The 56,725-nt window shown below is 73.3% G+C and carries 49 protein-coding genes and 1 pseudogene (1 of these 50 cut by a window edge); 21 read left to right on the plus strand and 29 right to left on the minus strand.

Features of this window, described 5'->3' with window-relative positions; genetic code table 11:
- Positions 1–99 precede the first annotated feature (99 nt).
- Positions 100–894 (plus strand): annotated as a pseudogene (locus ACWC9T_RS15435) (SbcC/MukB-like Walker B domain-containing protein); the annotation flags it as partial.
- A 10-nt stretch (positions 895–904) separates the two neighbouring features.
- Here ACWC9T_RS15435 and ACWC9T_RS15440 read toward each other — a convergent pair.
- Both ACWC9T_RS15440 and ACWC9T_RS15445 read right to left on the minus strand, forming a co-directional pair.
- A complete protein-coding gene (locus ACWC9T_RS15440) occupies positions 905–1,138 on the minus strand; it encodes a hypothetical protein (RefSeq protein ID WP_449821555.1) in 234 nt (77 codons plus the stop codon).
- Between the two features lie 9 nt (positions 1,139–1,147).
- Positions 1,148–2,176 carry a TetR/AcrR family transcriptional regulator C-terminal domain-containing protein gene (locus tag ACWC9T_RS15445; protein WP_449821556.1) on the minus strand — a complete coding sequence of 343 codons (1,029 nt, stop codon included), beginning with the start codon at positions 2,174–2,176 and terminating at the stop codon, positions 1,148–1,150.
- A gap of 211 nt (positions 2,177–2,387) precedes the next feature.
- On the opposite strand from ACWC9T_RS15445, the gene ACWC9T_RS15450 reads away from it, so the two are divergent.
- Positions 2,388–3,506 (plus strand): FAD-dependent monooxygenase, encoded by a 1,119-nt coding sequence (locus ACWC9T_RS15450; protein ID WP_449821557.1) that lies wholly within the window; start codon positions 2,388–2,390, stop codon positions 3,504–3,506.
- A 135-nt stretch (positions 3,507–3,641) separates the two neighbouring features.
- Entirely contained in the window at positions 3,642–4,208 is a 567-nt protein-coding gene (locus ACWC9T_RS15455) for a DUF1990 family protein (protein ID WP_449821558.1), read from the plus strand.
- A gap of 13 nt (positions 4,209–4,221) precedes the next feature.
- Here the strand turns inward: ACWC9T_RS15455 and ACWC9T_RS15460 are convergent, their stop codons facing one another.
- Together ACWC9T_RS15460 and ACWC9T_RS15465 are read right to left on the minus strand one after the other, a co-directional pair.
- Entirely contained in the window at positions 4,222–4,677 is a 456-nt protein-coding gene (locus tag ACWC9T_RS15460; protein ID WP_449821559.1) for a YjbQ family protein, read from the minus strand.
- Between the two features lie 225 nt (positions 4,678–4,902).
- Positions 4,903–5,172, minus strand: coding sequence for a hypothetical protein (locus tag ACWC9T_RS15465; RefSeq protein WP_449821560.1), 270 nt, complete (start codon positions 5,170–5,172; stop codon positions 4,903–4,905).
- Between the two features lie 704 nt (positions 5,173–5,876).
- Between ACWC9T_RS15465 and ACWC9T_RS15470 the strand changes: the two genes are divergently transcribed.
- A complete protein-coding gene (locus ACWC9T_RS15470; RefSeq protein ID WP_449821561.1) occupies positions 5,877–8,096 on the plus strand; it encodes a bifunctional glycosyltransferase/CDP-glycerol:glycerophosphate glycerophosphotransferase in 2,220 nt (739 codons plus the stop codon).
- A gap of 85 nt (positions 8,097–8,181) precedes the next feature.
- Here ACWC9T_RS15470 and ACWC9T_RS15475 read toward each other — a convergent pair whose 3' ends face one another.
- The gene (locus tag ACWC9T_RS15475) at positions 8,182–8,394 is read right to left on the minus strand and encodes an EF-hand domain-containing protein (protein ID WP_270142241.1); all 213 of its coding nucleotides are present in this window, start codon (positions 8,392–8,394) and stop codon (positions 8,182–8,184) included.
- A 175-nt stretch (positions 8,395–8,569) separates the two neighbouring features.
- Between ACWC9T_RS15475 and ACWC9T_RS15480 the strand changes: the two genes are divergently transcribed.
- The gene (locus tag ACWC9T_RS15480) at positions 8,570–9,238 is read left to right on the plus strand and encodes a lysophospholipid acyltransferase family protein (protein ID WP_449821562.1); all 669 of its coding nucleotides are present in this window, start codon (positions 8,570–8,572) and stop codon (positions 9,236–9,238) included.
- A gap of 18 nt (positions 9,239–9,256) precedes the next feature.
- Here the strand turns inward: ACWC9T_RS15480 and ACWC9T_RS15485 are convergent, their stop codons facing one another.
- The 3 genes from ACWC9T_RS15485 to ACWC9T_RS15495 form a co-directional block, all read right to left on the minus strand.
- Entirely contained in the window at positions 9,257–11,095 is a 1,839-nt protein-coding gene (locus tag ACWC9T_RS15485) for an ABC transporter ATP-binding protein (protein WP_449821563.1), read from the minus strand.
- Between the two features lie 164 nt (positions 11,096–11,259).
- Positions 11,260–12,033 (minus strand): SDR family NAD(P)-dependent oxidoreductase, encoded by a 774-nt coding sequence (locus ACWC9T_RS15490; RefSeq protein WP_449821564.1) that lies wholly within the window; start codon positions 12,031–12,033, stop codon positions 11,260–11,262.
- Between the two features lie 237 nt (positions 12,034–12,270).
- On the minus strand, positions 12,271–12,942 hold the full coding sequence (locus tag ACWC9T_RS15495; RefSeq protein WP_449821565.1) for a LysE family translocator: 672 nt from the start codon (positions 12,940–12,942) through the stop codon (positions 12,271–12,273).
- A gap of 97 nt (positions 12,943–13,039) precedes the next feature.
- Here ACWC9T_RS15495 and ACWC9T_RS15500 point away from each other — a divergent pair, with 97 nt between their 5' ends.
- Positions 13,040–14,362, plus strand: coding sequence for an aminotransferase-like domain-containing protein (locus tag ACWC9T_RS15500; protein WP_449821566.1), 1,323 nt, complete (start codon positions 13,040–13,042; stop codon positions 14,360–14,362).
- 79 nt (positions 14,363–14,441) lie between these two features.
- Here ACWC9T_RS15500 and ACWC9T_RS15505 read toward each other — a convergent pair whose 3' ends face one another.
- The 3 genes from ACWC9T_RS15505 to ACWC9T_RS15515 form a co-directional block, all read right to left on the minus strand.
- Positions 14,442–15,347: an SDR family oxidoreductase gene (locus ACWC9T_RS15505; RefSeq protein ID WP_449821567.1), complete on the minus strand. Its 906-nt coding sequence runs from the start codon at positions 15,345–15,347 to the stop codon at positions 14,442–14,444.
- On the minus strand, positions 15,344–16,321 hold the full coding sequence (locus tag ACWC9T_RS15510; protein WP_449821568.1) for an alpha/beta fold hydrolase: 978 nt from the start codon (positions 16,319–16,321) through the stop codon (positions 15,344–15,346). The genes ACWC9T_RS15505 and ACWC9T_RS15510 overlap by 4 nt, the downstream gene beginning before the upstream one ends.
- A gap of 64 nt (positions 16,322–16,385) precedes the next feature.
- On the minus strand, positions 16,386–17,957 hold the full coding sequence (locus ACWC9T_RS15515; protein WP_449821569.1) for a flavin-containing monooxygenase: 1,572 nt from the start codon (positions 17,955–17,957) through the stop codon (positions 16,386–16,388).
- 227 nt (positions 17,958–18,184) lie between these two features.
- On the opposite strand from ACWC9T_RS15515, the gene ACWC9T_RS15520 reads away from it, so the two are divergent.
- Positions 18,185–18,961 (plus strand): MerR family transcriptional regulator, encoded by a 777-nt coding sequence (locus ACWC9T_RS15520; RefSeq protein WP_449821570.1) that lies wholly within the window; start codon positions 18,185–18,187, stop codon positions 18,959–18,961.
- A gap of 45 nt (positions 18,962–19,006) precedes the next feature.
- Here ACWC9T_RS15520 and ACWC9T_RS15525 read toward each other — a convergent pair whose 3' ends face one another.
- A complete protein-coding gene (locus ACWC9T_RS15525; protein ID WP_449821571.1) occupies positions 19,007–19,672 on the minus strand; it encodes an NADPH-dependent F420 reductase in 666 nt (221 codons plus the stop codon).
- Positions 19,673–19,796: 124 nt separating this feature from the next.
- Here ACWC9T_RS15525 and ACWC9T_RS15530 point away from each other — a divergent pair, with 124 nt between their 5' ends.
- A complete protein-coding gene (locus ACWC9T_RS15530) occupies positions 19,797–20,210 on the plus strand; it encodes a winged helix-turn-helix transcriptional regulator (protein ID WP_449821572.1) in 414 nt (137 codons plus the stop codon).
- Positions 20,211–20,533: 323 nt separating this feature from the next.
- On the opposite strand, the gene ACWC9T_RS15535 is transcribed toward ACWC9T_RS15530, so the two are convergent.
- The 3 genes from ACWC9T_RS15535 to ACWC9T_RS15545 form a co-directional block, all read right to left on the minus strand.
- A complete protein-coding gene (locus tag ACWC9T_RS15535; protein WP_449821631.1) occupies positions 20,534–22,132 on the minus strand; it encodes a M4 family metallopeptidase in 1,599 nt (532 codons plus the stop codon).
- A 647-nt stretch (positions 22,133–22,779) separates the two neighbouring features.
- Positions 22,780–24,669, minus strand: coding sequence for a serine/threonine-protein kinase (locus ACWC9T_RS15540; RefSeq protein WP_449821573.1), 1,890 nt, complete (start codon positions 24,667–24,669; stop codon positions 22,780–22,782).
- 113 nt (positions 24,670–24,782) lie between these two features.
- On the minus strand, positions 24,783–25,706 hold the full coding sequence (locus ACWC9T_RS15545; RefSeq protein ID WP_449821574.1) for an alpha/beta fold hydrolase: 924 nt from the start codon (positions 25,704–25,706) through the stop codon (positions 24,783–24,785).
- Between the two features lie 164 nt (positions 25,707–25,870).
- Between ACWC9T_RS15545 and ACWC9T_RS15550 the strand changes: the two genes are divergently transcribed.
- A complete protein-coding gene (locus ACWC9T_RS15550) occupies positions 25,871–26,197 on the plus strand; it encodes a DUF6191 domain-containing protein (RefSeq protein ID WP_449821575.1) in 327 nt (108 codons plus the stop codon).
- Between the two features lie 21 nt (positions 26,198–26,218).
- Here the strand turns inward: ACWC9T_RS15550 and ACWC9T_RS15555 are convergent, their stop codons facing one another.
- The gene (locus tag ACWC9T_RS15555) at positions 26,219–27,151 is read right to left on the minus strand and encodes an iron-sulfur protein (RefSeq protein ID WP_449821576.1); all 933 of its coding nucleotides are present in this window, start codon (positions 27,149–27,151) and stop codon (positions 26,219–26,221) included.
- A gap of 231 nt (positions 27,152–27,382) precedes the next feature.
- Here ACWC9T_RS15555 and ACWC9T_RS15560 point away from each other — a divergent pair, with 231 nt between their 5' ends.
- From ACWC9T_RS15560 to ACWC9T_RS15605, 10 genes are all read left to right on the plus strand, one after another.
- Positions 27,383–28,348: a FecCD family ABC transporter permease gene (locus ACWC9T_RS15560; protein WP_449821632.1), complete on the plus strand. Its 966-nt coding sequence runs from the start codon at positions 27,383–27,385 to the stop codon at positions 28,346–28,348.
- On the plus strand, positions 28,345–29,379 hold the full coding sequence (locus tag ACWC9T_RS15565; protein WP_449821577.1) for a FecCD family ABC transporter permease: 1,035 nt from the start codon (positions 28,345–28,347) through the stop codon (positions 29,377–29,379). The genes ACWC9T_RS15560 and ACWC9T_RS15565 overlap by 4 nt, the downstream gene beginning before the upstream one ends.
- Entirely contained in the window at positions 29,379–30,290 is a 912-nt protein-coding gene (locus ACWC9T_RS15570) for an ABC transporter ATP-binding protein (RefSeq protein ID WP_449821578.1), read from the plus strand. The genes ACWC9T_RS15565 and ACWC9T_RS15570 overlap by 1 nt, the downstream gene beginning before the upstream one ends.
- A gap of 46 nt (positions 30,291–30,336) precedes the next feature.
- Positions 30,337–31,329, plus strand: coding sequence for an ABC transporter substrate-binding protein (locus tag ACWC9T_RS15575; protein ID WP_449821579.1), 993 nt, complete (start codon positions 30,337–30,339; stop codon positions 31,327–31,329).
- Between the two features lie 101 nt (positions 31,330–31,430).
- Positions 31,431–32,630 carry an ATP-grasp domain-containing protein gene (locus tag ACWC9T_RS15580; protein ID WP_449821633.1) on the plus strand — a complete coding sequence of 400 codons (1,200 nt, stop codon included), beginning with the start codon at positions 31,431–31,433 and terminating at the stop codon, positions 32,628–32,630.
- On the plus strand, positions 32,627–34,336 hold the full coding sequence (locus ACWC9T_RS15585) for an IucA/IucC family protein (RefSeq protein WP_449821580.1): 1,710 nt from the start codon (positions 32,627–32,629) through the stop codon (positions 34,334–34,336). Before ACWC9T_RS15580 ends, ACWC9T_RS15585 begins: the two co-directional genes overlap by 4 nt.
- A complete protein-coding gene (locus tag ACWC9T_RS15590; protein ID WP_449821581.1) occupies positions 34,333–35,517 on the plus strand; it encodes an MFS transporter in 1,185 nt (394 codons plus the stop codon). The genes ACWC9T_RS15585 and ACWC9T_RS15590 overlap by 4 nt, the downstream gene beginning before the upstream one ends.
- A complete protein-coding gene (locus tag ACWC9T_RS15595; protein ID WP_449821582.1) occupies positions 35,514–37,319 on the plus strand; it encodes an IucA/IucC family protein in 1,806 nt (601 codons plus the stop codon). The genes ACWC9T_RS15590 and ACWC9T_RS15595 overlap by 4 nt, the downstream gene beginning before the upstream one ends.
- Positions 37,316–38,518, plus strand: coding sequence for a type III PLP-dependent enzyme (locus tag ACWC9T_RS15600; protein ID WP_449821583.1), 1,203 nt, complete (start codon positions 37,316–37,318; stop codon positions 38,516–38,518). The genes ACWC9T_RS15595 and ACWC9T_RS15600 overlap by 4 nt, the downstream gene beginning before the upstream one ends.
- A 194-nt stretch (positions 38,519–38,712) precedes the next feature.
- Positions 38,713–39,510 (plus strand): inositol monophosphatase family protein, encoded by a 798-nt coding sequence (locus ACWC9T_RS15605; protein ID WP_449821634.1) that lies wholly within the window; start codon positions 38,713–38,715, stop codon positions 39,508–39,510.
- Between the two features lie 123 nt (positions 39,511–39,633).
- Here ACWC9T_RS15605 and ACWC9T_RS15610 read toward each other — a convergent pair whose 3' ends face one another.
- The 4 genes from ACWC9T_RS15610 to ACWC9T_RS15625 all read right to left on the minus strand — a co-directional run bounded on the left by ACWC9T_RS15610 (position 39,634) and on the right by ACWC9T_RS15625 (position 45,187).
- Positions 39,634–41,148: a pyridoxal phosphate-dependent decarboxylase family protein gene (locus tag ACWC9T_RS15610; RefSeq protein ID WP_449821584.1), complete on the minus strand. Its 1,515-nt coding sequence runs from the start codon at positions 41,146–41,148 to the stop codon at positions 39,634–39,636.
- Entirely contained in the window at positions 41,145–42,545 is a 1,401-nt protein-coding gene (locus ACWC9T_RS15615) for a diaminobutyrate--2-oxoglutarate transaminase family protein (RefSeq protein WP_449821585.1), read from the minus strand. Before ACWC9T_RS15615 ends, ACWC9T_RS15610 begins: the two co-directional genes overlap by 4 nt.
- A 240-nt stretch (positions 42,546–42,785) precedes the next feature.
- A complete protein-coding gene (locus tag ACWC9T_RS15620) occupies positions 42,786–43,508 on the minus strand; it encodes a response regulator (protein ID WP_449821586.1) in 723 nt (240 codons plus the stop codon).
- On the minus strand, positions 43,505–45,187 hold the full coding sequence (locus tag ACWC9T_RS15625; RefSeq protein ID WP_449821587.1) for a sensor histidine kinase: 1,683 nt from the start codon (positions 45,185–45,187) through the stop codon (positions 43,505–43,507). Before ACWC9T_RS15625 ends, ACWC9T_RS15620 begins: the two co-directional genes overlap by 4 nt.
- 243 nt (positions 45,188–45,430) lie before the next feature.
- Here ACWC9T_RS15625 and ACWC9T_RS15630 point away from each other — a divergent pair, with 243 nt between their 5' ends.
- Complete coding sequence (locus ACWC9T_RS15630) at positions 45,431–46,828, plus strand: cation:dicarboxylate symporter family transporter (RefSeq protein ID WP_449821588.1); 1,398 nt, start codon at positions 45,431–45,433, stop codon at positions 46,826–46,828.
- Positions 46,829–46,923: 95 nt separating this feature from the next.
- On the opposite strand, the gene ACWC9T_RS15635 is transcribed toward ACWC9T_RS15630, so the two are convergent.
- Together ACWC9T_RS15635 and ACWC9T_RS15640 are read right to left on the minus strand one after the other, a co-directional pair.
- Positions 46,924–47,889, minus strand: coding sequence for a hypothetical protein (locus tag ACWC9T_RS15635; RefSeq protein ID WP_449821589.1), 966 nt, complete (start codon positions 47,887–47,889; stop codon positions 46,924–46,926).
- Between the two features lie 118 nt (positions 47,890–48,007).
- Entirely contained in the window at positions 48,008–48,634 is a 627-nt protein-coding gene (locus ACWC9T_RS15640; protein ID WP_449821635.1) for an RNA polymerase sigma factor, read from the minus strand.
- 202 nt (positions 48,635–48,836) lie between these two features.
- On the opposite strand from ACWC9T_RS15640, the gene ACWC9T_RS15645 reads away from it, so the two are divergent.
- The gene (locus ACWC9T_RS15645; protein ID WP_449821590.1) at positions 48,837–49,208 is read left to right on the plus strand and encodes a hypothetical protein; all 372 of its coding nucleotides are present in this window, start codon (positions 48,837–48,839) and stop codon (positions 49,206–49,208) included.
- A 141-nt stretch (positions 49,209–49,349) separates the two neighbouring features.
- Here the strand turns inward: ACWC9T_RS15645 and ACWC9T_RS15650 are convergent, their stop codons facing one another.
- The 7 genes from ACWC9T_RS15650 to ACWC9T_RS15680 form a co-directional block, all read right to left on the minus strand.
- Positions 49,350–49,991: a GTP-binding protein gene (locus ACWC9T_RS15650; RefSeq protein WP_449821591.1), complete on the minus strand. Its 642-nt coding sequence runs from the start codon at positions 49,989–49,991 to the stop codon at positions 49,350–49,352.
- The gene (locus ACWC9T_RS15655; protein WP_449821636.1) at positions 49,972–50,319 is read right to left on the minus strand and encodes a DUF742 domain-containing protein; all 348 of its coding nucleotides are present in this window, start codon (positions 50,317–50,319) and stop codon (positions 49,972–49,974) included. The genes ACWC9T_RS15650 and ACWC9T_RS15655 overlap by 20 nt, the downstream gene beginning before the upstream one ends.
- Before the next feature lie 197 nt (positions 50,320–50,516).
- Entirely contained in the window at positions 50,517–50,927 is a 411-nt protein-coding gene (locus tag ACWC9T_RS15660; RefSeq protein ID WP_449821592.1) for a roadblock/LC7 domain-containing protein, read from the minus strand.
- On the minus strand, positions 50,924–53,653 hold the full coding sequence (locus ACWC9T_RS15665) for a nitrate- and nitrite sensing domain-containing protein (protein ID WP_449821593.1): 2,730 nt from the start codon (positions 53,651–53,653) through the stop codon (positions 50,924–50,926). Before ACWC9T_RS15665 ends, ACWC9T_RS15660 begins: the two co-directional genes overlap by 4 nt.
- Before the next feature lie 40 nt (positions 53,654–53,693).
- Positions 53,694–54,542, minus strand: a complete 849-nt coding sequence (locus ACWC9T_RS15670; protein ID WP_449821594.1) for an MHYT domain-containing protein — start codon at positions 54,540–54,542, stop codon at positions 53,694–53,696.
- 348 nt (positions 54,543–54,890) lie between these two features.
- On the minus strand, positions 54,891–56,255 hold the full coding sequence (locus ACWC9T_RS15675; protein ID WP_449821595.1) for a cytochrome P450: 1,365 nt from the start codon (positions 56,253–56,255) through the stop codon (positions 54,891–54,893).
- Between the two features lie 138 nt (positions 56,256–56,393).
- Positions 56,394–56,725 carry the end of an RNA ligase (ATP) gene (locus ACWC9T_RS15680; protein ID WP_449821596.1) on the minus strand. The gene runs 736 nt beyond the window's last position, so 332 of the gene's 1,068 nt are visible here — the last part of the coding sequence; its start codon lies off the right edge, out of view; the stop codon is at positions 56,394–56,396.

The following is a 56,725-nucleotide window of genomic DNA, read 5'->3' on the forward strand; positions in this document are numbered from 1 at the left end:
GTCGTCCTCGCCCCGGGTTGCCCCCGGAGACAGCGCCCACCCACCGGGCGCGGTCCGTACAGGACCGGCCGACGAATGGCGGTCGACTCTGCACGGCACCGCGCGGAGTCGGCCGCCGTGCAGCACGAGCTCGCGCTGCCCGAACTGGCCGAGGCCGCGGCCCGTCCGCCGGTCGACCTGCCCGCCGCCGCTGCCGCGCTCGGCGCCGCCACCGACCGGCTCGGCCGGGCGCACGCCGCCCGGTCGGCCGCCCGCGAGCGCTGCGGTGCGCTGGCCGTGATCGGGCGGCAGCTGACCGAACTGGCCGGGGACCTCGCCCCGGCGCTGGAGCGGTACGGGCGGATCAACCGGCTCACCGCGCTCGCCGCCGGCACCTCCACCGAGAACCGGCTGCGGATGCGCCTGGAGTCGTACGTCCTGGCGGCCCGGCTGGAGCAGGTCGCGGCGGCGGCCAGCGACCGGCTGGTCCGGATGTCCGGCGGCCGCTACACCCTGGTGCACAGCGACGACCGGGGCACCGGCAACAAGCGCTCCGGCCTGGCCCTGCGGGTGGTCGACGCCTGGACGGGCACCGAGCGGGACACCGCGACCCTCTCCGGCGGCGAGAGCTTCTTCGCCTCGCTCTCCCTCGCCCTCGGCCTGGCCGACGTGGTCACCGACGAGGCGGGCGGCATGCCGCTGGACACCCTGTTCATCGACGAGGGCTTCGGCACCCTGGACGAACAGTCCCTGGAGGAGGTGATGGACGTCCTCGACGGCCTGCGCGAGCGGGACCGCGCGGTCGGCATCGTCAGCCACGTCGCCGACCTGCGTAGCCGCATCCCCGCCCAGCTCATGGTCCGCAAGGGCCGCCACGGCTCCACCCTCGCCCTGGCCACCCGGGAGGACGCCTAGGAACGGCCTGTCAGCCCGAACACGCCACCCGCTGCGCCTGCTGCCAGGCGCACACCGGGCACAAGGTGCTGCCCGGCTGATCGGCCGGCAGCTCGGTCGGCTCCCCGCACCGCACACAGTCGGCCCGCGGCCCGGTCGCCCCCGGGTCGGGCCGCAGCGCGGCCTCCGCCGAACCGTCCGGCGCGAGGTCACACACCGCCGCGCCCTCGGTCACCACCGCATCGTCCGTCGCGCTGTCACTCATGCCGCCTTCCTACTCCCCGCCCCCGCCCCGCGGCAAGACGCCCCCGCGGAGACCCCCGGCCCGGGCCCGGACCGCCTCGATCATCGCCCCGACCCCGTCGAGCATCGGCCCCAGCCCGAACGCGAACAGCGAGTCCAGGTCCAGGTCGTAGCCGTCCCCGACGCTCCCGACGGTCCGCGCGAACACCGGGTGCCGCTCCCCCGCGACCAGCGCCGCCAGTGCCGGGCCCTGGTGGTCCATCCACTGGTCCTCGGTCAGGCCGGTTCCGGACTCGGCCTGGGCCTCCCGTTCCAGGTGGACGGCGACGCCCTGGACGTAGCAGTAGAGCAGGACGTGCAGGTCGAGCATGGTCGCGGCGTCCAGACCGAGGCCGTCCAGCGCGGCGAGCGCCCACTCGGCGTGGTCCATCAGCGCGGGCAGCATCAGCGGCCGGGTGAGCGCGCCGACCTGCGCGAGCCACGGGTGGCGGCGGTAGATCCGCCACAGGGTGTGCGCGCCGAGTTCCAGGCGTGCCCGCCAGTCCCCCGTCGGCTCGGCCGGGTACGTCTCCTCGCCGAAAGCCGCGTCCGCCATCAGCAGCACCAGGTCGTCCTTGCTCGGCACGTACCGGTACGGGGACATCGCCGCCACGCCCAGTCGGGCAGCGACGCTGCGCATGGAGAGCGCGGCGAGGCCCTCGCGGTCGGCGATCTCCAGAGCGGCCCGGACGATCGTCTCCCGGCTCAGCTCGACGGCCGCCCCCGAGGCCGCCGAAACGGCGGTCGGCGAAGCCTCTGCCGGAGGAGCGCTCGGACGACGCCGAGGTGCCTGGCGGGCCGCCACCACCGTGCCCACCCGGGGCAGGGTCTCGACCAGGCCTTCCAGTCGCAGGGTGGTGAGCGCCTTGGTGGCCGTGGCGAGCGCGACGTTCCACTCCCGGGCGATCCGCCGCGTCGAGGGCACCCGCTCGCCCGGTACGAGCGTGCCGTCCGTGATCCGCTGGGTGATCTGGTCGACGATGCGCCGGTAGGGCGGGACGGGCTCGGGCGTGGAGACCATGCGGCCGGCTCCCTCACGTGATGCGGATCTCTTTCCGCGATGACCGGTGCTGTACTAGCTCAGACCCTACCAGCGACACTCCCTCGAATCCGTCGACTGCACTAGCTCAGCAGCCGAAAAGCGGCCCTTGGCAGCCCTGCACGTACGCCGTACATTCAGGGCGCGTACACCGTACGAGCGCCATCGGCGCACCAACAGCAGGGAGCTGTCAATGAAGTCCGTGCTCATCTCTGGCGGCGGCATCGCGGGCCTCGCGCTCGCCGTCTCGCTGAGCCGTCGAGGCTTCGCCCCCACGGTCGTGGAGCGGGCCGACGGGCTGCGCGGCGGCGGGCAGGCGGTGGACGTCCGCGGGGTCGCGCTGGAGGTGGTCGATCGGCTCGGGATGCTGGAGGAGGTCCGCGCCCACCGCACCCGGATGCGGGGCATGTCCGTACTGGACGGCGACGGCCGGGAGATCCACCGCTCCACCGAGAGCACCTTCAGCAGCGGGCGACTCGACAGCGCGGACATCGAGCTGCTGCGCGAGGATCTCGTCCGCGTGCTGCACGAGCGGGCGGCGGCGGAGGGCGTCGAGTTGGTCTACGGGGACACCGTCACCGCGCTCGACCAGGGCGCGGACGAGGACGGCGCCTTCAGCTGCTTCGAGCGCGCCGAGCCTCGACGCTTCGACCTGGTCGTGGGGGCCGACGGCCTGCACTCGACCGTGCGCCGGTTGGCCTTCGGGCCCGAGGAGCGCTTCGCCCGCCACCTCGGCATGCACCTGGCGATCTTCAGCGCGAACAACTTCCTCGCCCTGGAGGACTGGCAGCTCTGGCTGCGCGAGGGCGAGGCGGGCTACGGCGTCTACCCGGTGCGCGGCAACTCCGAGCTGCGGATCAGCTTCGGCTTCGCGGGCGAGCCGCTGCCGGCCGGACGGCGCGATCCCGAGGCGCAGAAGGCCCTCGTCGCCGAACGGATGACCACGTTGCGCTGGGAGACTCCGAGGCTGCTGAAGGCCCTGGCCGAAGCGCCGGACCTCTACTGCGACTCCATGGCGCAGATCCACCTGGACCGCTGGTCACGGGGCCGGATCGTCCTGCTCGGGGACGCGGGTTACTGCGCGTCCCCGCTGTCGGGTCAGGGCACCAGCCTCGCCCTGGTCGGCGCGTACGTGCTGGCCGACGCCCTCACCCGCTCCGGCGGGGAGCACCGCGCCGCCTACGCCGAGTACGAGCGGCGGCTGCGCCCTTTCGTCCGGCTCAGTCAGGCGCTGGCCACCGAGAACCCGGGCGGGCCGGCTTCCGAGGAGTCGGTGGAGCGGGCGAAGAACGCGATCGCACTGGACGGATGACGACTGACAGATGACGGCGAACAGATAACAGGCGACGGATGACAGATTTCGACATCTGTCATCCGTCGCCTGTTCGCCGTCATCCGAACCGCCCCACCCGCAGAGCGCCTCCGCCCCCCGACTACCGTGGCCGACATGGTCGCCGATCTCCACCGACGTCTGCATGCCGCCCGGGCCACCGCCCCCACCTACGCCGAGGTCGGGGCCACCCGGGGCGGTCGGCTGCCGGACGGGTACGCACATCTGCGGCGACGGATCCACCTGGGGCACGGGCCGGAGGTGCTGGAGCGGGCCGGGCGGCATGTGCTCGGCTGGGGCAGCCAGTTGGGGACGGGCTTCACGGTGTGGCCGGGTGAGCCGGCCCGGGAGGGGGCCACCGTGCTGCTGCGGCTGAACCTGCCGGGCACCCGGTGGCCACGCCTGGTGATCCCCTGCCGAGTGGTGTGGACGGTGGCGGAGCCGGACCGGATCGGCTTCGCATACGGAACGCTTCCCGGGCACCCGGAGTGCGGCGAGGAGTCGTTCCTGGTGTCGTTGGACGCCGACGGCGACGTGTGGTTCGAGGTCGCCGCGTTCTCCCGGCTCTCCGCCTGGTACGCCCGGCTGGGCCGTCCGGTCGCGCTGCTCTGCCAGCACCTGGCGATCGAGCGTTACCTGACCGCCGTGGCCGAGCACGTCGCCGACGCCACCCGGGCCCGCTGATCGCCCGGGCCCGCTAGCCCAGGAACGACAGCCGGACGGTGCGGCGCGGGTTGTCCCCGTTGGTGTCGATCAGCACCACGGACTGCCAGACGCCGAGCGCCAGCTGCCCGCCGATCACCGGCAGGGTGGCGTGCGGGGCGACCAGGCCGGGCACCACGTGGTCGCGCCCGTGGCCGGGACTGCCGTGCCGGTGGCGCCAGCGGTCGTCGGCCGGGAGCAGGTCGCGCAGGACGGCGAGGAAGTCGTCGTCGCTGCCCGAGCCGGTCTCCAGGACGGCGATCCCGGCCGTGGCGTGCGGGACGAACACGTTGAGCAGGCCGTCGCGTCCGGCGGCCCGCTCGTTGAGGAACACGGCGCAGCGGTCCGTGATGTCGAGCGCGACCTCACGGCTGCCGGTGGTGATCTCCAGGGTGGTGGTCTGGAACGAGCCGGTTGAGCCGGTCGACGTGGAGTGGTTGTTGTCCGCCATGGCGCCATCCTGACCCAGGTCAGTGGGCCGGACGTATTGCCTCGCCGTCTGCCCTTGCCAGGGAGGCAAACTCGCATAGGGTGAGAGGTTCAGACCAAATCGGCGGGTGGATCCACCGTGCGACGGGTCTGCCCGCCAGCGGACTTCCGGATACGACGAAGACCCGACGGACCGGTTGGTCCGCCGGGTCGAGTCGGGCCCGGGTCGGCCGCGACCGGGAGGCCGCTAGCCGCGCCCGCCGAAGAGGCTGCGCCGCAGCCGACGCAGCGGCGCCAGCAGCGAGACCCGGGTGTGGCGACGACGGGCCGCCGCCGGGGTGTTGGCGCCGCGCGGCGTCAGCTCCCTTATCAGCCCGAGCGCCTCGGCGGTGTCCACCGCCGGGAGTGCGGGCGCGCCGAGCACGGCCAGGTGTCGCTCGATCCGGCGGCCGGTCGCACCGACACCGCACTGGATCGCCGGCACACGGGGCCGAGTCCGCACTTGCATGTGTTCCATCAGTTTTCCCACCCCTACGAGGCGCCAGGGCCGTGAGGCGAAGACTATCCGTGACAGACGGCCTTCGCGCAACCGTCCTTGGTGTTGTGCCACCGTATCGTGCAGCGCCAACTGACGATGCACCAGGGGCCATCCCTCCGGTCACGACTAGGCATCAATGATGGTGCACGACCCGCGGGCCGTCAGCAGGGCCAGGAGGCATCGGCCCGGCGCCCGTTCGCGCGGCATGCGCCGGGCGCACGGGGCGTCCGGACGGTCTCGCGACCGTGTCGATGAGTCGCCCCCATATAGGGGACAGCCGCAAGGTCGACAAAACGATCACCGACGGGGCGATCGGCGCCACCGGGATGCTTCATGAAGTGAACACATTCGAGGGATTGACTCGCGTCGATCCTCCAAGCAATATCTGTTGCACGCACCAGGTGCCCGCACCGCACCCAGGCGCGTGTTCGAGTGATGAAATGACTCGATCAAACTCCGGCTCCCGCGAGCCACTGCCCGGTCACCTCGACGCTGCGGTGGCCAGGCTCGCAGGGTGCCCGGACCGGCGGCCGGCCGTAGAGGGTCGGCCGGGCCGCCACCAGACTGCCGGTGCCGCCCCGCTCGGGGCCCGGCACCGGCGGTTCCGGGCCCGGCCCCCGCCGCCCGCCACCGACCGGACGTCCCCGCAGGTCGCGCCCGGCGGATCGGTAGACTCAGCCAGCGTGTCCCTCCTCCTCAGCATCGTGCTTCCGGTCCACGGCGTGGAGCGGTACCTGCCGCGCTGCCTCGACTCCATCCTCGGCGAAACCCGTGCCACGGAGACCCGCTTCGAGGTGATCGCGGTCGACGACCTCTCCCCCGACGGCTCCGGTGCGATCCTGGACGCCTACGCGGCCCGCGACCCCCGCCTGCGAGTGCTGCACCTCACCGAGAACCAGGGCCTCGGCGGCGCCCGGGCGGCCGCCCTGCCGCTGGTGCGCGGCGAGTACGTCTGGTTCGTGGACAGCGACGACTGGGTGCCCGAGCGGACCATCGGCGTGATCCTGGACGAGCTGGAGCAGGAGCGCCGCCTGGAGACCCCCGCCGACGTACTGCTCACCGACTTCACCCACGTCTACCCGGACGGCGGGACGGAGCCCAACCCCTGGCGGCACGTGCTGGTCGGCTCTTCGTTGGTCGAGGGCTGCACACTGGCCGAGCACCCGGCGCTGTTCCAGACCGTGATGTCAGTGTGGAACAAGGTCTTCCGCCGCGCCTTCCTGGAGGGCCTGGGCGTCACCTTCGGCCGCGGCTACTACGAGGACATCTCGGTCACCTACCCCGCGCTGCTGGCCGCCGAGCGGCTGCGCTACCTCGACCGCCCCTGCTACTTCTACCGGCGCGGCCGGGACGGCGCGATCACCGCGACCGCCTCCCCCAAGCACGCCGACGTCTTCGCCCAGTACGACGCGATCTTCGCCTTCATGGACCGGTGGGGCAGCCAGGACGGCCCGGACCACGCCGGTCGGCCCGTCCCGGAGTCGCTGCGCACCCTGGTCTTCGACCGGACCGTCCGCCAGGCGCTGAACGTCTACGACACCCCCGGGCTCGTCCCCGCCGACCGGCGCAAGGAGTTCTTCCGCCGGATCTCCCAGCACTTCGAGCGCCACCGCCCGGCCGGCTACCGCTTCCCCGGCGGAGTGCGGGGCGTGCAGTACCGGCTGGCCGCGCGCGGTGCCCGGATCGCGTACGCGGAGCTGCGCCGCACTGGCCAGCTGCCGCGCGAACTCAAGCGCGGGGCAAGGTCGGTGGCGCCCGCGGTGAAGAAGGGTGTGCGCAGCGGCGCCCGGTTCACCGCGTACAACGCCTTCCGCCGCCTCCCGCTGGACGAGCACCTGGCGGTCTACGCCGCGTACTGGCACCGGGGTTACGCGTGCAGCCCGGCGGCGATCTACGAGAAGGCGAAGGAACTCGCCCCGCAGATCCGGGGCGTGTGGGTGGTGGAGAGCCGTACCCAAGCCGCCACCATGCCGCCCGGCGTGCCGTATGTGATCGTCAACACGCCCGCCTACCTCAAGGCGATGGCGACCGCCAAGTACTTCGTCAACAACGTCAACTTCCCGCGCACGATGGTGAAGCGGCCGGGCACGGTGCACGTCCAGACCCAGCACGGCACCCCGCTCAAGGCGATGGGCATGGACCTTCGGAAGCGCCCGGAGGCGGCCGAGGGGATGGACTTCGACCGGCTCCAGGAGGCCATCGACCGCTGGGACTTCCTGGTCTCCTCCAACCCGCACACCAGCGAGCACTTCACCCGGGCCTTCCCGGGCCGGTACGAGATGCTGGACACCGGCTACCCGCGCAACGACCGGCTGGCCAACGCGACCCCGGAGGAAGTCCGGGCGATGCGCGAGCGGTTCGGGCTGCGGCCCGGAACCACGGCCGTGCTGTACGCGCCGACCCACCGCGGCGGCAAGGGCGGCTACCTGCCGCTGCTGGACGTGGAGGAGCTGGCCCGGCGACTGGGTCCGCGGTACACGCTGCTGGTGCGCACCCACTACTTCCACGCCGGCGGCCCGGGCGACCTGACGGCGGGTGAGGACGCGGCGGAGATCGTGGACGTGTCGGCGCACCCGACCGTGGAGGACCTCTACCTGGCCGCGGACGCGCTGGTGACGGACTACTCGTCGATGATGTTCGACTACGCGGTGCTGAACCGCCCGGTGGTCGTCTTCGCGCCGGACTGGGAGGAGTACCAGCGCGAGCGCGGCGTGTACTTCGACCTGTTCGAGGAGCCGCCGGGCGCGGTCACGACGGACGCGGACGGGCTGGCGCGGGCGCTGCGGGCGGGCGATCCGGAACCGGCGGCGCGGGCGAGGTTCCGGGAGAAGTTCTGCGTCTGGGACGACGGCGGGGCGGCGGAGCGGGTGGTGCGCCGGGTGTTCCCGGTCGCGCACGGCTGACCCGGCGGGGCCGACCGGGTAGGGCCTCGGGCCTGCGGACGGGGCCGGTGCCGCCGGTACGGCGACCGGCCCCGTCAGCGCGGGTTCAGCGCTGGCGGGCGGCCAGGAACTCCTCGAAGTCCAGGTAGCCCTGGTGACGGGTGTCCATCGCGTGGATCAGCGCCTCGGCCATCGAGATGGTGACGCTGTGGTCGCCCATCTCGTTGGCGGCCAGCGCGTACTCGGCCGCGGTGATCTTGCCGTCGCCGTTCTTGTCGAAACGGTCGAACATCTCCTTGATGGCCTCGACGCTCTCCATCGTTTCCTCCTGGGTACTGCGGGGTCGTGCTCGGTTCGGACGGCCGTACCCTACCCGGCCGTGGTGCGCGCCACGGCGGGCGGGAGTGGACGGGCGCGGGGGTGGGTGTCGTAGTCTGCGGATCTGATTGCGGGCCCGGGCACCTCCCGGGCGGTCGTTCGTCCAGGGAGGGAACATGCTCGATCTCGTCACCAGGCTGGTGCTGAAACCCGTCTCGCGCGGCATCTGGCGCCCGGTCATCGAGGGTGCCGAGAACGTGCCGCGCAAGGGCGGGGTGATCCTGGCCAGCAATCACCTGTCGTTCATCGACAGCGTGGTGATCCCGCTGACCGCCCCGCGCCGGGTGCACTTCCTCGCCAAGGCCGAGTACTGGACCGCACCGGGCCTCAAGGGCCGCATCTCCAAGGGCTTCTTCGAGTCGATCGGCGCGGTGCCGGTCGAGCGCGGCACCTACCGTTCCGCTCAGGCCTCGCTGGAGTCGGCGCTGGAGATCCTGGAGGACGGCAAGGCCTTCGGCATCTACCCCGAGGGCACCCGGTCCCTCGACGGCCGCCTCTACCGGGGCAAGACGGGCGTCGCCTGGCTCGCGCTGACCGCCGGCGTACCGGTCGTGCCGGTGGCCCTGGAGGGCCCGGAGCAGATCCTGCCGGTGGGCAAGCGCGTCCCGCGGATCAAGAAGGTGACCGTCCGATTCGGCGAGCCGCTGCACTTCGACGAGTTGCACGGGCAGGCCCGCTCGCTGAAGGCCCGTCGCCAGGTGACCGACGAGGTGATGGCGGCGATCCAGCGGCTCTCTGGCCAGGAGGTCGTGGAGAGCTACAACGAGGTGCCGAAGGCGGCCTGACCGCCCTCCCCGAAGGCCTTACGCGTGTCCGACGGCGGCCTCCGGCAGGGAGGCCGCCGCGTCCGGCGCCTCCCGGCGCAGCAGCGCCGCGTACCGCCCGTCCAGCTCCACCAGCTCCTCGTGGGTGCCGAGCTCGACCACCTCGCCGCGGTCGAGCACGGCGATCTGGTCGGCGGAGCGGACGGTGGAGAGCCGGTGCGCGATGGTGATGGTGGTGCGGCCGGCGGCCAGGGTGTCCACGGCCTGCTGGACGGCGCGTTCGGTGCGATTGTCCAGCGCGCTGGTGGCCTCGTCCAGGATCAGCACCGGCGGGTTGCGCAGGATGGTGCGGGCGAGTGCGAGGCGTTGCTTCTCGCCTCCGGAGAAGCGGTAGCCGCGTTCGCCGACCAGGGTGTCGTAGCCGTCCGGGAGGGCGGCGATGGTCTCGTGGACCTGCGCGGCCCGGGCGGCCTCGACCAGTTCGGCGTCGCTGGCCCCGGGCTTGGCGAAGCGCAGGTTCTCGGCGACCGAGGCGTGGAAGAGGTAGGTCTCCTGGGAGACCACGCCGACCGCGCGGGCCAGGGTGTCGAAGGACAGCTCGCGCACGTCCACGCCGTCCAGGGTGACGCGGCCGCCGGTGACGTCGTACAACCGCGGCACCAGGTAGCTGAGGGTGGTCTTGCCGGAGCCGGTCTCGCCGACCACGGCCAGTGAGCTCCCGGCCGGGACCTTGAGTTCGACGCCAGCCAGGGTCGGGCGCTCCTGCTCGGGGTCGTAGCGGAAGCCGACGCCCTCGAAGCGGACCTCGCCGCGGATGTCGGTCAGGCTCACCGGGTGCGCCGGCTCGTCGATCTCCACCGGCAGGTCGAGGTACTCGAAGATGCGCTGGAACAGCGCGAGCGAGGTCTGCACGTCCACGCCGGTGGAGAGCAGGCTGACGGTCGGGCGGAACAGACCCTGCTGGAGGGTGACGAAGGCGACCAGGGTGCCGACGGAGACGATCGGCGCGCCGGCGGCGGAGGTCAGCCCGGCCGCCCAGTAGATCAGCGCGGGCATCGCGGCCATCACGATCTGGATGGTGTTCATCCGCCAGCGCCCGGCCATGCTGGCCCGCACCTCCAGGTCGGCGAGCTGGTCGGACTGCCCGGTGAACTCCCGGGCGAGCGAGTCGGAGCGGCCCATCGTGCGGCCGAGCAGGATGCCGCTGACCGAGAGCGACTCCTGGACCGCCGAGCTCATCGCGGCCAGCTGCTTCTGCCGCTCGGTGGTGATCTTCTTGCGCTCCTGGCCGACCCGCCGGCTGATCCAGACGAACAGCGGGAGCAGCAGCAACGAGACGACGGTCAGCCGCCAGTCCAGCGCGACCATGGCGACGATCGAGGCGATCACCGCGGTGAGGTTGGAGACCAGGCTGGTCGCGGTGGAGGTCACCGTGGACTGCATGCCGCCGATGTCGTTGGCTATCCGGGACTGCACCTCACCGGTGCGGGTGCGGGTGAAGAAGGCCAGCGACTGCCGCTGCAGGTGGCTGTAGACGGAGGTGCGCAGGTCGTGCATGACCCGCTGGCCGACGGTGGTGGAGATCAGCGTCTGCAGCACGTTGAAGACGCTGTTCACCACGGCGGTCAGGATCATCCCGAGCGCGAGCAGGCTGAGCAACCCGGTGCGGCCCTGCGGGATGGCGGTGTCCAGGACGGCCTTGAGCAGGAACGGGGAGACGACCGAGACCACGGCGGAGGCGGCCACCAGCAGCCCGACGGTGGCGAGGCGGCCGCGGTACGGGCGGAACAGCGCGAGGATGCGCCGCCACTGGGCTGGCGGGCGGGGATCGCCCTCGGCGTGTTCGGGCGGGGTCCAGTCGATGGCGGCGGGCCTCAAGGACGGGCCTCCCTGGGTCGGGCGCGCGGGGGCGTGGGGCCGGGCGCGGATGCGGCGGTCGGGTGGATGCCAGCATAGCGAGACTAACTCATAGTTAGGCAAGCTAATAGTGAGGGCGCCTCCATTCCCTCGCCGCTGCGATCCCCCGACCGACCGCCGGGGCCTCAGTTCGTCCGGTAGGTGCGCGCCGCCCTGGAGGACAGGCCGCCGAGCTTGCCGGAGGGCAGCATCCGGGCGATGGCCACCGCCGCCTTGTAGCGCTTGCCCGGCACCGACAACGACCTGCCGCGCGCCAGGTCGCGCATCGCCTCGTCGACCACCCGCTCGGCCGAGAGCCAGGACCAGGACGGGATGTTGCCGGTGCCCATGCCGGCCCGCTCGTGGAACTCGGTCCGGGTGAAGCCCGGGCACAACGCCATCATCCGCACGCCCGTACCACCGAGGTCACGCAGCACGCCCTGGGTGAAGCTCACCACCCACGCCTTGCTCGCGCCGTACGTGCCGCGCGGCAGGAAGGCCGCCACCGAGGCGACGTTGACGATCGCGCCCCGGCCGCGCTCGCGCATCCCCGGGAGGGCGGCCGTGGTCAGCCGCAGGACCGCCTCGATGTGCACCTTCAGCATGTCCAGCTCGGCCTGGAGCGGCACGGCCCCGAAGGCGCCCTTGTTGCCGAAGCCGGCGTTGTTGACCAGCAGGTCCACCGGGCGCTCGGCGTCACCGAGCCGGGCCTCGACGGCGACGATGCCCTCATCGGTCGAGAGGTCGGCGCGCAGCACCTCCGCCTCGATGCCGTACTTGGCGTGCAGGTCGGCGCTCGCGCGCTCCAGGCGCTCGGCGTCCCGGGCCACCAGGACGAGCTGGTAGCCGCTGCGGGCGAGCCGGCGGGCGAACGCGGCTCCGATGCCGGCGGTCGCGCCGGTGATCAAGGCTGTGGTCATACCCCTGACCGTACCGACTCGCCGCAGCCGAGCCCACACCCAGGGCGACTCCCCTGCTCGGCGGGCCGCGGATACAGGCTGTCGGTCGTGCTCGCGGTGCCGGACGGGAGCATCGCCCGACCGGGTGATGAAATCCGGGCGAGGAGGCATGTCCGATGCCTGCTCAGTTCCGGGCCGAAACCGCTTCGGCGTCAAACGGCGCGACGCTCACCGAGGCCGAGACGCCAGTCGTACCGATCAGGCCGCGCCGGCCTTGGCGCGGTCGGCGGCGATGTGCACGGCGAGGCCGCCGAGGACGGTGCCCATCGCGTAGCGCTGGACGCGCAGCCAGGCCGGGCGGCGGTTGAGGAAGTTCGCGATGGTGCCCGCGCTCATCGCGATCAGACCGTTGACGGTGACCGCGATCACGATCTGGGCCAGTCCCAGCACCAGGCTCTGCAGGGCGACGTGGCCGCGCTCGGGCGCCACGAACTGGGGCAGCAGCGAGATGTACATGATGGCGATCTTGGGGTTGAGCAGGCAGGTCAGGAAGCCCATCGCGAACAGGCGGCGCGGTGGGTCCGGGGGCAGCTGCTGCGGGGCGAAGACCGCCGTGCCGCCCGGCTTGACCGCCTTCCAGGCCAGCCAGAGCAGGTAGCCGGCGCCGGCCAGCTTGATCGCGGTGTAGAGAGCGGGCACCACCGAGAAGACGGCGGCCACCCCGGCGGTCACCGCGACCAGGTAGACCAGGAAGCCGACCGCGACGCCCACCAGCGACACCAGCCCGGCGCGGCGGCCCTGCGCGATCGAGCGCGAGACCAGGTAGATCATGTTCGGCCCCGGCGACAGCGCCATGCCCAGCGCCACGGCGGCGATGCCGAGCACGGCGCGGCCGTCCACGGCGGATATCAACGCGTCCAACTCGCTCATGGGAGGAGGCTAGAGTGCGCAGCGAGCTCGATGCAATGATGACTTTGCACTCGGTGCAATGCTGCATCGCTCAGGACCCGGGAGGAGCTGACCGCCGGTGGAGGACTACCGCCTGATCGCTGACGGGATCGCCGCCGACATCGCCGACGGACGGCTGCGACCCGGCCAGCAGCTGCCCACCCAGCGCGCCTTCGCCCGCAGCCGGGGCATCGCCAACTCGACGGCGACCCGGGTCTACCGCGAGCTGGTCCGACGCGGGCTGACCGTCGGGGAGGTCGGGCGCGGCACCTTCGTCCGGGCCGGGCGGGCTACGGACGACGGGCGGGTCGCGCTCACCGAGCCCGCCGTCGTGCCGGTCGACCTGGAACTCAACTACCCGACCGCACCCGGGCAGGCCGAGCTGCTGGCCGACGGGCTGGCGCCGCTGCTGCGGGCGGACGCGCTGGGCGAGGCACTGCGGCCGGTCGGCGCGGTCGGGACGGGCGCGGCACGGCGCGCCTTCGCGAGGCTGTTGTCGACGGACGCCTGGCCGGTCGACCCGGAGCACCTGCTGTTCTCGGGCAACGGGCGGCAGTCCATGGCGGGGGCGCTGTCCGCGCTGGTCCCGCCGGGGCAGCGGCTGGGGGTGGAGGCGCTGACCTATCCGGTGGTCAAGGCCGTGGCGGAGCGGCTGGGCATCCAGCTGGTGCCGCTGGCGATGGACGAGGACGGCCTGCTGCCCGAGGTCGTGGCGGCGGCCCACCGTGCGGCGCCGCTGCGCGCGGTGTACGTGCAGCCGCGACTGCAGAACCCGACCGGGGCGAGCCTGCCGTACGAGCGGGCGGCCGCGCTGGCCGGGGAGCTGCGCCGGCTGGACCTGCCGGTGGTCGAGGACGCGGTCTGGTCCTTCCTGCGGCCGGGGCTGTCACCGCTCGCCGCGCTGGCACCCGAGCGGACCGTCCTGGTGGACAGCCTGTCCAAACGGCTCGCCCCGGGGCTGACCACCGGGTTCGCGGTCGTCCCGGACGGGGTGCGCGAGCGGGTGGCGGGCGCGCTGCGAGCGGGCGGATGGGCGCCGAGCGGCTTCGCGCTGGAGGCGGCGGTGCGCTGGATCGGGGACGGGACGCTGGCGGCGGTCGAGGCGGCGAAGCGCGCGGACGCGTCGGCTCGGCAGGCGCTGGCGCGGGAGGTACTGGCGGGGCAGCGGCTACGGGCGGACCCGTGCTCGTACTACCTGTGGTGGGAGCTGCCGGGGGCCTGGCGGGCGGAGACCTTCGTCGCGGCGGCGGCGCGGGCGGGAATCTCGGTGACGCCTGCGGCGGCGTTCGCCGTCGACCCGCGGAGCACGCCGTCGGCGGTCCGGATCGGGCTGGCCTCACCGCCGCCGCCGGCGCTGGCGCGGGCGTTGGGGGTGCTGGCGGGGATCGCGACGGGCGGCTGACAGCTGACAACTTACAGATTTCAGATTTCAGATTTCGAAATCTGTCAGTTGTCAGCTGTGGTCCGTCAGCTGTCGACTGTCAGTCGTCCGCCCCCGCCCGGCTCCCCCGCGCCGCCGTGTCCGCGGCGCCACCGGCCCCGACGGCGCGCAGCCGGGAGGCGGCGGTCGCGGCGAGCTGCGGGGCGATCCTGGCGACGTCGCGGGAGCCGACCACCGCGATCAGGCTCGGCAACAGCCAGCGCACCGGCTGCATGCCGCGCAGCCAGGCCTGGGCGTACACATGGGGGGACCGGCGGGTGATCCCGGCGACGATCCGGTCCACCGCGGGCTCCAGCGGATACGTCTTGTTGGCCGGCCACGGCAGTCGGCTGCGCATCTGCTTCAGCACGGCGTCCTGGTCGGCGCCGCGCACCATGTCGGTGTCGGTCCAACTCAGGTACCCTACACCGACCTTGACCCCCTGATAGGCGACCTCTGCGCGGAGCGAGTGGGCGAAGGCCTCCACCCCGGACTTGCTGGCGCAGTACGCGCTCATCAGCGGCGCGGGCGTCAGCGCGGCAAGCGAGGCGATCTGCAGCAGGTAGCCGCGGCTCTCGGTGAGCGCCGGCAGGAAGGCCCGCGCGGTGGCGACGCTGCCGAGCAGGTTGACCTCGATGACCCGGCTGAACGCCCGGTGGTCGCTGTCGGTGAGCGGCCCGCCGATGGCGATACCGGCGTTGGCGACCACGGTGTCGATCCGCCCGTAGTGCTCCTTGATCCGGCGGGCGATGTCGCTGAGCGCCTCCACGTCGGTGACGTCCACCTCCCAGGAGGTGGCGGCCGCGCCGCACTGCGCCGCGACGGCCTTCAGCTCCTCCGGCTCCAGCCCGAGCAGCGCGACCTTGGCTCCGCGCCGGGCGAGCTTGCGGGCCAGCGAGGCCCCGACGCCGCGGGCGGCCCCGGTGACCACCACGACCTGTGCAGACAACGGCGGGATGGCGTTCATGCGACGGTGGTCCTCTCGGCGGTGGAAGCAGCGGCGGCGGGAACGGCGACGGGGGTTTCGGCGGCCAGGTGCGCGGCGGCCATCCGGTGGATCTCGGCGGCGACCTCCACCGGCCGCTCCAGCGGCGCCATGTGCCCGACCCCGGGAAGCAGCAACAGCCCCTGCGGGTCGGCGAGTTCAGCGACCATCCGGTGGGCGTGCACGGGCGGGGTCAGCCGGTCCGCGGTGCCGACCACCACGGCGGTCGGCGCGGTGATCTGGCCGAGCCCGGCGCGTACGTCCAGCCGGTCGAGCACCCCGGCCCAGTGGGCGCGGACCGCGGTCGGGCAGGCGTGCACGATCCGGGCCGTCGCCTCGACCTGACCGGCGGGCGAACTCGGCCCCATGGTGCCGTACTTGAGCGCGGCGCGGCTGACCGGCGTGACCGGCCCGAGCGGCATCCGGGAGCGCAGCAGCTGCCGGTGCAGGAAGCGCCGCAGGCCCGGGGCACGTACGCCCTCCGGCAGGACGGTGAGTTCGGCGACCAGCTCGGCCGGGCCGGTGGAGATCAGCACATTGGCGGCGGTGCGCTCGGCGACCTCGGGGCGATCGCCGGCGGCCATGATGGTCATCCCGCCCATGCTGTGCCCGGCCAGCACCGCCCGCTCCCCCGTTGGAACGGTCCGCGCGAGCACGGCGGCGAGGTCCTCGGCGAGCGCCCGGGTGGAGTAGCGGGCCCGGCTCGGCGGGATCTCGCTGTGCCCGTGGCCGCGCTGGTCGTAGGCCACCACCCGGTAGCGGTCGGAGAGTTCGCGGATCACGGGGGCCCAGAAGGCGGTCGAGCAGGTCCAGCCGTGGGAGAGCACCACGGTGGGCGCGCCGGGCTGACCGTGCACCTCGACGTGAAGCCGGATGCCGTCGGCCGAGCGGACGCTCAACTCCTCGACGGGCGTGGGCGGCACGTACTCGGCGGGCAACTGGACGGCGGCACTCATGCGACCACCTCGCTTCGCCCGGTCGGCGCTTCGCACAACACGCACCTCTTCGTGATTCGCTCGCTCATGCGGAAACCTCCTGTACGGCAACGGCGTTGGCGGGTGCGGCGCGCATGATCAGCTCGTACTCGCCGAGGTCGACCTTGCGGGTGGCGCGACGGAAGGACGTCGTGGAGCCGGGCCAGAGCACGGTGTTCCTGCCACTCGGGTCCAGGTACCAGCTACGACAGCCACCGGTGGTCCAGACGGTGCGGTCCATCCGGTGCTGCAGTTCGAGGTTCCACTGCCGCTGGGCCCGGGCGGTGGGCTGCATCGCGGTGGCGCCGACCGAGCTGAGCGTGGTCAACGCGTCGATCAGGTAGTTCAGTTGGGACTCGATCATGAGGATCATCGAGCTGTTGCCGAGACCGGTGTTGGGACCGATCACGAAGAAGAGGTTGGGGAAGCCACGCACGGTCGAGCCGCGCAGCGCCTCCATGCCGTCCTTCCACTCCTCGGCGAGGCTGGTCCCGTTCACGCCGAACACCCGGGAGCCGATGGGCATGTCAGTGACGTGGAAGCCGGTGCCGAAGACGATGGCGTCCACCTCGTGCTCGCTGCCGTCGGCGGCCACCAGGGTGGAGCCGCGCAGTTCACGCAGGCCGGAGGAGACGACCTCGGTGTTGGCGGCGGCGAGCGCCGGGTAGTAGGTGTTGCTGAGCAGGATGCGCTTGCAGCCGATCCGGTAGTCCGGGGTGAGCCTGGCGCGCAGCGCCGGGTCGGCGATGCCCTGGGCGATGTGGCGTTCGGCGAGCTGCTGGACCACCCGCAGCATTCCGGGGCGGCGCACGAAGGCGTCCACCTGGAGCTCACGCAGGGCGAAGAGGGTGCCGCGACGGATCTTGGCGGTGACCGGGAGGCGACCGTGCAGCCACTTCTCCAGCTGGCTGATCTCCCGGTCGCGGCGCGGCAGCACCCAGGCCGGGGTGCGCTGGAAGACGGTGAGCCTGCCGACCCTGGGCTGGATCGACGGGACGATCTGGGCGGCCGAGGCGCCGGTGCCGACCATCGCGACGCGCTTGCCGGCCAGGTCGAAGTCGTGGTCCCAGCGGGAGGAGTGGAAGACCTTGCCGGGGAAGCCGCCGAGGCCCGGCAGGTCGGGGATCTGCGGGTCGGCGAGCGGTCCGGCGGCGGACACGATCGCGTCGGCGGTCCACTGCCCGGCCGAGGTGGTGATCCGCCAGCGGGTCTGCTCGTTCTCCCAACGAGCTTCCAGCACCTCGGTGTTGAAGCGCAGGTGCGGACGCAGGCCGAAGACGGTGGCGACCTTCTCCAGGTAGGCGCGGATGTCCGGCTGGCCGGAGAAGCTACGCGGCCAGTCGGGGTTGGGCGCGAAGGAGAAGGAGTAGAGGTGCGAGGGCACGTCGCAGGCACAGCCGGGGTAGCTGTTGTCGCGCCAGGTGCCGCCGACGGAGTCCGCGCGCTCCAGGACGACGAAGTCGGTGATCCCGGCGCGGCGCAGCCGGACCGCGGCGCCGAGGCCGCCGAAGCCGGAGCCGATCACCGCCACCCGGACGTGCGGGACGGTCTCCTGCGCAGCAGTGGTGTCGGTCCCTGCGGACGCGCCGGAGCGGGGGCGCTTGCTGCTGGATGCCATGCGGCAACCTCCTGAGGGTGGGGCGGTGATCGTCGCACTCTCCCGAGGCGTCTGCCCCGGAATCTCCCGGGGCTCGCCTCCGGGACCCTGCCAATCGCGCCAGTAATTACTGGCATGGTTGGCAGAGTAGTCCTTGCTGACACTGGATGGAAGAAGCCCGACGGCCCCGATTCACCGGAAGTTCCCGAAGGATCCCCAGCCGACTCCACGGACCTATGCTGATCGCCGTGGACAAGGTCAGAGCTGTTGCGGACGACAAAAAGCGCGAGTACCGGGTGGAGGAACTGGCCGAAGCGGCCGGGATCACCACGCGCACGCTGCGCTTCTACCGCGAGCGCAAACTGCTCCAGCCGCCCCGCAAGGAGGGCCGGATCGCCTGGTACGGCGAAGAACACCTCGCCCGGCTGCGGATGATCGGCGAACTGCTCGAACGTGGCCACACCCTGGGCGGGATCGCCGAACTGATCGGCGCCGGGGAGAGCGGGCGGGACGTCGCCGAGCTGATCGGGCTGGAGGCGGCGATCGTCGCGCCTTGGTCGGACGAGACCCCGGTGCGCCTGGACTGGGACGAGCTGAAGACCGCCTTCGGGGACCAGCTCACCGAGGAGAACACCGCCGAGTCGATCGCCCAGGGCTACATCACGGTCGAGGAGGACGGGATCACCCACGTCAGCCGTCGGCTGATGGACGCCACCACCGAGCTGGTCGCGGAGGGCGTGCCGCTCTCCGCGGTGCTGGACGCCAGCCGACGCACCCGGGAGCACGTCGACGCCATCGCCGAGATCTTCATCGAGGTGGTCAGCGCGCACCTGCTCAGCGCGCTCTCCGGCGAGACCCCGCTGGCGCCTGGCGAGGCGGCCCGGCTCACCGAGCGCATCCTGCGGGTCCGGCCGCTCGCCCGTACGGTCGCCGACGCCCAGTTCACGCTGGCGATGGACCGACTGGTGAAGGCCGAGTACGCCGAACTGCTGCGCCAGCGACGGGAGTACGGCTCCGAGGCGTAGCGGGCCTGCCGGGCGGGCAGGGATTCCCGCGCCCCGTCCGCCCGCCTAATCGTCGTCGTCCAGCGCCCCCGGCGCCAGAGCCGGCGACGGGAAGACGTGCCGCGCCTCGCTGCCGGACCACCAGACGCCCACCGCGAACACGGCCGTCGCCTCCAGCAGCCCGGCTCGGTCCAGGCCGCCGCAGTCCACCGGCGCACACCCCGTTGAGGCCACCAGCTCGGCGGCCACGGCACCCGCCGCCGGATCGTCCGCGCAGTACGGAACGCCGAGCGAAGCCCCCTCGAAGTCCGGCCGCGGCAGGGTCCAGATGCTCTCGTGGCAGATCCCGAACACCTTGGCCACCCGCGCGTCCGGCGCCGCCGAGGCCAGCCGCCGGGCGATCGAGTCGTCGGCCCCCGCGGTGGTCAGCACCGGCCCGCCCGCGCCGGGGGCCATCGGCACCGTGCAGTCCAGCAGGGTCCGACCGGCCAGTTCGCCCGCCAGCGGCGCGACCACCGGCACGGCCGCCTCCGCGGGAACCGCGACCAGCACGGCCTGCCCGAACCGCGCCGCCTCCGCCAACTCACCACCGCCCAACGCGCCGAGCGAAGCGGCGAGTTGCCGAGCCGCCGCCACGTCGCGCCCGCCCACCAGAACCTGGTGTCCGGCCCGCACCCAGGCTCCGCCCAGCGCCGCCGCCATCGCGCCCGTACCGAGAATGCCGATCCGCACGGTCCATCCCTCGCATTCGTGTTGCCCGTCACCGGCGGCCGCCCTCCGCGAACCGCCGTGCCCCGGACGCTAGCCGGGCCGATGCACACCGCCCGGTACGCAACGGATCGGGCAGGATGGGCACATGAGGAGCGAGGGCCGGGGCGACGCCGGGGACGGGACGGGCGAGGACCTGGGCGGCGGCGTGTTCGCCGCGGACTGCCGCGCCCGGTTGGCCTTCGAGGTGATCGCCAACCGCTGGGACAGCGTGGTGGTGTACGTCCTCGGCGAGCGCGGGCCGATGCGCCCCCGGGCCCTGCTGGACCGGATCGGCGGGATCAGCCCCAAGGTGCTCAATGAGACCCTGCGCCGACTGGAGTACAACGGCCTGGTGGAGCACCGCCGTTACGCCGAGGCCCCGCCTCGCGTCGACTACACCCTCACCGCGGCCGGCGCCGCCCTGATCGGCCCGATCCGCGCGCTCGGCGCCTGGGCCGCCGTCCACGGCGACGCCGTCCTCGCGGCCCAGGAGCGCCACTGCGGCGCCGGGACGCACTGACGCACTGACGCACTGCCAGTCGGGGCGAGGTCTGCGCCCACCTGGGCGGGCGCGGCGTCGCGTTGCTCCACGGCCCGGTGGACCGGCCGCAGGGTCGGCGGACGGCGGCCTTCGCCCACCCGGCCGGCCATGCGTGGGAGGTGGCCCAGGACCTCGACTGACCCGACCCCACCGGGGACACGCGAAGGCGGGGACGACGGTGGTCCGCACACCGTCGCCCCCGCCGTCAGCCCGGCCGGCAGGCACCCCCACGCGGCCTGGCAACTCGGACGTGCCTCGGGCCGGCCCTGCCCAACTCAGGACCGACCCGGTTCAGGCCCGAGTCAGTTGACGTTGACCGCGGTCCAGGTGGCCGCGACCGCGTTGTACTCCGCGCTGTTCGCGCCGTACAGGTCCGATGCCGCACTGAGGGTCGCCGCACGGGCGCCCGCGTAGTCCGTCGTGGACGTGAAGTACGTGGTCAGCGCGCGGTACCAGATCTGCGCCGCCTTGTCCCGGCCAATGCCCGCGAGCGTCGAGCCGTCGGCTGTCGGGCTGTTGTAGTTGAACCCGTTGATCGTCTTCGCGCCGCTGCCCTCGGACAGCAGGTAGAAGAAGTGGTTCGCCACACCCGACGAGTAGTGCACGTCCAGGTTGCCGACGTTCGGGTCCCAGTTGTCGGCGGACTGGCCGTCCTTGCTCGGCTGGTCCATGTAGCGCAGCGGGCTACCGTCGCCGCGCAGGTTGATCAGCTCGCCGATCCAGTAGTTCGGCGGGTTCGAGGGCAGGTTGGCGTACCACTCGACCATGGTGCCCATGATGTCCGAGGTGGCCTCGTTGAGGCCGCCGGACTCGCCCGAGTAGTTGAGCGCGGCCGTCGCGGCGGTGACGCCGTGGGTCATCTCGTGGCCGGCCACGTCGATCTCGGTGAGCGGGGCGGCGTCGCCGTTGCCGTCGCCGTACGACATGCAGAAGCAGTCGTCGCTCCAGAACGCGTTCACGTAGTTGGAGCCGTAGTGCACCCGGCTGAGGGCGCCGACACCGTCGTTGCGGATGCCGTTGCGGCTGAAGGTGTTCTTGTAGAAGTCCCAGGTGGTGGCGGCACCGAACTGGGCGTCCACGGCGGCGGATTCGCGGTTGGAGGCGGTGCCGTCACCGAAGCTGTTGTTGGGGTTGGCGAACAACGAGCCGCTGCCCGAGGTCCCGTTGTTCATGTCGGTGGTGGACTGGCCGCCGCGGGTGGTGTCCTTGAGCTCGAACTGCGAGCCGTTCTGGTTGGTGGTGAGCTGGACCTGGCCGACGAAGACGCCGTTGCCGGTGCCGGCCGCGGTCTCGATCTTCTCGTGGGTGGAGAGGACCTGGCCGCTCGTGGCGTCGGTGATCAGGATCTGGCTGCTCGGGGTGCCGTCGGCGCGCATGCCCTCGACCGTGGTCCGGTACGCCAGGCGCGGGTTGCCGTCGGTGGCCCAGACGACCAGCTCCGGCGTGCCGGTCTGGTGGACGTCGGCGATCGGGGACTCGTCGGAGTCGACGGTGACCCCGACGGTGGCCTTGACCGCGCCGCTGGCCTGGTCGGCGGCCTTGTCCGCGGGGATCTGCGGGGTCAGGCTCGGCAGCGTGATCTGGGTGGAGACCGCCTTGTTCACCGACTTCACGGCACCGTCGGCCTTCTGGTGCACGACCAGGTCGCCGCCGATCACCGGCAGACCGGCGTAGGTGCGCTCGTAGCGCAGGTGCCGGGTGCCGTCCTTGTCGAGGACGGCGTCCTTGGCCACCAGCTTCTCCTGGTCGCCGAGCCCGAGCGCCTTGGCGATCGGGCCGGACTGGCCCTTCGCCACCGCGACGACGGCGGCGTGCTGCTGGGCGGCCTGGGCCTGGAGCGAGGGGGCAGCCGGCGACGCCTGGGCGACGGAGGTGCTCACCTGGATCACACCGGTCAACATGGCCGTGGCCGAGAGAACGGCGACAGCCGCGAGCTTTCGCTTCACGTACGAGTCCTTCCGGGAAACCGCGTGTGGGCGCGGTCGCACCGCGTCCCGGGGGCCGGGCTCGGCACCTGTGGGGCGGAACGGGCGCTGACGTGCTGAAACCCCGTGCGGTCGAGCGGCTCGCCACCAAGGGGTGGGGGTGGGGGCTACCGCTGGGGGATGACCAGAAGCATGACAATCCAGCAGGTGAAATGACAGGTCTACCTCAGATGTTGGCCAAGTCCCGCCAGTTGGTAAAGCAGGTCAAGTGGCAGTCAAATCGGAGCAATTCACCCCACTGAACGGTGGATTCAGGCCCGAACAAAGGCCGACCGCCTGCACCGACACCTGAACAGCCGTCAACCCCCAGAAAGGCGATCAGTCCCGATCATCAATCGATCGACTTTTACAAGTGTGTAGAGGTTTCCATACACACCCTTGACATGCCGATGGCGAGGTCCCGCCACCGGTACCCCTTGCCCCGCGGACCGGGCACCTGCTATTACATCCGCCCCCGGTTCGGTTCCCGCGGACCCGCCGATGCCGCCGCTCCCGGCCCTTCCAGCAGCGGCCCTTCGAGCGCCCCGGTGCGCGGATCCAAGGGGCGGCGCCCCGGTCCGCCGTCACTGGAACCGCCACTCCTGCGCCGAATTGCCGGGGGTGCAGGTGACCATGGTGATCTCGTTGCCGGGGCCGTTGTCGGTCATGCAGGACTGGTTCTGGTAGTCGCCCAGGGTGTACGAGCCCGCGGTGCTGCCGTTGCGGACCGTCCATCTGGTCAGGAAGCTGTACCCGTTGTTCAGCACGACCTTGCCGTCCATGGTCTGGACGAGCATCGGGCCGCCGTTGTTGCACGCGTTGATCACAGTCCAGCTGCCCGGGTCGATGGAGCGCACCCAGCCGTACTGCGCGGCGCCGCCGAGCACGATCGGGTTGTCGCCGCTCAGGTTGTCGTTGCGCATCCCGATCGGACGACCGTCCTTGGCGCTGACGATGGTGCTCCAGTTGCTGCCGCCGCAGGACGCGGGCCGGGAGGGGGTCTGCGGGGCGGGCGGGTTGCCGCCGGTGGTGGTCTGGCTCGGCTGCTGCGGCTTGGGGTCCGGCGGGTTGACCGGTCCTCCCCCGCCACCGCCGCCGGCGGGCTGGCCGGCCTGACCGCCGCCGGATCCACCGGACGCCGTACCGCCATCGCCGGGGCCGGAGTTGGCGCCCCCACCTCCGCTGGTCCGGACCGGCTGGGCGCCGCCGCCCCCGCCCTGGCCGGCGACCGGGACGGGCACCTGCTGCTGGTTCGGCTGCCCACCGGGCGTCGGCTGGTCGGCGGCCGGGGCGGCCGGCGGGCTGTCGGTCGGCTGTGGGGTGGCGGGCGCGGTCGTGGTGGCCGCGGGAGTGGTGGCGGTCCGGGCCGCCGGAACGGTCACCACCACGGTCGGCTGGACGGCGGGCGGCGCGGCCGCGTCGGAGTTGCCGGGACCGCGGTCGATCAGCAGGGCGGTCGCCGTGCCCATCGAGATGACGATCGGAACGATGACCGGGACCAGCAGGGTGCGCCCCGAGCGGCGCTTGCCCGGCTCGGTGTCCGCCTGCGGATCCACCTTCACCACCGGGTCCGCACCGCCCGCGCCGGCCCCCGCCGCCCGCAGGTCGATCGTCCCGCTGTCCGCCGGCTTCCACGGCACCGCGGGCGCGCCGATCGCCGCCCGGGCCGCCGCCGCCATCTCGGCGGCGTTCTCGTACCGGTCCTCGGGGTTCTTGGCCAGCGCCCTGGCGACCAGCTCCCGCACCGCCGCCGGGAAGGTCGCCGGCAGCTCCGGCACCGGCTGGTTGACGTGCTTGAGCGCGACCTGTAGCGGCCCCTCGCCCAGGTACGGCACCTGACCGACCAGCAGCTCGTAGCAGACCACGCCGATCGAGTAGAGGTCCGAGGCGGGCCCGGTGCTCGCGGACGCGGCCTGCTCGGGGGACATGTACGCCGCCGTGCCGATGATCGCGTACGGGGCGGTGAGCTTGGTGCTGGCGATCGCCCGGGCGATGCCGAAGTCGGTGATCACCACCCGGTCCTCGGGGCCCACCATCAGGTTGGACGGCTTGATGTCCCGGTGCACGATCCCCCGCCGGTGCGCGGCGTGCAGCGCGTCCAGCGCGTCGGCGAGCATGCCGAGGGCGCGCTCGGCGCTCATCGGCCCGCTCTCCTTGAGCACCTGGTTCAGCGGACGGCCCTCGATCAGGTCCATCACGATGTAGGCGCAGCGCTCGTCGCCTTCGCCGCCGCTCTCCCCGTAGTCGTGGACGTCCACGATGCCGGGGTGGTCGATCGCGGCGACCAGTTGGGCCTCCCGGCGGAAGCGCTGGACGGCGGTGCCGTCCTCGAACAGGTCCGCGCGCAGGATCTTGATCGCAACCTGCCGGGCCAGCACCTCGTCGTCGGCCCGCCAGACCGCGCCCATGCCCCCGCCGCCGACCTTCTCGACCAGCGTGTACCGCCCGCCGAGCACGGTGCCCGTGCTACTCATCGACCTGTCCCCCCAGGTGTCATGACCCGCCCCGGCGGGTCGTCGGCACACAGTGTGCCAGAGCGTGCCGCGACCCCAGCAGGCGCTGTTCGGACGGACATTGGGAGGATTCGTCAGGCGTCCCGGATGTTTCGGGCATGCTCGGACACCTCCAGGACGGCCGCGATGACGGCGCGCGGCTTGTCGGCGTGGACGGCATGCCCGGCACCGCTCACCACGATGTGGCCGCCCCGGGCGGCGTTGGCCGCGATCCGGGACTGCAGGGCCGTCCAGCGGGCGCGCATGGCGCGGGGCAGTCCCTCGGTCGCGCTGAGCACGGCCACCGGCACCTCGGGCAGCCGGCCGGCGGTGCGTCGGCGGCGCAGCTCGGGGACGGCGAGGCCGGTCATCCGGTTCTCGCTGAGGACGGTCCGCCGCTGGTGCGGATGGGCGACGACGGCCGCCTCGGCCCGGGCGAGCGCGTCGTCCGCACCCGGCCCCACCGGCGGTGCCAGCACCGTCCGGAGCAGCCAGAGGCGGATCAGCACCGCCTCGGCGGCGCCGATGGCCGGCGGCCGGAACTCCTCGTGGGCCGGGTCCACCAGCACCAGGCCGGCCACCAGCTCCGGCCGCTGCCAGGCGAGGAGTTGGGCCAGCTGGCCGCCCCAGCTGTGCCCGACCAGGATGGCCGGTCCGGCGTCCAGGTGCCGCAGCAGGGCGGCCAGGTCCCCGATCTGCGCCTCCAGGGTCAGGCCGAGGGTGCGGTCGGGCTCGCTGGCGCCGAGCCCGGCCCGGTCGTACGCCACGACCCGGCCATGCTCGGCGAGTGCGGGCAGCACCGGGGCCCAGGTGAGCGAGGAGGTGCCGCTGCCGGCGATCAGCACCACCGGCGCACCGGTGCCCGAGCCGGCCTCCACCCAGCGCAACGCCCGTCCGTCGCGGTCGAGTTCACCCGGCCACACCTTGGCCGGGGTGCGCTCGGCGAGGACCTTGGCGATGGCTTCCTGGACGCCCTGCAGGCCCCCGGGCTCGACTCGCGTTTCCCACCTGGTCTGCACGTTCGGTTCCCCCCTGGATCCGTCAGCGTGGACTCCTGCCCCTTCGCGGCAGGAACCCGACGCTGACTGCCCGGGGGCACCGGCGCCCAAACACCAGTGGCCTCCGGGGAGGTCGGCGACGCCCGCCCGGGAACGCCGGTGCGTTGGTGAGGCGTTGAGCGGACATGGGGTGGATCGTGGGCGTGGGGTGCGCGGTGGCCGTGACGGTCGGGCTGGTGGTGCTGGCGGCCTGCCAGATGTGGGGCGAGTCCTCGCCGCGCCGTCGGCCGCGCGGGCCCGGGGTGGGGGTGGGCGGCGGTGGCCTGGACGAGCTGCACGCGCTGTTCAGTCCGGGCAAGCGGGTGCAGATCGAGCAGCGGCGGGAGCAGCTGGCGCACCGGGACGACGCGGAGGCCGGGGCGCCTCCGCACTTCGGGGTGGACCTGGACCGGGGCGTGGCGGTGCTGCGTCGGGCCGAGGGGGACGGGGGCGGGAACCGGGGCGGGCGGTAGGGCGGCATCGCGGACGGACCGTCAGAGTCGGTGCAGCCGATCCCCGTCACTGGTGCGCGGGCAGGTCAGGCAGGCGAGGGCCTCGGGCTTGACCGCGTAGTAGAGGCAGCAGCCGAGCCTGGTGCGGGTGTGGTGTTCACGGCCGTCGGGGGTGCGCAGCCGGCGGAAGTCGGCGGCGCCGGGCAGCGGCAGGGTGCCGCCGGGCAGTAGGGCCCCGGCGGCGGCGACGGCGGCGTCCTCCTCCGCGACGGCGAGGGCGGCGTCCTGCGCGCCGAGCATCCGGCCGAGGTACCAGACGGCCGAGGTGAGGTCGTCGGTGACCATGCCCCAGAGGGCGCGGTCACGGCGCCGGGTCGGTCCGGCGAAGGCGGCGAGCACCGGTTCGAGGTGGGCGACCACGGCGGCCCGCAGTTCGGCGCGCAGTTCGTCGTCGCCGGGGAGGTGACCGGGGAGGTCTCCGAGGAGGTCTCCCCGGAGGCCGCCAGGAAGGTTACCGGGGAGGACTCCGGCGGAGGCTCCGGCGAGCGCTCCGGTGAGGGCGACGTGTCCGCCCGGGCGCAGCGCGAGCCGGCCGGTGGGCGCGTGCAGCCAGAGGTCGGCGGGGTCGACGGCGGGGACCCGTCGGGCGAGGTGCCAGGGGCCGGCGATGAGCAGGCAGGTCGACCAGACATAGTGGTGGAGCAGCCGGGAGGCGGTGACGTGCGGGCGGGGCGCGCGGCCGTGCTCGGCGGCGATGCGCTCCTCGGCTCCGGCCAGGACGGCTGCCAGCGCCCGCTCGTCGGCGGCGAGTTGGGAGCCGGAGTACCAGCCGTCGGCGGCCGAGGGGTCGGGCTCAGCGGGGTCGAGCAGGCACAGTTCCAGCACCGGGCAGAGCTCGCGCAGCCGCTCGTAGTCGCTGACCAGGGCGGACGGTCGCGCCTGGGCGCGTACGGGCAGGGGCGTTCCGGGGACCATGGGCACTCCCGAGATCGATTCCGAATGATCGATAAGGTGAGCCTCACCTTACAATGCCTCAAGGGGCCCACCCGACCACCTCGCCCCGCGGTCGAGCGGACCACCCGAGTCGCCGACCCGACCTTGACGAACTTAGGTAAACCTAACCTAAGATATCGACTCGTGTTGAGAACCGACCCGCCGGACACCACAGCCCCGGCGACGCCTCGTTCCTCGGCGGTACAGCGGCCGTTGCTGCTGGTCGCCGGCGCGTGCGCGCTCGTGCTGTGTGCGACCCTGAGCCTCGCACTGGGCTCCCGACCCATCCCGCTGCCGACCGTGATCGACGCCCTCACCGGCGCCGCCCACGGCGGTGACGCCGATGTGGTGACGGGCCTTCGCGTCCCGCGCACGCTCATCGGACTGGCCGTCGGGGCCGCGCTCGGCGTCGCCGGGGCGGTCGCCCAGGGCGTCACCCGCAACCCGCTGGCCTCGCCGATCACCCTCGGCATCAACGCCGGCGCGAGCCTCGCCGTGGTCGCCGCGATCTACACCCTGGACCTCTCCCGTCCGGTCGAGTACGTCTGGTTCGCCTTCGCCGGAGCGGCCGTCGCCGCCGTCGCCGCGTACGCGATGTCCCGGCGCGGCGGGGACCTCGACCCGGTCCGGCTCGCGCTCGGCGGCACCGTGCTCACCGTGGTGCTCACCTCCTGGACCTCCGCGCTGATGCTGGCCAGTCACCGCACCCTGGACGAAGCCCGGTTCTGGCTGGCCGGCTCGATCGCCGGGCGGCACCTGGACACCCTCACCCCCGTGCTGCCGTTCCTGGCGCTCGGCCTGCTCGGCGCCTTCGCCGTCTCGCCCGCGCTCAACGCGCTGGCCCTGGGTGACGAGACCGCGCAGTCGCTGGGCGTACCGGTGGGCCGGATCCGGGTGGTCGGCGGACTGGCCGTCGTACTGCTCGCGGGCAGCGCGGTCGCCGTCGCCGGACCGGTGGCGTTCATCGGACTGGCCGCACCGCACCTGGTCCGGCCGCTGCTCGGCAACGACCACCGTTGGCTGCTGCCCGGCTGCCTGATCGCCGGTCCGCTGCTGCTGCTCACCGCCGATGTGCTCGGCCGGCTCGTGGTGCGGCCCTCCGAGATCGAGGTCGGCATCGTGACCGCCTTCCTCGGCGCCCCGCTGCTCGCGGTGCTGGCCCGAAAGGTGGCCAAGTGACCGCGCTCGCCGTCCCGTTGGGCGCCATCGCCCGCCACCGGGCCCGTACCGCAGCCTGGTCGCTGGTGGCCCTCGCCCTGCTGGTGCTGCTGACCGGCGTCGCGCTCGGCACCGGCCAGGTGAACATCTCCTCCTGGGACGCGCTGCGCGCCCTGGTCGGGCAGGGCGAGCCCGGGAACGTCCTGGTGGTGCAGCAGTTCCGGGCGCCGCGCGTGGTGTCCGCGCTGATCGCGGGCGCCGGGCTGGCGATGGCAGGCTCGATGCTCCAGCGGCTGTTCCGCAACCCGCTGGCCGCGCCCGACACCATCGGCATCACCGGCGGCGCCTCCTTCGGGGCCGTGCTGATGCTCGCCACCGGCGCCTCCCAGCAGCTGATCCCGGTGGCCGCGGTCGGCGGCGGGCTGCTGGCGGCGCTGCTGCTCGGCGGCTTCGCCTGGCGCTCGAAGATGGCCGTCACCCGGCTGGTACTGGTCGGCCTGGCGGTCCAGCAGGGCCTGGCCGCCGCCGTGAATCTGATGATCGTACGGTTCCCGGCCGAGCTGGCCTCCTCCGCGATGCAGTGGACCACCGGCTCGCTGTACGGGCGCAACTGGACCGAGGTGTGGATCGGCGGCACCGCCATCGCGCTGACCGCCGGGGCCGTGCTGCTCTGCCAGCGGCGGGTCGCCGTCCTCGACCTCGGCGACGACTCGGCCGGCGGGCTCGGCCTCGACCCCGCCCGGGACCGGCTCTGGCTGCTGCTGCTCACCATCACGCTCGCCTCGCTGGCCGCCGCCCTCACCGGGCCGGTCGCCTTCGTCGCGCTCGCCGTCCCGCACCTGGTCCGACTGCTCGCCGGACCGCCCACCCTCGGCACGCTCGGCCTCACCGCGCTCACCGGCGCCGTGTTGCTGCTCTCGGCCGACCTCCTCGTGCTGCACGTGATCCCCGTCCACGGCCTGCCGGTCGGTGCCGTCACCGCCACCCTCGGCGCGCCCTGGCTCCTGGTGCTGATGATCCGCCAGAGCCGGCTTCCCCAGAGGAGCAGCTGATGACCAGCTCGGCCACCAACCAGGTCGCCATCGACCAGGTCCGCAACGACCGGGCCGCCACCGACCAGGTCGGCAGCGATCACGCCGGCGCCAACCGGCTAGCCGCCCACGGCCTCGGACTGCGCTACGGCGACCGGACCATCGTCGACGAGCTCGACCTCGAACTGCCCGGCGGCGCCGTCACCGCGATCGTCGGACCGAACGCCTGCGGCAAGTCCACCCTGCTGCGCGGACTGGTCCGGCTGCTCGACCCGGCCGCCGGCACCGTCACCCTGGACGGCGCCGACATCCATCGGATGCCCGCACGGACGCTCGCCAAGCGGATGGGCCTGCTGCCGCAGCAGCCGGTCACGCCCGAGGCGGTCACCGTCGAGGCGCTGGTACGGCTGGGGCGCTACCCGCACCAGCGGATGCTCAGCCCGTGGTCCAAGGCCGACCAGGCGGCGGTCGACGAGGCGTTGGAGCGCACCGGCACCGCCGAGCTGCGCGACCGGCAGGTCGACCGGCTCTCCGGCGGGCAGCGCCAGCGGGTGTGGATCGCGCTGGCGCTCGCCCAGGAGACCGACCTGCTGCTGCTCGACGAGCCGACCACCTTCCTCGACCTGCGGCACCAGCTCGACGTGCTCGACCTGGTCGCCGACCTGCACGCCGAGGCCGGGCGCACCGTGGTCATGGTGCTGCACGACCTCGGGCAGGCCGCCCGGTACGCCGACCATCTGGTGGTGCTCAAGGACGGGCGGCTCGCTGCGGCCGGTCCGCCCGCCGAGGTGCTGACGGCCGAGCTGGTGGAGTCCGTGTTCGGCGTGCCGTGCCGGGTGGTGCCCGACCCGGAGACCGGAACCCCGCTGGTCGTGCCCCGGGCGCGCAGCCGGGCCGCCACCGCTTCCTCCGCCGCCACCGCCACCGCCTGAACTCCCCTTCCCCTCCCCCGTGTTCGACCCGATCCAAGGAACCCCCATGAACCGCCGACTTCCCGTCGCCGTCCTCGCCGTCACACTGTCCGCCACGCTCCTCGCCGCCTGCGGCAGCAGCGGGGATGCCGCCGAGTCCGGCGACGCGGGGTCCGCCGCCTCGGCCGGCACCGCCGCCGGGTTCCCGCGCAGCGTCAAGCACGCTGCCGGGACCGCCGAGATCAAGTCCCGGCCCAAGCGCGTGGTGGTGCTGGACAGCGGCGAGCTGGACGACGTCACGCTGCTCGGCATCACGCCGGTCGGCGCGGTGTCCCCGCACATGAAGACCGAGGGCGGGTTCCCCAACTACCTCAAGGACGAGATCAAGGACACCAAGGACGTCGGCCCGATGAACGAGCCGAACCTCGAACTGATCGCCTCCCTCAAGCCCGATCTGATCCTGTCCTCCAAGGTCCGCCACGCCAAGGTGTACGACCAGCTGAACGCGATCGCGCCGACCGTGCTGGCCGAGACCACCGGGTTCCCGTGGAAGGAGAACCTGGCGCTGTACGCCCAGGCGCTCGGCAAGGAGGACGAGGCGAAGAAGGCGCTGGCCGACTACGAGGAGCGGGCGCACAAGCTGGGCGAGGCGATCAAGGCGAAGTACAACGGGACGATGCCGACCGCCTCGGTGGTGCGCTTCGTGGCCGGCCCGACCCGCCTGTACGCCAAGGCCTCGTACAGCGGTGTGGTGCTCAAGGACGTGGGCCTGGCCCGTCCGGCCTCTCAGGACGTGGACAAGAACATCATCGAGGTCAGCGCCGAACAGATCAGCCAGGCCGACGCCGACCTGGTGTTCGTCACCACCGCCGACGACCCGACCAAGACCAAGGAGAGCGAGGTCCAGCAGACCCCGGTCTGGCAGGGCCTCGACGCCGTCAAGAGCGGCAAGGTGTTCAACGTTCCGGACGAGACCTGGATGTCCGGCATCGGCGTCCAGGCCGCGGACGCGATGCTCGTCGACATCGCCAAGGCGGCGGGCGTGGACGCGCCCAAGTAGCCGATGACAGATAACGGCGAACAGATGACAGATTTCGAAATCTGTCATCTGTGATCTGTTCGCCGCCCTTCGCCCGCCACCTCGCCCCCAAGGACACCCCCATGCGGCTCTACCTGCTCGCCCTCAACCCCACCGACTCGGTCACCTGCGGCTTCCTGCCCGCCGCCGCCCGGCTCGGTCTCGACGTCACCGTCCTCACCGACCACATCGAGGGCCACCAACGCGCCTACACCGACGCCGAGTTCCCGTACGAGCTGGTGGAGTGCGACGTTCAGGACTTCCGCGAGGTGATCGGGGCGATATCCCAACACCACGCGCCCGACGCGGTGTTCAGCAACAGCGACCACCTGCAGACCCAGACCGCTCTGGTCGCCGACTACTTCGGCCTGCCCGCCAAGGACTGGAAGGCCGCGCTACGGGCCAAGAACAAGGGCGAGCTGCGCCGCCACCTCGCCGAGACCGGCCTGGACCGGGTCTGGTCCGCCGAGCTGGCGCCCGGGCAGGACGCGGCCGACCTCACCCCGCCCTTCCCGTGCATCCTCAAGCCCCGCGAGGGTGTCGCCAGCGAGGATGTCACCCTGGTCGCCGACGCCGACGAACTCGCCCTGCGCGTCGAGGAGATCCAGCAGCGCCGCCCCGGCGCCACGCTGGTGGTCGAGGAGTTCCTGGCCGGCGAGCTGTGCACCCTGGAGACCCTCGGCGACGGCCACGCCCGGCACGTCCTCGGCGGCTTCCGCACCCGGCTCTCCCCGCCGCCGGACTTCATCGAGGAGGTGCTGACCTTCGCCCCGGCGCACCCCGAGCCGGTGGCCGACCAGGTGCTCGCCCAGCTCGACGCGCTCGGCGTCGGACTCGGCGCCTGCCACACCGAGTTCGTCCTCCAGCCGGACGGCCGCGCCCGCATCATCGAGGTCAACTACCGCGCCATCGGCGACCAGTGCGACCTGATGCTCGCCGAGATCCTCGGCATCCCCTACTTCGAGCTGGTGCTGCGCACCCACCTCGGCGAGACGCTGCCCACCGACCTCGGCGCGCGCACCGACCGGCACGCCCGCCACGAGCGCGTCTGCGCGGACCGGGCCGGCACCCTGACCGCCGCGCCCGAGCCACTGTTCGAGCGGCGGGCCGACGGGGTCACGCTCTCCTACCGCCCGGTGCGCGAACTCGGCGCCCGGCACGAGCTCTACCGCACCAACCGGGACTACCTGGGCATCGTCTGGGCGGTCGGCCCGGGCCAGGGCGCGGTGGACACGGCCGTGGCGGAGTTCATCGCCGCCAACCGCTGGGAGATCGCCTCATGACGCCAACCGACAGCACGCCCGTCGACAGCACGCCCGGAGACGGGGCTTCGGCCGACCAACTGACCCTGCGCGTGCTGTCCGCCCTGCTGCGTGAGGACGTGCTCGGCCTGCGCGCGGACGGCGTCCTGGAGCAGCGGGCCGACGGCTCCTGGCTGAGCAACGGAACGCTCGCCCTGCCGGTCGCCCCCGAGGGCTTCCAGGGCGACCACGCGGCCCGGCTCCCGGAGTTGGAGGCCGACGGCGTCCGGCTCGCCGAGCTGCCCGCCATCCTCGCCCACCTGGCCGAGCGCGCCGATCCGCTGGACCGGCCCGGCCACCTGGCCTTCGCCGAGGAGTGCCGCCAGACCCTGGCCACCATGGAGCTGCACGACCGGGTCCGCCCCGAGGTGCACACGGCACTCTCCGAGCGCTACGGCAAGGACGTGGCCGACTGGACCGGCCCGAGCGCCTCGCTCGGCTTCGAGGCCCTCGCCGCCTTCCTCGACCACCCGGTCTACCCGACCGCCCGCGGCCGCTCCGGCCTGACCGAGCCGCAACTGCGCGCCTACGCGCCGGAGTTCCACCCGAGCTTCGAGCTCCGCTGGCTCGCCGTCCCGGCCGCGCACCTCACCGTCCGCGGCGACGGCCCGCTGCCCGCCTGGTGGCCGACCGCCGAACAGCTCGGCGTCCCGGGCGAGTTCCTCACCGTCCCGGTCCACCCGCTCACCGCGGGCGAGGACTTCGAGCGGATCGCACCGGGCGCGGTGCTCGCCCCCGCGCGGTACCTCACTGTGCTGCCGACGCTGTCCATGCGCACCGTCGCCGTCACCCAGGACCCGGCCTGCCACCTCAAACTCCCATTGGCCACCGCGACCCTGGGGCTGCGCAACCGGCGCACCATCAAGCCGGTCACCCTGGCCAACGGGGCGCTCGGGCAGCGCCTAGTGGAGGCCGTGGTCGCCCGGGAGCCGCGCTTCGCCGGGCGGATACTGCACGTCGACGAGCAGCGCTACGCCCACGGCGACTCCGAACTGCTGGCCGTACTGCTGCGCCGCTACCCGGACGGCCTCGACGATGCCGTCACCGTTCCGCTGGCCGCCCTGCTCGCCGAGGCACCCGACGGGCGGCTGGTGATCGACCACCTGGCCGACCGCTTCTACGCCGGGTCCGTCCTCGGGCTGTACGAGGACCTACTGCGGCTGCTGATCGACTGGCAGACCACACTGTTCGGCTACGGCATCGCCCTGGAGTCGCACCAGCAGAACACCTCGCTCGTCCTGGACGGCACCGGTCTGCGGCTGCTCTACAAGGACAACGACGGGCCGAGGATCAACACCGCCCGGATTGGCGAACTCGCCCAGCTGGTCGCCGAGTTCCGCGACCCCAGAATCCTCGGCGAGCAGGACCGCGCACTCACCGACCTGTTCACCACGATCACCGGCCACCTGTGCGCCGCCTCGCTCGCGTTCGGCCTCGCCGCGCACGACCGGATACCGCTGGAACGCGGCCTCGGACTGCTCCGCGACATCCTCGGCGAGGCCCTCGCCCGCCTGGGCCCGGCGGGACAGCCGCTGCGCACGGACCTGCTGGAGGCCGAACGGTTGCCCGTCAAGGCCATGGTGAGCGCCGGCACCCTGCTCAGCAAGGAGCGCAGCGGCGCCACCGACATCAACAAGCACTACACCGATGGCCCCAACTACCTGCTGTTGAAGGACCGTTCACGATGACCGTCGAACCGCTGGTGCGGCCGGTCGGGGCGGCCGGACTGGACCGGCGCCAGGTGCACGCCATCGCGGCCTGCTACTTCGTCGCCTCCTTCGCCGCCCTGGGCCTGCCGCCCTACCTCACCGAGATCCTCCCGGGCCTCGGCGACCACGACGGCCGCTGGGCCGGTCTGCTCTACATCGCGCCGACCGTCTTCACCGCCCTCGGCGCACCACTGTGGGGCCGGCTGGCCGACCGCTTCGGCCAGAAACGGCTGCTGCTGCGCGCCCAACTCAGCCTCGCCGTCTCCTTCCTGCTCGCGGGCGCCGCCGACAGCCTGCCCGCGTTCACCATCGCGCTGGTGCTCCAGGGCTTCCTCGGCGGCACCTTCTCCGCCACCAACGGCTACCTCGCCTCGGCGCTGGACGGATCCCAACTGTCCAAGGCGCTGACCCTGATGCAGGGCAGCGCCCGGGCCGCCCTGGTCGCGGCGCCGATCCTGGTGGGCGCGCTGTCGCCGTGGATCGATCCGCACCGGCAGTACCTGCTGATGGCGCTGCTGCCACTGACCGCCGCCGTGCTGCTCGGCTTCCTGCCGGAACCGATCCGCCCGGCCGCGACGCCGGTCGGCGGCGACGCGGCGCAGGCCGACCCGCCGGGCTCGCTGAGGCTGCTCTACACCTTCGAGTTCGCCTTCGTCTTCGCCACCATCATCTCCTTCCCCTATCTGATCACCCTGGTGCAGCAGCGACTGCCGGGCGTCAACGGCACGATCGCGGGCTTCCTGTTCGCGCTGCCGCACCTGGTCTACCTGATCGCCGCCGGACGGGTGCACGCCGCCGTCGAGGCGCGGCCCCGCACCGGGCTGGCCCTGGGCTTCGCCCTGGTCGCCCTCGGGCTGGCCGGACACGCCCCGGCCGGCTCCCTGCTCGCCTTCGCCCTCACCCGGGCGGTGCTCGGGCTCGGTATGACCTTCGGCCTGGTCTGCCTCGCCGTCCTCGCCGCCGAAGCCGCCCGGGGCCGCGCGCCGGGCCGGATGTTCGGCACCCGCGAGGCCGTCTCCAAGTGCGGTGCCGTCGCCGCGGGACTCGCCGCCGCGCTGGCCAACGGCAGCGGCGGACCGGCCGCCCCCGTCGTCACCGGCACCGTCGCCGCACTGGCCGCCGCCCTGCTCGCCCTCCTGACCCGTAGGAGCCCCCGATGACCGCCCGCACGGCCCGCCCGCAGTCGGCCACCACCCCGACCGGCCTCCCCACCGACCTACCCACCGACCTGTTGACCGGCCTGCCGACCAGTCTTCCGACCGCTCTGCCAACCGCCGACGAGGCGGTGGCCCACACCCTGCTCAACTGCCTGCTGCGCGAGGTCTCCGCGCCCGAGCACCAGACCGCCGCCGACGAGGGCCACCTGCTGCTGCGCATGCCCCGCCGAGGCGCCCTGCTGCGGGTCGCCCTGCGCCGCACCTCACTGCTCGGCGCGCACCGCTTCGCCGGACCGGTCTTCGAGGAAACGGCGGACGGCTGGCGGGAGCTGGGCTGGCGGGAGCTGGCCGAGTACGCCCAGGACGAACTGGAGCTGCGCACCGGCACGGTGAACGAGGAGTTCCTCGACCAGGTGGCGTCCAGCCACCACGGCGTGAGCCAGGGCCTGGAGGAGCGCCCGGCCGCCGGGGACGACCGCTACCTGGAGTCCGAGCAGGCCCTGCTGTTCGGCCACCGCTTCCACCCGGCCCCCAAGTCCCGCTCCGCCGCCAGGGGTGGCTGGAGCCGGTACGCGCCCGAGTCCCGCGCGGCCTTCCCGCTGCGTCACCTCGCCGTCCGCGCCGAGTTGCTGGCCGAGGAGTCCCTGGACGGGAGCGCGAGCGCCCTGCTGGACGGCCTCGGCGAGGTCCCGGCCGGCTACCGGCTGCTGCCCGCCCACCCCTGGCAGTACCAACTCATCGGCGACCACCCGCTGTTGCGCGAGGCCATCGCCCGCGGCGACATCCTCGACCTCGGCCCGCGCGGCGAACGCTTCACCGCCACCGCCTCGGTACGCACCCTGCACGGCGCGGACGCCTTCCTCAAGTTCAGCCTCAACGTCCGCATCACCAACTGCCTGCGCAAGAACGCTGCTTACGAGCTGACCGGTGCCGTGCAACTCACCCGGCTGCTGGCCCCCGCGCTCAGCGACCTCACCCGGCGCTTCCCCGACGCCACGATGCTGCGCGAGCCCGCCTTCCGCACCCTCGCCCTGCCCGGCGCCGACGGCCACCCCGACCGGGCGCTGTACGAGAGCTTCGGACTGATCCTGCGTGAGGGCTTCGGCGGCTTGCTGCGGCCCGGTGTCACCCCGCTGCTCGCGGCCGCCGTCGCCGACGAGCACCCGACCAGCTCGGCGCACGTCTCCCGGCTGCTGGGCGACAGTTCGGACGGCGCTGCGGCCCTCGACTGGTGGCGTACCTACCTGCGGCTGCTCCTGCCCCCGGTGCTGGCCGCCTACTTCGACCACGGGGTGGTGCTGGAGCCACACCTGCAGAACGTGCTGATCGGCGTCGACGCCGACGGCCGTCCGGCCCAGGTGCTCTTCCGCGACCTGGAGGGGACGAAGCTGGTCCCCGAGCACAACGCCGACATCCTGGCCGCCCTCCCGCCCGAGGTGGCCGACCCGATGACGTACGACGCCGAGCGTGGCTGGGACCGGGTGGTCTACTGCCTGCTGGTCAACCACGTCGCCGAACTGCTCGCCGCCCTCGCTGACCGGCACCCGGAGCTGGAGGGCGCGCTCTGGCAGGCCGTCCGGGACACCCTGGAGGAGTACGCCGCCGCACACGGCCGACCGCCCCGGCTGCGGGCCCTGCTGGCCGGCGTCCCGCTGCCCGCCAAGGCCAACCTGCTGACCCGCTGGGAGCGCAAGGCCGACCGCGAGGCCGGGTACGTCCGGCTGCCGTCCCCGCTGGCCGGCTCGGTGCTCGCCGAGGCCGTCCGCATGACCGCCCACCTGCCCGCCGGGAGCGCCCTCCGATGAGCAGCACCGTCCACCGCCACGTCGCTTCCCTCGCGGCCGACGAACTGCCCGCCTACGTCTACGACCTGGCCGCACTGCGCGAGCACGCCGCCGCCGTCCGGGCCGCCCTGCCCGAGCGGGTCGAGTTGTACTACGCCGCCAAGGCCAACCCCGAGGCGCCGCTGCTGGCCGCCCTGCGCGACGCCGTCGACGGCTACGAGGTTTCCAGCGGCGGGGAGTTGGCGCATGTGCGGGCCGCGGTGCCGGATGCGCCGCTGGCCTTCGGCGGGCCGGGCAAGACCCCGGCCGAGATCGCCGCCGCCGTCGACGCCGGGGTGCACCGCTGGCACGTCGAGAGCGAGCAGGAGCTGCACCGGCTCGGCGCCGTGCTCACCGACCGGCCGGAGGCGGCGGTGGACGTGCTGCTCCGGGTCAACCTGCCGGTGGTCACCGACGCCCTGGACGCGGTGCCGCTCGCGATGGGCGGACGGCCGACGCCGTTCGGACTCGACCCGGAGCGGGCCGAGGAGTGCGTCCGGCTGCTCACCGGCGGCGATCCGCTCGGGCGGCAGCTGCGCCTGCGCGGGGTGCACGCCCACCTGGCCAGCGGGCTGGCGGCGGCGGAGCAGCTGTCGGTGGCCGAGCAGATCGCCGCCTGGTCGGCCGGACTGGCCGAGCGCAACGGCTTCCCGCTTGCCGAGGTGAACATCGGCGGCGGGATGGCCGTGGACTACGACGACCCGGCGGCACGCTTCGACTGGACTGCCTTCGGCGAGGGCCTGGCCAAGCTGCTCGACGCCCACCCCGGGCTGACCCTGCGGATCGAGCCGGGCCGGGCGCTGACCGCCTACTGCGGCTGGTACGCGACCGAGGTGCTGGACGTGAAGCAGAGCCACGGCGAGGACTTCGCGGTGGTCCGCGGCGGCACCCACCACCTGCGCACCCCTGCCACCCGTGGGCACTCCCAGTCCTTCGAGGTGCTCCCGATCGACACCTGGCCGCACCCCTGGCCCCGCCCCGCCGTCACCACCGGCCGGGCCACCCTGGCCGGACAGCTGTGCACCCCGAAGGACGTGCTGGCGCGGGCGGCGGGGGGCGCGGACGGCCTGCGGGCGGCGGACCGCGTGCTGTTCGCGATGGCGGGAGCATACGCGTGGAACATCTCGCACCACGAGTTCCTGATGCACCCGCGCCCGGGGTTCCACTACCTGGGGGCGTGAGGACGAACGGCTGACGGCTGACGGCTGACGGCTGACGGCTGACCGAGTTCAGTCGGCAGATGACAGCTAACAGATAACAGCTTTCAACATCTGTCATCCGTCAGCTGTCAGCTGTTCTCCGCCCCCGTCCGCCGCAACCCCCTCCGCGCAGCCGTGCGACAGTGGTAGGCAGCGAAGGGAGCACGAACGTGCTGATGGACAAGGTGGCGGAGATACTCGCCGAGGCTTCGGCCGAGGCGGTGGAGCCGCGTTTCCGGGCACTGGCCGCCGGCGAAGTGATGGAGAAGGCGCCCGGCGAGATCGTGACCGTCGCCGACCGCGAGGCCGAGGCCATCATCGCCCGCCGTCTGCGCGAACTGCTCCCCGTCCCGGTGGTCGGCGAGGAGGCGGTCTCCGCCGACCCGTCGCTCGCCCGGGCCATCCACGACGAGCCCGCCGTCTGGCTGGTCGACCCGGTGGACGGCACCTCCAACTTCGTCGCCGGACGCCCCGACTACGCCGTGATGTGCTCCCTCGTCCGCTCCGGCCGAACCGTCGCCTCGTGGATCTGGCAGCCCACCACCGCCACCGGCTACCGCGCCGAACTGGGCGCCGGCGCCTGGCGCGACGGTGAGCGCCTCACCCGCCCGCCGGCACCGGCCGACCCCGCCAAACTGACCGGCATCCTGAAGAGTCGTTTCCTCGACCCGGACCGGCGCCGCCGGCTGGAGGCCAACTGCTCGGCCTTCGGCGAGATCTCCCCCGGCCGAAGCGCCGCCGGGATTGAGTACCCGGACGTCGTCGAGGGCCGGTTCGACTTCGTCCTCTACTGGCGCACCCTCCCCTGGGACCACGCCCCCGGCTCCCTGCTGCTCAGCGAGGCCGGCGGCGTCGCCGCCCGACTGGACGGCACCCCCTACCGCCCCGAGGCCCCCGGCTGCGAGGACGGCCTCCTGGTCGCCGCGGACCGCCGCACCTGGGAACTCGCCCGCGACATCCTGCTCAGCGACTGACCCCCGTCGCACCCCGCACCCGCCTCCACCCCAGTTCGAAGCCCCCGGTTCGAAGCCCGAAGACCGGAACCGGAGGCGGGCGCAGACGGGCCCAGGCCGTCTCGGGCGGCCTCGGGCCGAGCCCTACCCCGCCCGCTCCCCCGCGACCTTGCGCCCCGCCCCGACCACTTCCCGCAGCAGCGCACCCACCTCCCCCACCGTCGTGTGCGGGTTGAGCAGCGTCAGCTTCAGCCGGACCCGCCCCGGCCCCTCGCCCGGCAGCTCGGTGCGCCCGACCACCGCCCGCCCGGTGCGCAGCAGCAGTCGCCGCAACTGCCCGTTCAGCTCGTCGACGGCGGCCTCGTCGGTCAGCCCCGGCGGCCGGTAGCGGAACAGCAGAGCCGTGAGCACCGGCTCGGCGTGGAGTTCGAGCGAGGGTTCGGCACACACGGCCGAGGCGGCGGCCAGCGCCAACTCGTGGCAGGCGTCCACCAGCCGCCCGAGCCCGTCCCGGCCGAGGGTGCGCAGGGTGACGGCCATCTTGAAGACGTCGGCCCGGCGGGTGGTGCGCAGCGAGCGGCCGAGCAGGCTGGGGTAGCCGACTTGTTCGTCGTCCATCGGGTTGAGGTACTCAGCGCGCCGGGCGAGCGACACATAGGTCTCCGCCCGCCGGACCAGGAACACCCCGGCTGCGGCCGGCTGCCAGCCGAGCTTGTGCCAGTCGAGGGAGACCGAGTCGGCGCGGGCGATGCCGTCGAGCAGCGGGGCGAGTCGGTCGGAGAGCAGCGCGCCGCCGCCGTACGCGGCGTCGACGTGCAGCCAGGCGCCGTAGCGGCCGGCGAGGTCGGCGGCGGCCTCCAGCGGGTCGATCGCACCGGTGTCGGTGGTACCGGCGGTGGCGACGACCGCGATCGGGGTTCGCCCGACCCAGCTGACCTCGGCCATAACGCGGTCCAACTCCTCGGGAATCATTCGGAGTTGGCGGTCAACCGGCACGCTGACCACGGCCCGTTCGCCGAGCCCGAGCAGGGCGGCGGAGCGCTGGACGGAGAAGTGCGCGGCCTCGGAAGCGAGGATGCAGGGCCGTACGCCGACCGGTAGGCCGTCCAACTCCACGATGCCGTCGAGCTTCTGGTCCCGCGCCAGCATCAGCCCCATCAGGTTGGACTCGGTGCCGCCCGAGGTGAGCACGCCCGCCGCGCGCGTCGGGTCGTAGCCGACCAGCGCGGCGAGTTCGGCGAGCAGCGCGGTTTCGAGGGCGGTCGCGGCGGGGGCCTGGTCCCAGGAGTCCTGCGAGGGGTTGAGCGCGCTGACCGCGAGGTCGGCGGCGGCCGCCACGGCGAGCGGCGGGCAGTGCAGGTGGGCGGCACAGGCCGGATCGGCCGGGTCGACGGCGCCGTAGGCGAGCAGCTCGGTGAGCCGGGCCAGCGCGCCGCGACCGCCCGCGCCGGCCAGTCCGTCGGCGACCAGGGCGGCGATCTCGGCAGGGCTGCCCGCCGGTAGCGGGCCGGAACGCAGCCCGGCACCGGTGTCGAGCGCGTCGAGGACGGTGGCCAGGAGCGGCCCGAGCGCCCCGGGCCCGCCGACCCCGCCCGCGAGCGCGTCCAACGGGACGTCGTCGCCCTGCAGTTCGGGTACCGTGCCGGACCCGGAGGTCACGCGCCACCCCGGGCGGAAGCAGCGGCTTCGATCGCCTCCGCCAGCCGGTCGAGCACCGCCGCCACCTGTTCGTCGGTGATGGTGAGCGGCGGCAGCAGCCTCAGCACCGCGTCGTGCCGCCCGCCGAGTTCCATGATCAGCCCCCGCGCCAGGCACGCCTCCCGGACCCGGACGGCGAGCGCCGGATCGGCCGGACGGGCCCCGCAGGCGTCGGCCTCGGCCGTCGGGTCGACCAGTTCGACGCCGAGCATCAGCCCGCGCCCGCGCACCTCGCCGATCACCGGTAGTTCGGCGGAGAGCTCCCGCAGTCGGGCGACCATCCGCGCGCCGACCACGGCGGCCCGCTCGGCCAGCCCGTGCGCGGCGACGTACCGCAGGGTGGCGGCGCCGGCGGCCATGGCGAGGGTGTTGCCACGGAAGGTGCCGGTGTGGGCACCGGGCCGCCAGCCGTCGTAGTCCTCGCGGTAGACGACGACGGCGAGCGGCAGGCTGCCGCCGATGGCCTTGGAGAGCACCATGGCGTCCGGGACGATGCCGCTGTGCTCGACCGCCCACATCGCGCCGGTGCGTCCGACCCCGGTCTGCACCTCGTCCACGATCAGTGGGATGCCGCGCTCGGCGGTGATCCGGCGCATCTCTCGAAGCCAGCCGTCCGGCGCGGGGACGACCCCGCCCTCGCCCTGGACGGCCTCCAGGATCATCGCGGCGGGCGGCACCACCCCGCCCGAGGGGTCGTCCAGCAGCCGTTCCACGTAGGTCGCGGCGAGTTCGGCGCCCGCCTCCCCGCCGACCCCGAACGGGCAGCGGTAGCCGTACGGATAGGGCAGCCGGACCACCTCGCCGCCGCTCGGCAGCGGCTCCTTGACCACGACGCTGCCGGTCAGCGCGAGCGCTCCGGCCGTCATGCCGTGGTACGCGCCGGTGAAGGCGAGCGCGCCGGCGCGGCCGGTGGAGGTCTGCATCAGCTTGAGCGCGGCCTCGACGGCGTCCGTCCCGGCCGGTCCACAGAAGTGCACCCGGGCGCAGCCGGCGAACTCGGCGGGCAGGCTCTCGAACAGTGCGCTGGTGAAGTCGTCCTTCTCGGCGGTGGCGAGGTCGAGCAGGTGCAGCGGGGCGCCGCTGTCGAGGGTGCGGCGGATCGCCTCCAGCACCACGGGGTGGTTGTGGCCGAGGGCGAGCGTGCCGGCGCCGGAGAGGCAGTCGAGGTAGCGCCGCCCGTCGGCGCCCTCGACGGTCATGCCGTTGGCCCGGACCGGGACGATCGGGAAGGAGCGGGCGTACGTCCGGGCGGCGGACTCGCGGACGCGCTGGCGGCGCAGGATGGCCTCGCCGGCGGGCGGGGCCCCGGTGGCGATGGCCCCGGAGGCGGCCTGGGCGGGTACGGCGGCGAGCGACAAGGCGAACCCCCAGAAGAAGTTAGGTAAGCCTAACTTTATCGCTCGCGACCTGGCGGAATGCCCCAGGGGCGCCCAGAACCACCCGCGCGAGTGAACCTCCCCCGGTATGACTGGCGCCGCCCCCGACCGATCCAACGAGCGCAGCACTGAAAGGTCACGCCCGAACGCCCGAGCGCCCGAACGTCCGAGCCGCCCGAGGCCCCGGGGCCCACGCGCTCCGACCTCAACCGCGCCGAGGGTTCACGCCCGGACCTTCCACCGGTAGCAGAGCTCCGGCCGCCCGACGTTCCCGTACTGCGGCTCCCGCACCGCCCGTCCGGTGTCCACCAGGTGTTCGAGGTAGCGCCGCGCGGTGATCCGGGAGACCCCGGCGGCGGCGCCCGCGGCCGCCGCCGACAGCCCGGTCGCCGCCTCGCGCAGAACGGATGCGACGGTGTCCAGGGTGGGCGCGCTCAACCCCTTGGGCAGCGTGCTGCGCTCGGACGTACGGAGCAGCGCGAACGCCTGGTCGACCTCGTCCTGCCCGGTCGCCTCCCCGGCCCGGCCGAGGCTGTCGCGGTAGCGGGCGTAGCGCTCCAGCCGGTCGTGCAGGGCCGCCGCACTGAACGGTTTCAGCAGGTACTGCACGACGCCCGCCGAAACCGCCTGCCGCACCATGGCGAGGTCCCGGGCCGAGGTGACCGCGATGACGTCGGTGCCGTGCCCGGCCGCGCGCAGCGTGCGGCAGAGCTGGAGGCCGTGGCCGTCCGGCAGGTAGAGGTCGAGCAGGGTGAGGTCGACGGGCGTTCCCGCGGCGCGCGCCTTCTCCAGGAAGCGCAGCGCGTCGGCGCAGCTGTGCACCGTCCCGGCGGCACGGAAGCCGGGCTCGCGCTCGACGTAGAGGGTGTGCGCGGCGGCGGCCACCGGGTCGTCCTCGACCACCAGCACGGAGATCCCCGACCGGGCGCCCTCGGCCGCCGTCACGTCAGGGTCCCTTCCCGCTCCCGAGCCCGGCCGGCCAGCGGCAGCCGCACGGTGAGCACCGCGCCTCGCTCCCGCCCGACGTCGACGGTGCCGCCGTTGCGCCGGGTGGTCTGGGCGACCAAGGCCAGCCCGAGGCCGTGTCCGTGGCCGTCCTGCTTGGTGCTCCAGCCGCGCCGGAACACGTCCTGGACGGCGGCCGGGTCGATGCCCGCCCCGGTGTCGGCGACTTGCAGCAGCAGGCAGGCGTCCGGGGAGTCCCCGCCGTCGATCCGGGCGGTGACGGTGACCTCCGGCGGCACGGGGCTCTGCGCCGCTCCGGCGATCGCGGCGTCCACGGCGTTGTCGATCAGGTTGCCGAGCACGGTGATCAGGTCCCGGGCGGAGAGGCCGGGCGGGAGCACCCCGTCGTCGATCCGGCTGTCCTCGGTGAGGGTCAACTCCACGCCCCGTTCGGCCGCTTGGGCCGCCTTGCCGAGCAGCAGCGCGGCCAGCACCGGCTCGCTGACCGCCGCGACCACCCGATCGGTGAGCTGCTGGGCGAGTTCGAGCTCGGCGGTGGCGAACTCCACCGCCTGTTCATGGCGACCGAGTTCGATCAGCGAGACGACCGCGTGCAGCCGGTTGGAGGCCTCGTGCGCCTGCGCCCCGAGTGCTTCGGTGAAGCCGCGCACCGAGTCCAACTCACCGCTGAGCGACTGCAGTTCGGTGTGGTCGCGGAGGGTCACCACCCGGCCGAGGCCGGTGCCGATGGTGGAGGTGTTGAGCACCACGACCCGCTCGGCGGTCAGATGCACCTCGTCCCGCACCGGCGCCTCGCCGAGCACGGCCGCCACCAGCGCCTCCGGCAGGCCCAGCCCCGTCATCGGCCGTCCGTCCAACTCGCCGGTCAGGCCGAGCAGTTCGCGGGCGGCGTCGTTGCACAGCACGACCCGGTGCGAGCGGTCGAGCAGGATCAGCCCCTCGCGCACCGAGTGCAGGGTGGCCTGGTGGTACTCGTAGAGGTGGCTGAGCTCGTCCGGCCCCATGCCGTGGGTGTGCCGCCGCAGCCGGGAGCTGGCGAGGTAGGTGCCGACCCCACCGAGGGCGAGCGCGGCCACCGCGACCCCGACCAGGGCCAGCAGCGGGACGCCCAGCTGGGCGGAGATCGACTCCAGCGTCAGGCCCACGCTGACCAGTGCGACCACCTGGTGCCGGTCGTCCCACACCGGGGTGACCACCCGCACGGACGGGCCGAGCGTGCCGGTGTACGTCTCGCTGCGGGTCTGGCCGGCGAGCGCCCAGTCGATGTGTCCGAGGTAGCGCTTGCCGATCTGATCGGGCAGCGGGTGGGTCCAGCGCACCCCGCCGGTGTCCATGACGGTGATGAAGGAGACCCCGGTGTCCTGGCGCACCTGCTCGACGTACGGCTGGAGCACCGCGGTCGGGTCGGGCCCGGCGACGGCGGTCCGGACGGACGGCGAGTCGGCGACGGCGTGGGCGACGGAGGTGACCTCGCGGCGGGCCGCGCCCTCGGTGCGCTCGGCGGTGTACAGGTACGCGAGCACCGCGCCGCCCGCGACCACGGCGGCCACGATGACCACCTGGACGACGAACAGCTGCCCGGCCAGGCTGCGGACCAGCCGGCGCGGCAGGGGCAGCCGTCGGCGGCGCGGGCGGGTGGGGGTGGTGCGCACGGACATGCCTGCCAGTGTGCACCACGCCCGCCGGGCGCCCCAGGAGTCCGATCACCCGCCTCGGCCGAGAACTCGGGGAGCTCCGGGAACGCACGACCGGAAGCCCCGGAAACCCACGACCGGAAACCCCGGGAAAGCGCGACCGTGAACTCTATGAACGCAAACGTGACCTCCGTCACGCCCGAGCCCCATAGTTCGGAGCGGCCCACCAGCCGGGGCCGCCAGGACTGCAGGGCGAAGGAGCCGCAGATGTCGATCGCTGGAGCCGCAACGGCGGGGGGACCCAGACGCAAGGACCGGACCCACTACCTCTACCTCGCCGTGATCGCCGCCGTGATCGCGGGTGTGGTGGTCGGGCTGGTCGCCCCCGGCTTCGCCGTGGAGCTGAAGCCGGTCGGCACCGGCTTCGTCAATCTGATCAAGATGATGATCAGTCCGGTGATCTTCTGCACCATCGTGCTGGGCATCGGCTCGGTCACCAAGGCCGCGAAGGTCGGCAAGGTCGGCGGCCTGGCCATCGGCTACTTCCTCGCCATGTCGACCGTCGCGCTGGCCATCGGCATGGTCGTCGGCAACCTGCTGGAGCCCGGCGACGGCCTGCACCTGACCGCCGCGCTCGCCAAGTCCGGCCACGCCCAGGCAGCCGCCGGCGGCGCCCAGTCGACCACCGACTTCCTGCTCGGCGTGATCCCCGACACCCTGTTCTCCGCCCTCACCCAGGGCAAGGTGCTGCAGACCCTGCTGGTCGCGCTGCTGGCCGGCTTCGCGCTGCAGGCGATGGGCCCGGTCGGCGCCCCGGTGCTGCGCGGGATCGAGCACCTGCAGCGGCTGGTCTTCCGGATCATGTCGATGATCATGTGGGTCGCGCCGATCGGCGCCTTCGGCGCCATGGCCGCGGTGGTGGGCGCCACCGGCACCGCCGCGCTGAAGAGCCTCGCCGTGATCATGATCGGCTTCTACGTGACCTGCGTGCTGTTCGTCGTCGTGGTGCTCGGCGCGCTGCTGCGCCTGGTCGCCGGGATCAACGTGCTCGCGCTGCTCAGGTACCTCGGCCGCGAGTTCCTGCTGATCCTCTCGACCTCCTCCTCCGAGAGCGCGCTGCCCCGCCTGATCGCCAAGATGGAGCACCTGGGCGTCAGCCGCCCGGTCGTCGGCATCACCGTGCCCACCGGCTACAGCTTCAACCTGGACGGCACCGCGATCTACCTCACCATGGCCTCGATCTTCATCTCCGAGGCGATGGACAAGCCGATGTCGATCGGCGAGCAGCTCTCGCTGCTGGTGTTCATGGTGATCGCCAGCAAGGGCGCGGCCGGGGTCACCGGCGCCGGGCTGGCCACCCTCGCGGGCGGACTCCAGTCGCACAAGCCGGCGCTGGTGGACGGGGTCGGCCTGATCGTCGGCATCGACCGCTTCATGTCCGAGGCCCGGGCGCTCACCAACTTCGCGGGCAACGCCGTCGCGACCGTGCTGATCGGGCACTGGACCGGCGAGCTGGACACCGAGCGCGCCCGCCGGGTGCTGGGCGGCGAGCTGCCGTTCGACGAGCTGACCCTGGTCGACGCCCACGGCGCCGCGGGCACCCCCGGGCCCGCGCCGGAAGCCCTCCCCGCCCAGGGCGCGGCACCCGCCGCATCCGCCGCCTGAGCGGCCCCGCCACCCCTCGACTCCCCCCGGTCTGGCGCCTCCCACCAACCCCCGGAAACGGCGCCGGGCCGGGGGTTCTCGCTGTCCTCTGCCGATCAGAACTCCTGGGAGCCGCTGACCGCCCAGGCCACCCCGCTCGCCGGGTCCTCCAGCGCGAGGTGCAGATGGCGCAGTCCGGCGGCTGGCTCCTGCCAGGTGAAGCAGCGCATCCGGGCCACCAGGGCGGTCACCTCGGTGCGGTCCGGCCGGTCCGCACCGGCCATCGCGCCCAGCGCTCGCCACAGGCCCAGCCGCCCGTGCGCGCCGCCCTGGGTGCGCCCCACGGCGGCGGCCTGCACCAGAGCCGGGTAGGCGAGCGCGAACGGCAGGTACCCGCCGACCACCCGACGGCCCCCGGCCAGCACGGCGGCCGCCAGCGGGGCCTGGCCACGCACGCAGACCACCTCCGCCCAGGGCACGAGCGCGGCCAGTTCGGCCAGCGCCCGGGTGACCCGCTGACCGCCCAGCCGCGTGCCCGGTTCCGGCAGCTCGACCTGGCCCAGGCCCTCCCTGCAGGCCGGCAGGGTCAGCACCGCACTGCGCGCTCCCCCGCCGGGCAGGTACTCGCGCACCCGCGAGGCCTCGTCCCAACCGGCCGTCTCCCACGGCTCCAGCCGCAGCGGCACGCCCTCCGGGTCGGGCTCGGCCCCGTACGAGAGGTCCTCGCCGAGCAGCACCCGGGTGTGCGCGACCAGCCGGCGCACCGGGGCCGGGCCGAGCAGCGGGGCCAGCCGCAGCCAGGAGTGCCGGGTCGCCAGCACCTCCCAGAGCGGGCCGGCGTCGTGGTCGGCCACCCCGGCGACCGCCCCCTCGCCGCCGTCCGCGTCGAACAGCCGAACGGCCAGTTCGGGCGGCGCCGAGTAGGCGATCAGGTGACCGAGCGGCGCGGTCAGGGCCGCGGCGGCCTGCTCGCCGGCCTGCACGACGGCGGCCGCCCGGCCCTGCCGGTAGGCGGCGAGCAGCTCGCGCCAGCGGCCGTCCTCGGCCAGGGCGAAGAGGCGGTGGTCCTCGTCCGTGATCACGATTTTCAGCGTACGGGCCGGGGCGGCGCATCAGCCGACTTGCCGTCAGTTCGGTGCGTCGGAGGGCCGGTCGGGGCCTTCCGGCGCCGCTCGCAGGGGCCGCCCTCAGCCGCTGCCTTCAGGCGCCGTGCCGACGCTCCCGCTCCAGGACGGCACGCAGTCGGCAGTGAGCGCGGCGCCGGGTGACCGCCAGGGTGCTGCGGTGCAGGCCGAGCAGTTCGGCGGCCTCGTCGACGGAGTAGCCGTCGAGGTCCACCAGCACCACGGCCCGGGCCTGCTTGACGGTCAGGAAGCCGAGCAGTCGGATCACCTCCCAGCGCGCCTGCAGCTCGGCCATCCCGCCGGACCGCGGGTCGAGCGCGGACCGGCCGCGCTCGGCCGCCTCGGACACCTCGGCCGGCTCGGGCACCTCGGGCAGCGCCACCCGGCGGCGATCCCTGCGCCACTGGTCGCGCAGGATGTTCGTCATCGTGGTGAACACGTAGGCGTACGGCTGCGGATGGCTGAGGAACCGCTCAGGGCTTCTGGCGATCCGCAGATAGGCGTCGTGGACGACGTCGCCCGCCGCGAGCTGGCTTCCGGTGAGCACCGCGGCCGCCTGCTGGAGTCTGGGTAGCAGGTCGGTGAACGCCCGGTTGAAATCGGCGGATTGGCGTTCCGTAGGACCCGTTCCGAACTCCTTCCCTCGCCCGCCCGCATACCGTCCGCTGCAATCCGCCATGCCGCTCTCCCCGGAAATCGGCATCCCGACCGCCCAGTTGGGGTTGACCCAGCCCAACCGGGCACGTTGTGACACAGATCACATCATAGTTCGTCGTCTCACGCTGCGCGGTCATTCGTGTGCAATTAGTCATCAGTCGGGCGGGAGGCGGGAATTCACCCCCGACCACCGTCCCGCCGGCCGGGGCGCTCCGCCCGATGGGAACCGTTGAGTGAGGAGAACCACCATGCGAGGCTGCATCGCCAGGAAGATCGCCACGTTCGGGATGGCCACCGCGGCCGCCCTGGGCGTGCTCGGGACCGCCACCCCGCTGGCCGCCGCGGCGCCGGCCGACGACCAGACCATCACCCCCGGCGCCGCGGCGGCGTCGCCCCACATCACCGCCACCCCCTACCACTGCGTGATCACCGCCGACTACGGCTGGCGCTGGGAGGGGTACTGCAACGTCTACTCCGGCCAGCTGCGCACCATCACCTACTGTGCCAACGGCACCCACACGGTCGGTCTGTGGATCGGTGCGCGGCCGCAGGCCTGGTCCGTGTGGGGCAACTGCCCGGGGTCCGCCTGGACGAAGATCGTCTTCCAGTGGCACAGCTGACCGGGTAGCGACGACGGGCAGCGGACGACAACCGACAGCTGACGGATGACAGATTTCGAAATCTGTCATCCGTCAGCTGAACTCTGTTCGCTGAAGTCCGTTCGCTGAGATCCGCTGAGATCCGTCCGTCGAGCTCCGCTCTCACCGAGCCGACGAGGCCTCCGCCAGCAGCCGCGCGGTGTGCACCCGCCCCGCGTGCTCGACCAGGTTGATCAGCACCTCCTTCCCCGAGGCCCGCCGCCGCGCGTCGCACAGCACCACCGGTGTACCGGCTTCCAGGTCCAACGCGCGGGCGACCTCCTCCGGCCCGAACTCGCGCGTCCCGGCGAAACGATTCACCGCGACCACGAACGGGATGCCCCGGCGCTCGAAGAAGTCGACAGCCGGAAAGCAGTCGGTCAGCCGCCGGGTGTCGGCCAGCACCACGGCGCCGAGCGCGCCCTGCGCCAGTTCGTCCCAGAGGAACCAGAACCGGTCCTGCCCCGGGGTGCCGAACAGGTAGACCGCCAGGCCCTCGCGGATGGTGATCCGGCCGAAGTCCATCGCCACCGTGGTGGTGGTCTTGCGCTCCACCCCGTCGAGGTCGTCCACCTCTCGCCCGGCCTCGGTCAGTCGCTCCTCGGTGCGCAGCGGTCGGATCTCGCTGACCGCACCGACCAGCGTCGTCTTGCCGACCCCGAAGCCGCCCGCCACCAGGATCTTGAGCGCGAGCACGGTGTCGGCCGGGTCCACCGGGTCGGACGGCCAACGATCGGACGGGCGGTCAGAGTGCGCGGAGTCCATGGATGACCTCCTGGAGGATGCGCTCGTCGGGGAGCAGGGCGGGCGGGACGGGACGGCTGACCCGGATGAGCCCGACCGCCAGCAGGTCGCCGAGCAGCACCCGTACGACGCCCACCGGCAGGTCGAGGTCGGTGGCCAGCTCGGCCACGGACAGCGGCGCGCCCCGGCACAGGCCGAGGATGCGTGCCTGTTCCGGGCCGACCGGCGGCTCGGGCGTGTCCGGGGCGAGCGCCGGGTCGGGCAGATCGGACACGACCACGGCGATCAGGTCGAACTGCTGCTCGCCGGCCCCGGTCCGGCCCCTGGTCATGGCGTACGGGCGGACCAGTGGCCCGGCCTCGTCGTCGTACCAGCGGGCCCGGTGGGCGGCGGCGAGCGGGTTGCGGGGGTGTCCGCCGGGCTCGGCCCTTGGATGCTCCGGATGTCGCTGGTGGTACGGGTGGAACGCGGGCGCCGACTGGTAGGGGCGGTCCGGCTGTTGAGGGCCGTCCGCTCGGTACGGCCGGTCCGGCTGGGGCACCGGGCTCACCCGCCGTGCACCACGCGGGGCGCGGCGCTCAGGTGCTCCCCGACCCGGCGGACCAGTCTGGCCATCTCGTAGGCGATCAGCCCGAGGTCGGCCCTCGCGGTGGCGAACACGGCCAGGCAGGTGCCCTCCCCGGCCGCCGCGACCAGCAGGTAGCCACCATCCAACTCGACCATGGTCTGGCGGACTTCGCCCGCGCCGAAGTGCCGACCGGCGCCCTTGGCCAGGCTGTGGAAGCCGGAGGCGACGGCGGCCAGGTGCTCGCCGTCCTCGCGGTCCAGTCCGGTCGAGGTGCCCATGGCCAGGCCGTCGGCGGAGAGCATCACGGCGAACCGGACCTCGGGTGCGCGCTGGACCAACTCGTCCAGGAGCCAATTCAGTTCCCCCGCGCGGTGGGTGGTGCCGATCACGGACGGTCTCCTTCGGGTCGGGGTGAGGACGGGTGGTGGCGCAGCGACCGGGTCCGGTCGGGGTCGGTCGGCGGTTCCTCGGGCCGCCGGTCGGGGCGCAGTCCGCGCGCCCAGCCGCTCTGGAAGGCGGACATCGCCGCCCGCGCCGCCTCCGGGCTGCGGCTCGCGGGCGTCGTACCGAATCCGGAGGCTGCGGTCCGGCGGGTGCGCGGACCCGTGTCGGCCGGGGCCTCGCGCAGTTGGGGCACCAGGCTCGCCTGCCGGACTCGGCGCGGCAACTCCTCGGGCCCGTCACCGGGTTGCCCCGCCCCGCCGACCTTCCCGACGGCCAACTCGGCCACCTGGGCCACCTGGGCCACCGGCGCGGCTGTCGTACGGTACGGCTGCGGCGGACCGGACTGCGGACGGGAGGCGGCACCCGGGCCCCCGTCCGCAGCCGGTCCGGCCGTCCGGGCACCGGAGGCCCGGAAGGGGGTGCGGCGCACCGACCCGGGGTCGTCGCCCCGGATGCCGAAGGGCAGCATCGCCCCGCCCTCCGGCAGCGGCCCACCCGCCGCCGGAAGCTCGATCTCCGTCACTCCGTCGCCGGGGAAGGACGGCTCCTCGGCCGGGCGCGGTGCCGGCTCCGGCCACGCCGCGGCGACCGGACCCTCCGGGGCGGCCACGACGTCCAACTCCGGCACCAGACCGAAGGATTGCTCCCTGCCGCCCCGCTCGTCGGCCAGCACCCCGGTGGGCAGCAGGACCACGGCGGTGGTGCCGCCGTACGCGGAGGTCACCAGCGAGACCTTGACGTCGTGCCGTCGGGCGAGTCGGCTGACCACGAACAGGCCGAGCCGGTCGCTGTCGAACAGGTCGGTCTGCTCGGCGGCGGCGATCCGGCGGTTGGCGTCGGCCAGCGGGGCCGGCCCCATGCCGAGGCCGCGGTCCTCGATCTCCAACGCGTAGCCGTTGCCGACCTGTTCGCCCCGGATGTGCACCCGGGTGTGCGGCGGGGAGAACCCGGTGGCGTTCTCCACCAGTTCGGCCACCAGGTGGGTGAGGTCGGCGACGGCGTGACCGACCACGGCGACCCGCGGCAGCGGGTGCACCTCGACCCGGGCGTACTCCTCGACCTCCGAGACGGCCGCGCGCACGACGTCGACCAGGGGTACGGGCCGGCGCCAGGCCCGGCCGGGGACGGCCCCGGAGAGGATGATCAGGCCCTCCGCGTGCCGGCGCATCCGGGTGGTCAGGTGGTCCAGCCGGAACAGGTCGGCCAGTTCGGACGGGTCCTCGGTGCGCCGCTCCATCGCGTCCAGCAGGGTGAGTTGGCGGTGCACCAGGACCTGGCTGCGGCGTGCGAGGTTGACGAACACCCCGGAGACCCCGGACAGCACCTCGGCCCGTTCCACCGCCGCCGTGACGGCCGCCCGCTGGACGGTGCCGAGCGCCCGGTGCACCTGGCCGATCTCGTCGTCGCGACCCACCGGCTTGGGCGCCTCGGCGTCGATGTCCACCTCCTCCCCCGCGCGCAACTTGCGGATCGTGGCGGGCAGTTTGCGACCGGCGAGGTCGAGTGCCGAGTTCCGCAGGCCGATCAGCTCGGTGACCAGGCCGCGGCCGATCTGGACCGAGATCACCAGCGAGGCGACCACCCCGAGCAGACCGAGCAGCACGGCGATCCCGGCCGGGGTGAACAGGCCCAGGGCGTACGGGTTCTGGCGCTCGGCAGCGAGCCGTCCGGCCCGGTCCTCGACGACGCGCAGGCCGCTGGCCACGTTCCCGGCGACCATCGCCCACCGGTCCGCGGGCACGGCAGCGACGGCGGCCCGGCCGTCGGCAGCGGTGCGGGCCTTCTCCTCGTAGCCGACCAGTTCGCGGTGGTCCTGGCCGTCGGTGACGGCGAGCAGCGCGTCCCGGTCGGCGGGGCGCAGGTCGGCGGCCGAGCCCTGCTCGAACTCTCGCCGGGCGAAGGCCGCACCGGAGAACTCGCGCAGCTGGTCGTCGCCGAGCGCGCCGGAGAGCTGGGCGGTGCGCAGCAACACGTCCTCACGGGCGAGGAGTTCGCGGGAGCGGGCGAGGTCCAGCAGCACCCGGGTGTCGGCGGCCGCCCGGCCGTCCTGCTGCGGGGCGACGGCGCCGGACACGGCGAGCGCCCGGTCCACGGCCACGCCGTACGCGGCGTACGCCTCGGGCCAGCCGACGGTCCGGGCCAGCACCCGGGCGCGCAGCTCGGGCAGCGCTACGAGGGAGGCGCCGAGGGCGTCCAGGCGGGCGGCGGCGTCGGTGCCGAGGCCCTGGGCGTCGGCGCGGTTGTAGCCCTGGCCGGGGTGCCGGGGGTCGGGGAACAGCGGGGCGAGCGCCCGGTCGGTGGTGTCGGCGGCCTCCCGCAGGGCGCTCTCCCGGGCAGCGGAGGGGGAAGAGCCCAGGGCGGCCAACAGCTGGCCGACGGCGGCGCGTTCAGCCTGCAGACCGGCGACCGTCCCGGCGACGGGGGTGAGCAGGGTGCGCTGGGCGTCGCGCAGGCGCAGCAGGTCCCAGACGCCCTGGGCGGTGGTGACGGTCGCGAAGCCCCAGAGGGCGATGACGGAGACGACCGGGACCATCAGCAGGGCGATGATCCGGGCACGGACGGTCCGGGGGCGCAGCCCGCGCAGCCAGGGGCCTGGGCGCGGTGGACGGGCGGGCGGCCCGGCGTGGGCACCCCGGCGGGCGCCGAGGGCGGTACCGCGGTCTTCTCGCATGGGTGAGGGCCTTTCGGGCGGGGCGGGCTCGGGGCCGGGTTCAGGCGGCGCGGTCGTGGCGGAGCCGGTCGGGGACTTCCGCGCCCGGGAGCTTGACGTCGGGGTGGGCGGCCGGCGCGGGGCACTCTTCGATGGTCAGCTCGCCCGCGGCCAGGTAGCCGTCCCGCTCCTGGGCGGTCGGGGAGAGGGCGGCGAAGGCCGAGGCGAGGAAGAGGAACGAGCCGAGGCCGACGGCGAGCGGGAAGACGAACTCCATCGGGCTGACCCCGCCGAGACCGGTGCGGGCGGGGTCCAGCTGGACGTGGACGGCGGCCATGCCGGTGTAGTGCATGCAGCTGACGGCGAGTCCCATGGCCAGCGAGGCGGCAGCGGCCGCGTACACGTTGCGGATGGTGACGGCGGCCCAGAGCGCGGCGGTGGCGGCGCCCACCGCGATCAGCACGGACAGCGCGACCGTCCCGGCGTCGTATCGCAGCCCGCCGTGCATCCGGACGGCGGCCATGCCGAGGTAGTGCATCGCGGCGACGCCGATCCCGGTGGTGGAGCCGCCGCCCAGCAAGGCGAGGCCGCGGTGTCTGCCGTAGCAGACCACGGTCAGGCCGAGACCGGTGACCAGCACCGCGACCACCAGGCTGAGCACGGTCAGCGGCACGTTGTAGCGCAGTTCGGTGCCGTCGACGGTGAAGCCGAACATGGCGACGAAGTGCATGGTCCAGATGCCCGAGCCGATCGCCGCGGCGGCGGTGATCAGCCAGTTCCGACGGGCGGCGCCGCTCGCGGCCAGGCCGCGCAGGGTGCAGCGCAGCCCGAGGGCGGCGCCGACGCAGGCCATCACGTACGAGAGGACGGGGGTCAGCCAGCCAAAGCTGAACTGGTTGAGGGTGCCCATGGGACCTCCGGTCGACCGGTCGGGCCCGGGGCGGTACGCGGTGCGCCCGGGCTCCCCGGCCGGGCGGACTGCACGCGGGGCATATGCCATCCGCATGTGTGCTTTCGACCTGGGGCGCCTGGGACGCTATCGAGGGGCCGGAATCGGCCACCGGAAGATCTGAAAAGCTGCGCGCGCGGCGGGTGCGATGTGTTCGAATGACCCGGTCGTGTGCCCAGCCGCGGACGAGCGGTGGTGACGGCGCGGCGACAACGGCGGGCGACGGCAAACAACGGACAACACACAACGGACAGATGACAGATTTCGAAATCTGTCATCTGTCCGTTGAAAGTTGAACGCTGAAACCCGTCAGCCCGCCACCGTCACCCGCACCCGCATCGGGCTCGCCGCCCGCAGCGTGATGTCCTGCACGAGCGCCACCCGCCGGTCCACCACCTCCACCTCGAAGTCCCGCAGCAGCACCCCGAGGGTCAGCACCGCCTCCAGCATCGAGAAGTGCTGCCCGATGCACGCCCGCGGTCCCCCGCCGAACGGGAACCAGGCGTACCGGTGCCGGGCCTTCTCCTCCTCCGGCAGGAACCGGTCGGGGTCGAAGCGCTCCGGCTCCGCCCAGTGGTCCGGGTGCCGCTGGGTGACCAGCGGCGCGACCACGACCTGGGCCCCCGCCGGGATGACGTGCCCGTCGATGACCGTCTCCTCGACCGCCCGCCGCCCGATCAGCGCCGCCGCCGGGAAGAGCCGCATCGCCTCCTTCAGCACCCGGGTGATGTACGGCAGCCGCTCCAGGTCCGCCGCCGTCGGCGCCCGCCCGGCCAGGACGGTGCGCGCCTCCTCCTGTGCGAGCTTGCGCTGCTCCGGGTGCTTGGCAAGCAGGTGCAGCGCGAAGGCCAGCGAGGTGGCCGTAGTCTCGTGCCCGGCGAGCAGGAACACGAGGACCTGGTCACGGAGTTCGGCCGGATCCAGCCGCTCCCCGTCCTCGCCGCGGGCCCGCCCGAGCAGGGTCAGCAGGTCGTCCGCGTCCTTGTCGCCGCCCCCGCGCGCGGCCCGCTCGGCGATGATCCGGTCGCAGATCTCGTACAGCGCCCGCTGCGCCTCCGCGCCGCGCCGGTTGCTCGGCGTCGGCCAAGTGCGCGGGAGCCGGACCGGCGCGAAGCCGCGCTCCTTGATGTACTCGCCGAGCACCGGGAAGTTGCGGTTCACCACCTCCACCGCCTCCTCCACATCGGCGCCGAAGAGGATCCGCGCGACGGCGCGCAGCGCGAACCGTGACATCTCCTCCGCCGCGTCCACCACCCCGCCCGGCACGGCCCGCCACCGCTCGGAGAGCGCCTGCGCCTCCTGGGCGAGCGCGTCCGCGTAGCCGTCCACCCGGCGCCGGGTGAACAGCGGCTGGACGAGCCGTCGCTGGCGCTGGTAGTCGCCGTCCTGGCTGGTCAGCAGCCCGTTGCCGACGCTGGTCCGCAGCTCGTCGTAGAAGCTGTTCTCCTTGCGGAAGTTGGCCGCCTCGCTGCCCAGGACCTGGTGGGCGCCCTCGGGCGAGAAGACCCCGTAGAACTCGACCCGCAGGCCGGGCGGCCCGGCCTGGAAGCGCACCACGTCCCCGTGGTCACGACGGGCCGCGAGGTAGGTGCGCAGCGGACGGCGGGTGAGGTCGAAGAGCGACCCGACCAGGGGGTGCCCGGCCGGTCCGGGTACGGCGGCTGCAGTGGTCATCGGCACTCCTTCTGCGCTGGCGATCCTTCAACCTTACTGACGGGTATTCAGTCGTGGAAGCGTCCAGCGGAAACGCGGGGGCGGGCGCGCATCGTGCGCACCCGCCCCGACCACAGGCGCCGGTCACAGGCACCGGGATCACTCGTACTCGGTGCCGCCCTTGCGCGTCAGATAGGCGTCGCTGACCACCTTGGCGATCGCCCGCCCGCCCAGCACCGGGCTCCAGCGCTCGGCCGCCGGCCGGACCACCACGCCCTCGCGCAGGTGGAGTTCGCGCCCCGAGTGGCTCTCCTTGCCGTGCGCGTACGCCAGCACGGTCTCGGTGTCGAACGGCCCGCGCCACAGCTCGGGCACCAACGGCAGCTCGCCGTCCAGCAGTTCGGCGGCGGGCAGCCAGGCCAGCTGCCCGTCGACCACGGCGGACACGTCGAATGCGGCGTACCCGGGCCGTTCGGTGCGCGCGGAGGCCC

The organism is Kitasatospora sp. NPDC001159 (assembly GCF_053598235.1).

Excerpts from the sequence above, each read along its gene's own strand:
- ACWC9T_RS15460 (WP_449821559.1), bottom strand. The coding sequence starts at position 4,677 with ATGGCGGACAACAACCACTCCACGTCGACCGGCTCAACCGGCTCGTTC.
- ACWC9T_RS15595 (WP_449821582.1), top strand. The coding sequence starts at position 35,514 with ATGACCGCCCGCACGGCCCGCCCGCAGTCGGCCACCACCCCGACCGGC.
- ACWC9T_RS15650 (WP_449821591.1), bottom strand. The coding sequence starts at position 49,991 with ATGGACTCCGCGCACTCTGACCGCCCGTCCGATCGTTGGCCGTCCGAC.
- ACWC9T_RS15480 (WP_449821562.1), top strand. The coding sequence starts at position 8,570 with ATGCTCGATCTCGTCACCAGGCTGGTGCTGAAACCCGTCTCGCGCGGC.
- ACWC9T_RS15445 (WP_449821556.1), bottom strand. The coding sequence starts at position 2,176 with ATGGTCTCCACGCCCGAGCCCGTCCCGCCCTACCGGCGCATCGTCGAC.
- ACWC9T_RS15585 (WP_449821580.1), top strand. The coding sequence starts at position 32,627 with ATGACGCCAACCGACAGCACGCCCGTCGACAGCACGCCCGGAGACGGG.
- ACWC9T_RS15670 (WP_449821594.1), bottom strand. The coding sequence starts at position 54,542 with ATGGGCACCCTCAACCAGTTCAGCTTTGGCTGGCTGACCCCCGTCCTC.
- ACWC9T_RS15640 (WP_449821635.1), bottom strand. The coding sequence starts at position 48,634 with ATGCCGATTTCCGGGGAGAGCGGCATGGCGGATTGCAGCGGACGGTAT.
- ACWC9T_RS15440 (WP_449821555.1), bottom strand. The coding sequence starts at position 1,138 with ATGAGTGACAGCGCGACGGACGATGCGGTGGTGACCGAGGGCGCGGCG.
- ACWC9T_RS15540 (WP_449821573.1), bottom strand. The coding sequence starts at position 24,669 with ATGAGTAGCACGGGCACCGTGCTCGGCGGGCGGTACACGCTGGTCGAG.
- ACWC9T_RS15590 (WP_449821581.1), top strand. The coding sequence starts at position 34,333 with ATGACCGTCGAACCGCTGGTGCGGCCGGTCGGGGCGGCCGGACTGGAC.
- ACWC9T_RS15605 (WP_449821634.1), top strand. The coding sequence starts at position 38,713 with ATGGACAAGGTGGCGGAGATACTCGCCGAGGCTTCGGCCGAGGCGGTG.
- ACWC9T_RS15665 (WP_449821593.1), bottom strand. The coding sequence starts at position 53,653 with ATGCGAGAAGACCGCGGTACCGCCCTCGGCGCCCGCCGGGGTGCCCAC.
- ACWC9T_RS15450 (WP_449821557.1), top strand. The coding sequence starts at position 2,388 with ATGAAGTCCGTGCTCATCTCTGGCGGCGGCATCGCGGGCCTCGCGCTC.
- ACWC9T_RS15675 (WP_449821595.1), bottom strand. The coding sequence starts at position 56,255 with ATGACCACTGCAGCCGCCGTACCCGGACCGGCCGGGCACCCCCTGGTC.
- ACWC9T_RS15495 (WP_449821565.1), bottom strand. The coding sequence starts at position 12,942 with ATGAGCGAGTTGGACGCGTTGATATCCGCCGTGGACGGCCGCGCCGTG.
- ACWC9T_RS15580 (WP_449821633.1), top strand. The coding sequence starts at position 31,431 with ATGCGGCTCTACCTGCTCGCCCTCAACCCCACCGACTCGGTCACCTGC.
- ACWC9T_RS15505 (WP_449821567.1), bottom strand. The coding sequence starts at position 15,347 with ATGAACGCCATCCCGCCGTTGTCTGCACAGGTCGTGGTGGTCACCGGG.
- ACWC9T_RS15645 (WP_449821590.1), top strand. The coding sequence starts at position 48,837 with ATGCGAGGCTGCATCGCCAGGAAGATCGCCACGTTCGGGATGGCCACC.
- ACWC9T_RS15550 (WP_449821575.1), top strand. The coding sequence starts at position 25,871 with ATGGGGTGGATCGTGGGCGTGGGGTGCGCGGTGGCCGTGACGGTCGGG.
- ACWC9T_RS15570 (WP_449821578.1), top strand. The coding sequence starts at position 29,379 with ATGACCAGCTCGGCCACCAACCAGGTCGCCATCGACCAGGTCCGCAAC.
- ACWC9T_RS15515 (WP_449821569.1), bottom strand. The coding sequence starts at position 17,957 with ATGGCATCCAGCAGCAAGCGCCCCCGCTCCGGCGCGTCCGCAGGGACC.
- ACWC9T_RS15535 (WP_449821631.1), bottom strand. The coding sequence starts at position 22,132 with ATGTTGACCGGTGTGATCCAGGTGAGCACCTCCGTCGCCCAGGCGTCG.
- ACWC9T_RS15510 (WP_449821568.1), bottom strand. The coding sequence starts at position 16,321 with ATGAGTGCCGCCGTCCAGTTGCCCGCCGAGTACGTGCCGCCCACGCCC.
- ACWC9T_RS15575 (WP_449821579.1), top strand. The coding sequence starts at position 30,337 with ATGAACCGCCGACTTCCCGTCGCCGTCCTCGCCGTCACACTGTCCGCC.
- ACWC9T_RS15490 (WP_449821564.1), bottom strand. The coding sequence starts at position 12,033 with ATGACCACAGCCTTGATCACCGGCGCGACCGCCGGCATCGGAGCCGCG.
- ACWC9T_RS15455 (WP_449821558.1), top strand. The coding sequence starts at position 3,642 with ATGGTCGCCGATCTCCACCGACGTCTGCATGCCGCCCGGGCCACCGCC.
- ACWC9T_RS15530 (WP_449821572.1), top strand. The coding sequence starts at position 19,797 with ATGAGGAGCGAGGGCCGGGGCGACGCCGGGGACGGGACGGGCGAGGAC.
- ACWC9T_RS15630 (WP_449821588.1), top strand. The coding sequence starts at position 45,431 with ATGTCGATCGCTGGAGCCGCAACGGCGGGGGGACCCAGACGCAAGGAC.
- ACWC9T_RS15465 (WP_449821560.1), bottom strand. The coding sequence starts at position 5,172 with ATGGAACACATGCAAGTGCGGACTCGGCCCCGTGTGCCGGCGATCCAG.
- ACWC9T_RS15475 (WP_270142241.1), bottom strand. The coding sequence starts at position 8,394 with ATGGAGAGCGTCGAGGCCATCAAGGAGATGTTCGACCGTTTCGACAAG.
- ACWC9T_RS15555 (WP_449821576.1), bottom strand. The coding sequence starts at position 27,151 with ATGGTCCCCGGAACGCCCCTGCCCGTACGCGCCCAGGCGCGACCGTCC.
- ACWC9T_RS15600 (WP_449821583.1), top strand. The coding sequence starts at position 37,316 with ATGAGCAGCACCGTCCACCGCCACGTCGCTTCCCTCGCGGCCGACGAA.
- ACWC9T_RS15625 (WP_449821587.1), bottom strand. The coding sequence starts at position 45,187 with ATGTCCGTGCGCACCACCCCCACCCGCCCGCGCCGCCGACGGCTGCCC.